34 protein-coding genes (2 of these 34 cut by a window edge) are annotated in these 57671 nt (G+C 49.9%); 20 read left to right on the forward strand and 14 right to left on the reverse strand.

The window, feature by feature from the left end; translation table 11 throughout:
* From QGP82_RS06145 to QGP82_RS06160, 4 genes are all read right to left on the reverse strand, one after another.
* Nucleotides 1–2108: the 5' end (the start) of an SDR family NAD(P)-dependent oxidoreductase gene (locus QGP82_RS06145; RefSeq protein ID WP_499057750.1), read on the reverse strand. 19489 nt of this gene lie to the left of the window's left edge; only the first 2108 of its 21597 coding nucleotides appear in the window; it begins with the start codon at nucleotides 2106–2108; its stop codon lies off the left edge, out of view.
* The gene (locus QGP82_RS06150) at nucleotides 2071–17187 is read right to left on the reverse strand and encodes an SDR family NAD(P)-dependent oxidoreductase (RefSeq protein WP_499057753.1); all 15117 of its coding nucleotides are present in this window, start codon (nucleotides 17185–17187) and stop codon (nucleotides 2071–2073) included. Before QGP82_RS06150 ends, QGP82_RS06145 begins: the two co-directional genes overlap by 38 nt.
* A 228-nt stretch (nucleotides 17188–17415) precedes the next feature.
* A complete protein-coding gene (gene fabD / locus QGP82_RS06155) occupies nucleotides 17416–18270 on the reverse strand; it encodes an ACP S-malonyltransferase (protein WP_163666397.1) in 855 nt (284 codons plus the stop codon).
* A gap of 291 nt (nucleotides 18271–18561) precedes the next feature.
* Nucleotides 18562–19509 (reverse strand): acyltransferase domain-containing protein, encoded by a 948-nt coding sequence (locus QGP82_RS06160; protein ID WP_499057755.1) that lies wholly within the window; start codon nucleotides 19507–19509, stop codon nucleotides 18562–18564.
* Nucleotides 19510–19785: 276 nt separating this feature from the next.
* Between QGP82_RS06160 and QGP82_RS06165 the strand changes: the two genes are divergently transcribed.
* The 5 genes from QGP82_RS06165 to QGP82_RS06185 all read left to right on the forward strand — a co-directional run bounded on the left by QGP82_RS06165 (nucleotide 19786) and on the right by QGP82_RS06185 (nucleotide 25747).
* Nucleotides 19786–20043, forward strand: a complete 258-nt coding sequence (locus QGP82_RS06165; RefSeq protein WP_006512953.1) for an acyl carrier protein — start codon at nucleotides 19786–19788, stop codon at nucleotides 20041–20043.
* A gap of 6 nt (nucleotides 20044–20049) precedes the next feature.
* Nucleotides 20050–21303 (forward strand): beta-ketoacyl synthase N-terminal-like domain-containing protein, encoded by a 1254-nt coding sequence (locus tag QGP82_RS06170; RefSeq protein WP_499057757.1) that lies wholly within the window; start codon nucleotides 20050–20052, stop codon nucleotides 21301–21303.
* A 124-nt stretch (nucleotides 21304–21427) separates the two neighbouring features.
* A complete protein-coding gene (locus tag QGP82_RS06175) occupies nucleotides 21428–22651 on the forward strand; it encodes a lipase family protein (protein ID WP_499057760.1) in 1224 nt (407 codons plus the stop codon).
* 92 nt (nucleotides 22652–22743) lie between these two features.
* Nucleotides 22744–24192, forward strand: a complete 1449-nt coding sequence (locus tag QGP82_RS06180) for a lipase family protein (protein ID WP_499057762.1) — start codon at nucleotides 22744–22746, stop codon at nucleotides 24190–24192.
* Between the two features lie 25 nt (nucleotides 24193–24217).
* Entirely contained in the window at nucleotides 24218–25747 is a 1530-nt protein-coding gene (locus QGP82_RS06185) for a lipase family protein (RefSeq protein ID WP_499057764.1), read from the forward strand.
* 53 nt (nucleotides 25748–25800) lie between these two features.
* Here the strand turns inward: QGP82_RS06185 and QGP82_RS06190 are convergent, their stop codons facing one another.
* Entirely contained in the window at nucleotides 25801–26685 is an 885-nt protein-coding gene (locus QGP82_RS06190) for an alpha/beta fold hydrolase (RefSeq protein ID WP_163666387.1), read from the reverse strand.
* A 59-nt stretch (nucleotides 26686–26744) separates the two neighbouring features.
* On the opposite strand from QGP82_RS06190, the gene QGP82_RS06195 reads away from it, so the two are divergent.
* Entirely contained in the window at nucleotides 26745–28175 is a 1431-nt protein-coding gene (locus QGP82_RS06195; protein WP_163666385.1) for a lipase family protein, read from the forward strand.
* Between the two features lie 76 nt (nucleotides 28176–28251).
* Here QGP82_RS06195 and QGP82_RS06200 read toward each other — a convergent pair whose 3' ends face one another.
* Nucleotides 28252–29850 (reverse strand): hypothetical protein, encoded by a 1599-nt coding sequence (locus QGP82_RS06200; RefSeq protein WP_499057766.1) that lies wholly within the window; start codon nucleotides 29848–29850, stop codon nucleotides 28252–28254.
* A 791-nt stretch (nucleotides 29851–30641) separates the two neighbouring features.
* On the opposite strand from QGP82_RS06200, the gene QGP82_RS06205 reads away from it, so the two are divergent.
* The gene (locus QGP82_RS06205; RefSeq protein ID WP_163703186.1) at nucleotides 30642–31235 is read left to right on the forward strand and encodes a Uma2 family endonuclease; all 594 of its coding nucleotides are present in this window, start codon (nucleotides 30642–30644) and stop codon (nucleotides 31233–31235) included.
* Nucleotides 31236–31315: 80 nt separating this feature from the next.
* Here the strand turns inward: QGP82_RS06205 and QGP82_RS06210 are convergent, their stop codons facing one another.
* Nucleotides 31316–32119 carry a RecB family exonuclease gene (locus QGP82_RS06210; protein WP_250566039.1) on the reverse strand — a complete coding sequence of 268 codons (804 nt, stop codon included), beginning with the start codon at nucleotides 32117–32119 and terminating at the stop codon, nucleotides 31316–31318.
* Between the two features lie 82 nt (nucleotides 32120–32201).
* Here QGP82_RS06210 and QGP82_RS06215 point away from each other — a divergent pair, with 82 nt between their 5' ends.
* The 9 genes from QGP82_RS06215 (at nucleotide 32202) to QGP82_RS06255 (ending at nucleotide 45492) form a co-directional block, all read left to right on the forward strand.
* The gene (locus QGP82_RS06215) at nucleotides 32202–32408 is read left to right on the forward strand and encodes a hypothetical protein (RefSeq protein ID WP_499057770.1); all 207 of its coding nucleotides are present in this window, start codon (nucleotides 32202–32204) and stop codon (nucleotides 32406–32408) included.
* Nucleotides 32409–32799: 391 nt separating this feature from the next.
* Nucleotides 32800–34434 (forward strand): LA_3751/LA_3752 family putative glycosyltransferase, encoded by a 1635-nt coding sequence (locus QGP82_RS06220; RefSeq protein ID WP_499057772.1) that lies wholly within the window; start codon nucleotides 32800–32802, stop codon nucleotides 34432–34434.
* A 486-nt stretch (nucleotides 34435–34920) separates the two neighbouring features.
* Complete coding sequence (locus tag QGP82_RS06225; RefSeq protein WP_499057774.1) at nucleotides 34921–36747, forward strand: fatty acyl-AMP ligase; 1827 nt, start codon at nucleotides 34921–34923, stop codon at nucleotides 36745–36747.
* A 91-nt stretch (nucleotides 36748–36838) separates the two neighbouring features.
* A complete protein-coding gene (locus QGP82_RS06230; RefSeq protein ID WP_499057776.1) occupies nucleotides 36839–38653 on the forward strand; it encodes an acyl-CoA dehydrogenase family protein in 1815 nt (604 codons plus the stop codon).
* A 94-nt stretch (nucleotides 38654–38747) separates the two neighbouring features.
* A complete protein-coding gene (locus tag QGP82_RS06235) occupies nucleotides 38748–39047 on the forward strand; it encodes an acyl carrier protein (protein WP_499057778.1) in 300 nt (99 codons plus the stop codon).
* A gap of 27 nt (nucleotides 39048–39074) precedes the next feature.
* Complete coding sequence (locus tag QGP82_RS06240) at nucleotides 39075–40535, forward strand: MBOAT family O-acyltransferase (RefSeq protein WP_499057780.1); 1461 nt, start codon at nucleotides 39075–39077, stop codon at nucleotides 40533–40535.
* 34 nt (nucleotides 40536–40569) lie between these two features.
* Nucleotides 40570–41832, forward strand: coding sequence for a hypothetical protein (locus QGP82_RS06245; RefSeq protein ID WP_499057782.1), 1263 nt, complete (start codon nucleotides 40570–40572; stop codon nucleotides 41830–41832).
* Nucleotides 41833–41938: 106 nt separating this feature from the next.
* A complete protein-coding gene (locus tag QGP82_RS06250) occupies nucleotides 41939–43786 on the forward strand; it encodes a DCC1-like thiol-disulfide oxidoreductase family protein (protein ID WP_499057784.1) in 1848 nt (615 codons plus the stop codon).
* Between the two features lie 236 nt (nucleotides 43787–44022).
* Nucleotides 44023–45492 carry a glycosyltransferase family protein gene (locus QGP82_RS06255; protein ID WP_499057786.1) on the forward strand — a complete coding sequence of 490 codons (1470 nt, stop codon included), beginning with the start codon at nucleotides 44023–44025 and terminating at the stop codon, nucleotides 45490–45492.
* Between the two features lie 237 nt (nucleotides 45493–45729).
* On the opposite strand, the gene QGP82_RS06260 is transcribed toward QGP82_RS06255, so the two are convergent.
* From QGP82_RS06260 to QGP82_RS06275, 4 genes are read right to left on the reverse strand one after another with little or no spacing between them, the layout of a single operon-like run.
* The gene (locus QGP82_RS06260; RefSeq protein ID WP_499057788.1) at nucleotides 45730–46857 is read right to left on the reverse strand and encodes an ABC transporter permease; all 1128 of its coding nucleotides are present in this window, start codon (nucleotides 46855–46857) and stop codon (nucleotides 45730–45732) included.
* Between the two features lie 3 nt (nucleotides 46858–46860).
* Entirely contained in the window at nucleotides 46861–47961 is a 1101-nt protein-coding gene (locus QGP82_RS06265) for an ABC transporter permease (protein WP_499057790.1), read from the reverse strand.
* On the reverse strand, nucleotides 47958–49910 hold the full coding sequence (locus QGP82_RS06270; RefSeq protein WP_499057792.1) for an ATP-binding cassette domain-containing protein: 1953 nt from the start codon (nucleotides 49908–49910) through the stop codon (nucleotides 47958–47960). Before QGP82_RS06270 ends, QGP82_RS06265 begins: the two co-directional genes overlap by 4 nt.
* 42 nt (nucleotides 49911–49952) lie before the next feature.
* Entirely contained in the window at nucleotides 49953–51230 is a 1278-nt protein-coding gene (locus QGP82_RS06275; RefSeq protein WP_499057794.1) for an HlyD family secretion protein, read from the reverse strand.
* Between the two features lie 245 nt (nucleotides 51231–51475).
* Between QGP82_RS06275 and QGP82_RS06280 the strand changes: the two genes are divergently transcribed.
* Nucleotides 51476–51574, forward strand: coding sequence for a PLDc N-terminal domain-containing protein (locus tag QGP82_RS06280; protein WP_348918298.1), 99 nt, complete (start codon nucleotides 51476–51478; stop codon nucleotides 51572–51574).
* A gap of 277 nt (nucleotides 51575–51851) precedes the next feature.
* Here QGP82_RS06280 and QGP82_RS06285 read toward each other — a convergent pair whose 3' ends face one another.
* Nucleotides 51852–52043: a DUF4278 domain-containing protein gene (locus QGP82_RS06285; RefSeq protein ID WP_163671264.1), complete on the reverse strand. Its 192-nt coding sequence runs from the start codon at nucleotides 52041–52043 to the stop codon at nucleotides 51852–51854.
* Nucleotides 52044–52424: 381 nt separating this feature from the next.
* On the reverse strand, nucleotides 52425–52916 hold the full coding sequence (locus QGP82_RS06290; RefSeq protein WP_163671265.1) for a host attachment protein: 492 nt from the start codon (nucleotides 52914–52916) through the stop codon (nucleotides 52425–52427).
* A 148-nt stretch (nucleotides 52917–53064) separates the two neighbouring features.
* Here QGP82_RS06290 and QGP82_RS06295 point away from each other — a divergent pair, with 148 nt between their 5' ends.
* Complete coding sequence (locus tag QGP82_RS06295; RefSeq protein WP_499057796.1) at nucleotides 53065–54489, forward strand: glutaredoxin family protein; 1425 nt, start codon at nucleotides 53065–53067, stop codon at nucleotides 54487–54489.
* Between the two features lie 94 nt (nucleotides 54490–54583).
* Here QGP82_RS06295 and QGP82_RS06300 read toward each other — a convergent pair whose 3' ends face one another.
* Nucleotides 54584–55981 (reverse strand): lysophospholipid acyltransferase family protein, encoded by a 1398-nt coding sequence (locus QGP82_RS06300; RefSeq protein WP_499057798.1) that lies wholly within the window; start codon nucleotides 55979–55981, stop codon nucleotides 54584–54586.
* A 547-nt stretch (nucleotides 55982–56528) separates the two neighbouring features.
* Between QGP82_RS06300 and QGP82_RS06305 the strand changes: the two genes are divergently transcribed.
* On the forward strand, nucleotides 56529–57491 hold the full coding sequence (locus QGP82_RS06305; RefSeq protein WP_499057801.1) for an aldo/keto reductase: 963 nt from the start codon (nucleotides 56529–56531) through the stop codon (nucleotides 57489–57491).
* Nucleotides 57492–57597: 106 nt separating this feature from the next.
* On the forward strand, nucleotides 57598–57671 hold the beginning of the coding sequence (gene psbU, locus QGP82_RS06310) for a photosystem II complex extrinsic protein PsbU (protein ID WP_499057894.1). Its footprint extends 121 nt past the window's final position; the window shows 74 of its 195 coding nt (coding positions 1–74); it begins with the start codon at nucleotides 57598–57600; its stop codon lies beyond the right edge, outside the window.

Genomic DNA, 57671 nt, shown 5'->3' on the forward strand with positions numbered 1-57671 from the left:
GAGCACATGGTATCGATGGGCATGCTCGGCCCGTGGATATTTAAAGAATAGGAAACTCGATTGGCCGCTGAACCAAAGGAAGTACGGGGTTGGAAGCGGCCGCCACGGGCTTGAAAATCAGCACCAAACAGCTCGAACCCCGTGCGCGAGATGCCGACAAAAACCCCAACTCTGCCACCGTACTGATCTGCCAGCATGGTGCGTGTGTGACCGGCGTCTTCCAGGGCCTCCCAGGTGGCCTGCAAAAACAGCCGTTCCTGGGGGTCCATTTTCATGGCCTCGCTGGGAGGTATACCAAAAAACAACGGATCAAAATCGGCAAAGCCTGGGAGAAAACTGCCCCACTTGCTATAGCTTTTAGTCTGCTTGACCGCCTTTTCCATATCTGCTTCAAAGAAGCCATCCAGGGACCATCGGTCCGCCGGAATTTCTGTGACGCAATGGTGGCCAGCTTCCAGATTTTTCCAGAATGTATCCAGGTTGTCCGCCTGAGCATAGTGACCGCTAATACCGATAATGGCGATTTCGGAGGCCAGAGCCGGACCGCCACTCTGCCCCTCACTCTGACTCTCACTCTGGGGGCGATGGCGTTCAGCAGATACCGTGGTTTCGGTGCCTGCCAGACCTGAGGCAGACACCACCGGCATAACCGCCTGACTAGGGGAGCTCTTAGCCCTCAGCACACGTTCCAGAGCCGGCCGTTGATGGTGAATAAAATGGTCAGCCAGGGCGTCAATGGTCTGGGCCTCGAACAACAGGGTACTGCGCACATCTCCAAAATTTGCCCTGAGTTTGGCGTTAACACGATTGATTAAAATCGAGTCGATACCATAGCTTTCTAACGGTTCTGTAGCTGCGATTTCGTCGACCCGCAGCTTTAGGGTGGCGGCCATCAGCTGTTTGAAGTAAGCGACTGCTTGCGATCGCAAGGACACCTCAGCCCCGACCCCACTGCCATTGCTATTTATCGGCACCGGCGGCTGTTGGTTAGCGGTCTCCGGAATGCTCTGGCGCACCCAGCCGTCACTGGCCGCTAAAATAACCTGTTGCCCTAGACCGTGGGCCCACTGACCGGGGAACACCACCGGATCAAACCCTTCATCAGCCAGCACCCGCCGCCAAGTTTCTGACGCCAGCAGGGGCGACCCAGGGATGCGCAGAGCCATATCCTCATGCCGCCACCACCCCTCCAACAGGCCAAAGGTGACATGGCCCCACAGGGTTTTATCCTTGACCTCATTGATCAGCAGAGTGCCATTGCGCCGCATCGCCGTCTTCACATGGCGTAGGGTGTGACGAATATTTTTCGTAGCATGTAGGATGTTGGTCGCAATCACAAAGTCGTAACGTCCAGGTTCAATCCCCTGGGACTCAGGGGGCGACTCCACATCGAACAAAGCCGTGCGCAGGTATGGATGGCCAGGGGCATACCGTTCCCTGGCATGGAGCAGAAAGAACTGAGAAATATCGGTATACAAATATTCCGCAATCCCATGCTTGAAAGGCTGGAGCTTTTTCAACACCTCTACGGTGGTTCCGCCCGTGCCAGCACCAATTTCGAGAATGCGTACCGTCTGGGTTTCATCTGTCGTCAACCGCGCCCCTAAGATCTGCACCAGGGCGTCTGCCATCAGGCCGTTGAACAGATCGGCCACGGCATTCCCCTGGTATAGATGCTCAACCAGGGCCATGGAGGCATCGGGAAACATTACGTCGGTTGCCCGTTGCCTGCCTGCCAGCATATCGGGCAGGGCGCGCAGGCAGATTTCCGCCAGTTGCCATCGGGCCTGATTGTCCCTACCAGCCTGGGCGCGGGCGTGACGCCACTGGTCCCACAGCTGATGGAGCGGGGGGCACTCCGTATCGGGCACGGTATAGTGCCCCCCATCTCGGCTGCCCAATAGCCCCCACTGATGGAGCACGGCCAGGCTCTCCGCCAGCCAGCGATCGTAGGCTGGCTTAAACAACACCCGTGCTTTCAACTCCTCCAGGGTGAACCTCTGTTCCCGGAAGAACCCATAGGCATCGAATATGCCAGCCAGCAATTCGGCAATTCGGCGCTCGATGGTCTCAAATTCTTGAGTTATGTCCAAGCAAAACGAACTCATCTGCTCCATGGGTCTCCATCTGTAACAAAATGTTTCGGATTAACGATGGCGGGAGATCATCGGTTTGGCGGGAGATCGATGCCGCACTAGCAACTCCGTCGATGGCATCGGGCCTGGATGTATTTACCAATGCCATTTGTTCCAACGACCCCTGCATCAGGGTCTGTAAGCCCTGCATGCCCATGGGGGGCTGAATTGGCTCGATACCCAGCTGCTGATAGCGGCGTTTGACCTGAGCCGACACTCGCTCGCCCGAACCCACCCCCCAGTAGCCCCAATTGACCACCTTCACCGCATGGGGTAGCTCAGTGTTTAAGGCTCGCGCGTAGGCATCCATAAACACACATCCCGACGCATATCCCCCATAACCGCCTGCCTTGGCAAACGATGCCATGGAGGAAAAGAACAAAATAAAATCTAAGGATTGATGGCGAACGGCCTCGGCGATCCGCACGCTGATATTGATCCGGCTCGCCAACACCCGGCGAAATCGCTCTGGGGTCATATCGGCCAGGGCCAGATCAAACACATCCATGGCGGCATGGACGATGCCGTGAATCCTTCCGTAGCGCTGGCGAATCCGTTGGAGCACCCCCTCCAGGACACCGGGCTCAGCCGCATCCGCCTGGAAGTAAGCGGGCTTTAAACCATCTTTGGCAAGGGCGCTCAGCTGTTGTTCCATGACCTGCGCGGGTCGTCGACCAAGCCAGATCACCTGGGCCTGATAATGCTCCTGCATCCAGCGAGTCCACACCTGGCCCAATCCGCCGCCGCCACCGACCACAACATAGACACCCCCACGCCGATAGCCATTGCCGTCTGCATCCAGCCCCCTGACGGGCAACAGCACCGGCTTAAACCACGCGCCATCCCGATAGGCCAGCGGGGTGCCCACTGCGTCCAAGGTCGGTGGGGTCGGTGGGAAAATGTCCTGAACCGGCCAGGCTGCTGGCAGATCCAAGGCCTGAATCTGCCACTGGGGGTATTCCTGGGCCAGGGTGCCAGCCAAGCCATGGACACCGGCATGGGCGGGTTGAATGAGATCGCTACGGTAGACGGCCTGGGTCTGGGTGGTGATCACCGTCAACCGTAGGGACCGATCGCCATAGCCCAACAGCAGCAATCCTTTGACCAAATTAAACAGTTGGAAAAGACCCGTTTCCTGGGCCTCAATCATGGGTTGCCCCAGCTCCCGCCCCAAGTCAGAGGACGGCGCAATCCAAACCAGATGCTCCACATCACCCTGCTGCCGGATGCTATCCGCCACCACGGCAGGACTGGCCGCCACCGGTAGGGTCAAAACGGTTGCCGCCGCCTGTTTACGGATGGCATCGATCTGCTCCGATGTGCCGCCGACAATGAGGGGGGTGGTCGTAATGCGGCGCGATCCGGACGCATTTGGCACCGGGAGAGCCTCCCAACCAGGATAAAAAGCCTGTAAATTCCCATCATGGGGCGCTACTGGCGGCGTTGGCTCCATCGCAAGGGGCAGATGCCCGTTCTGGGGCATAGTGCCAACCCAACAACGGTCGCGGGCAAAGGGATAGGTGGGCAGGCTGACCCGTACCGGATGGATGTCACCGTAACATTGCTGCCAATCGACGGTCCCCCCATTCACCCAATGCGCCAACAAACGGCTGTAGTCACCGGACTGTCTGCATTGTTCCACCAGTGGCTGGCTGGCATCTGGGCCAGGCACATCAGGGTCAGGCTGGCCGTTTACTTCGCCGCAGAACAGCCCCCCCGGATCACCAGTACCCTGGAGGTAATGCCGCAGTTTATGCCGCATCACCTGGAAGGATTCGGCCACAAACGCCAATCGGCTTGCCATCGCCGTACGCCCCACCTGCAGCGAGTAGGCCACTCCATGCAGGCTGGGGGCAGCCATCCCTGACGCAACAGCAGACCGTTCAACCCATGCCAGCAGGTTTTGGACCAGGTTCCGCAGGCGATCGCCATTGCGAGCCGAAAGCACAATCATCGGGATAGGCCAGGCATCCTTTGGAGACGATGGTCGAGCAGTGCCATCGTATGCTTCGAGAATCACATGGGCATTCACACCGCCAATGCCAAACGAACTCACCCCTGCTCTGCGAGGCAACTCCTTGCCCTGGGGGTCCCGTAGAGCCACCCATGGCTGATTTTCCTGGACCACATAGAAAGGACTGTCCTGCAGTCGAATATAAGGATTTAACCGTTCGGCATGGAGACTTTTTACCAGGGTGCGATGTTTGAATTGCAGCAGCACTTTGAGCACGCTGGCGACACCGGCGGCCAATTCCGTATGACCAATGTTGGACTTGACGGAGCCCAAACCACAGCCCTGACGCCCCACATCCGGCCCATCTGCAAGCAACGGATAGGTTTCACGTAATTCGTTAAATGCCGTGATCAGACCGTTGATCTCCACGGGGTCCCCCAGCTTTGTGCCGGTGCCATGGGTTTCGATATAGCTGACGGTGCTTGGATCGATGCCTGCTCGGGTGTAGGTAGTTTTTAGTAAGTCCGCCTGGGACCTGGGATTGGGCGAGGTCAGTGAACCGGCTCGACCGCCGTGATTTTCAGCGGAGCCGCGAATCACCCCATAGATATGATCGCCATCGTTCTCGGCAGCTGACAGGGGTTTGAGCAACAGCATGCCGACACCTTCGCTGCGAACATAGCCATTGGCTTGCTCTGAAAAGGGTTTGCATCGACCGTCCACAGCCAGGGCTCCGGCCTTGTTCATGCTGATGTGCACGTCCGGCGTCACCAGCGTGTTTACGCCGCCCACCACGGCCATCTCGCAGTGACCGTTTTGAATCGCCGTCACGCCATGGTGCACGGCCACCAGGGAAGACGAACAGGCGGTTTCGATCGGTTCGCTAGGACCATGTAAGTTGAGGTAATGGCTGATGCGGTTGGGGCCAACCGACGGCAGGTTACCAATGGCGGTATGGCCTTCGATCGGCATTCCTGTCTTTTCGACCAGGGTGTGGTAACCACTGCTGGCGGTGCCGACAAAGATACCAGTAGCACTGCCCGACAGAGATTCAGCGGCATAGCCAGCATCCTCGAACACTTTCCAGACGTGGGTCATCAACAGCCGCTGTTGAGGGTCCATCAACTCCGCTTCCCCCCGAGAAATGCCAAAAAAGAGCGGGTCAAACTCGTCTACGCCAGCAATAAAGCCGCCCCATTTGATATTGGTTTTGTTGTCCTCATGATCCGGATCGCCGTACCAGGCAGCCCAATCCCATCTTGATTTGGGAATTTCTGTGATGCAGTCCTGGCCTGTGTTTAAGTTATGCCAGAAGGCCTCTAGATCGGGGGCCATGGGAAAGCTGCCCGATATACCGATAATGGCGATGGGCTCAGCCGGAGCAACAAAATCCTGTCTGACCGTAGCAGAGCACTGCGGTTGAGCCTGAGCCCCATTGGCCTGAGCCCCATTGGCCTGAGTATTGTTGGCCTGAGTACTGTTGACCTGAGTATTGTTGACCTGATCGCCGTTAGAACGGCTTTGGATTAAGCTGGCCAGGGCATGCCGATAGTCAGAGGCGATATAGTCGGCAATGCGGGCAATGGTCAGGCGCTCAAAAAAGACTGCTGGCGTCAGATCGAGTCCCAGACGAGTATTCAAACGAACCGCCAGTTCGATCAACAGGGTGGAATCGAACCCATAAACATTTAGGTGAGCCGATGGATCGAGATCTCCGGTGGGGATTTTGAGCAAATCGGAAACGATCTGGGTCAAAATCGTTTCCACCTGTGGGCGGATCTGACTCGCCTCCGGGTTGGGCGCACCGCTGGTCCGGTCGAGACCTTGCCCATCAACCCGTTCAGCCATCTGAAGGCTGGTTCTCATCGCGTCTGGATCACCACACATCACCAATAGACGCGGTTGTTCCGCTGCCAATGCCTGGGATAGCGCCTGTAGTCCCCAAGGGGTGGGCATCGGCGTTAATCCATAACGCTGCTTGAAGGCGGCCTGGACCGCCCCATGGGTTTGAATACCGCCATCTTTCCACAGAGGCCAACCGATGGCCACCGTTCGGCCCTTCCTCTGGCCCTTGATCACAAGTTGGGAGCGGTACTCGGCAAAGACATCCTGAAAGGCATTGGCGGTGGCGTAGTCCACCTGCCCCGGATTACCCAGCACCGCCGCATTGGAAGAGCACAGGAGAAAAATATCCAGGTCAAGGTGACGTGAGGCCTGATCCAGATAAAAGGTGCCTGTCAGCTTCGGGGCCAACACCGCTGCAAAGTCCTCGACTTTCTTTTCGCGAATGATCTGGTCACGGGTTATACCGGCACAATGGAGGATGCCATCAAGGCCTCCATAGGCATGCTGAACGGATTGAATCAGGTGGTCGGCGTCGGCGCGGTCGGCGATATTGGCTTGCCTGTACTCGACCTGGGCACCGAGCGATCGCACCCGTTCAATCACCGCAAGTTTGTCACCGTCCAGCGGCGAACGCCCCACCAGGATCAAAGTGGCACTGCGGGTGTTACGGGCAATTTCCTCCGCAAAAATGGTCCCCAAACCACCGCCACCGCCCACAATCAAGTAAACGCCGTTCTGCCTCCAATCAAAGGATTTTTCAGTGGAGGCTGGTACGGTTTCCTGCCAGGATCTGATGTAGCGATCATGACCGTGATAACGAATATGTAGATCGTCAGGATGGCAGGCACAGTCATTCACCATGGCAACCGTCTCCAAGGACAACGCCTGCCCATCCAGTTCGATCAGCTGCGGTACCAGCCATCGATATTCCGCCCGCGCCGTCTTCAACATGCCGATCAGGCCACCATACAGACAGATCCCCTCATGATGGGGAACCACCACTTGCAACAGCAGTTTCCCAGGCGAATTCAAGCCTTGGATGAGTTTTTGGATGAGTTCAAAGACCTGGAGAGCGGCATGGCCTAGCTGTGCTTCCAGGGTCCCCTGATCTGAGGGAAGACCTGAGGAAGGGATGTGATGGACCATCACCCCTTCCAAACGAGCGGCAAACTCTCTGTCAAGGCTCTGGTCGAAACCACAAAACAAAACATGACGTTCATGAAACGATGGCGGTTCTGATGATCCATGGTCCGCAACGGGATGCGCAGTCCAACCGGGTTCGAAGATCAAAAGTGAAGACAACGATGAGGGTGGCGATGCAGCTAGCGGTGGCGGCAGATTTACCGATTTTGACCCGGCATCGGACGAGAGCAGACGGGCCTTATGCATCCAATATCGTTGTCGGGCGAATGGATAGGTGGGCAAGGACACCCGGCGCGGCTGACCCTGGTCATAGAACAGGTGCCAGTCAACATCCAGCCCCCTCACCCAAAGGCTCAGAATATGGGAGAACTTGCGCTTTCTGGCCCAGGCCCTGAGCATCTCAGCGGCATCCCCGTCAGTATTGAGGCACCCGAGGACCTCCTGGCCGTGCTTGGCATGGCCACGCGCCCGTTCGTTGGTTTCACCAGCCAGATAAGAGCGCAGTGCTTGCATGAGTTCATCAAGGGATGACACCACCCAGCCAACCCGCTCATCCATGGCCTGCCGACCGGTTTGCAGGGTGTAAGCAATACTCAGCAGATCGGGGACACCGTTGTCCGGGCAGTCCAGTTGCTGTTCTAAATAAGTCAGTAGATTTTGGCCAGACACCTGCAACTGTTCCTCAGTGCGGGCGGAAAGAACGACCATGGCAGGCGACTCCAGCCGCTCTTGACTGACACCAAGGTCTCCGGTCAGGGCTCCATATTCCTCAATTACCAGATGGGCATTGGTGCCACTAAACCCAAAGGAATTGATCGCCGCACAGCGCGTTTGCCCTGGGGGCGCAACCCATGCTTGCCCAGCACTGTTCACATAAAACGGTGAACCCTCCAGATCAATTTGGTCATTGAGGGTTTCAAAATGAAGGGTGGGCGGAATATGTCGATGCCGGATCGCCTGCAGAATTTTAATCACTCCCGCCACTCCCGCCGCCATCAGGGAATGGCCGATATTGCTCTTAACCGCCCCCAGGGCACAATACCCACGCCTGTCTGTGTACTGCCGAAACGACTGCTTTAACCCTTCTACCTCAATGGGATCACCCAGTTTGGTGCCAGTACCGTGGGCCTCCACATATTGAATGGTGGCCGGATCAATGTTGAACCGATCGTAAACCTGTCGCTGTAGCCGGGTTTGGGAATCTCCATTGGGGGCAGTAATGCCGTTAGTACGACCATCCTGATTCACGCCCCAGCCGCGAATCACCCCCAGGATCCGGTCACCGTCCCGTTCTGCGTCCTCCAGCCGCTTCATTAACAAAACGCCTACGCCTTCCCCAGGCACAAAACCATTGGCGCGCTGGTCAAAGGTGTGGCAGCGCCCGTTGGCGGACAGCATGCCAGCATTGCCCGTCATCAGATGCATGGCCGGTCCCGCCAGCACGGTCACCCCGCCCGCCAGGGTCATGTCACTGTTACCAGCCACCAAACTATCGCAGGCCATGGCCATGGCCACCAGGGAGGAGGAGCAAGCCGTATCTAAAGCCAGGCAGGGTCCATGCAGATTCAACGTGTAGGCAATGCGGGCGGGCAAAATAGACGCGGCTCCCCCCATTAAGGCCTGGGCATTTAACCCGTCTGCCTCCAGGGACAGGCCGTAATCCCCGGCACCACACCCCGCAAACACGCCACACTTTTTGCCGGACAAGGAGGATGGGTCGTACCCTGCATCCTCAATACAGGCCCAACTGGCTTCTAGAAATAGCCGTTGTTGCGGGTCCATGAGCTCCGCTTCACGGGGAGAAATGTTGAAAAACAACGGATCAAACTTATCAACATCCTCCAATACCCCCATCCACTTATGGGGGGTTTGGTTCGGAGCATGGCCGCGACTGTCATAAAAGTCTGCTGGGGACCACCGTTCCTGAGGAATTTCGGTAACACAGTCTATGCCCTGGGCGATGTTCTGCCAAAAGGCATTGAGGTCAGGGGCCTTGGGGAATTGCCCAGCCATGCCGATGATGGCGATGCCTGCGACTGGCTGAGGAGGTACTACAGGGGTTTTGGGCGGTGGTTTGGGCAGGGGGGCAGGGGCCTGAGCTGTGCCTAGAGCTTCGGACAGCAGCGGCGATGGAGCCTGCGGCGTCTCAGTAGGTGGGGCCTGGGTGATCCGGGCCATAAATTCCGCAAACTGGCGCAGGGTGGGGTGACTGTAGATCTGGACCGCCGTTATTTTGACCCCATAGCGCTGGTTGATCTTGCGCACCCAGGTAACACCGCTAATGGAATCCAGCCCCATATCCACAAATGGTGTTTCAGGGTTTACGCGCTCGGGCTTGATCAACAGCTCTTCAGCCAGGGTGATCTGCAGCGTTTTGAGGATGGCCTTCACGGCGTCTGCATCTGCCGTAGCAACCGGCAGCGGTGGACTAGCTGCTGGCGGCGGTGCCTTGGCGGGTGCGGGTGCTTCACCGTCCTGGTCAAGGACCGTCGTCCTGGCCAGGACCAGATCGGCAAATTTATTCAGCGTAAAGTGGTTATACACCTCGGCTGCCATCAGGCTAAGACCGTAATGTTGATTGACCCGGCGGACCCAGGTCACCCCGGTGATGGAATCCAGACCCAGATCGACAAATGCGGCATGGCTATCCACCCGTTCAGACTTGAGTTGCAATTCATCGGCAAGGCTACGGCGCAGAAACTCGAGGACCTGGTCACGGCGATGGTGGGTAGATGCCGCTGATGACACCGCTGTTTTCTCTGCGCTGGGTGCCACCGCCATGCCCGAGTTGTAGTATTTGCGAATCCGCTCCTGCACTTCTTGATTGCCGACAAAGGTTTTGTCGTGCATGGCCAATTCCTGGGCATAGTTCGGCTCCAGCAGGGTGCGCAGCAGACGGGACCGTTCGGCCTTGCGCCTGACTAGCTCATGTCGGGATTGTCGCGCCAGTTCACCGGCTCGTCGTAGGGCCTGCCCAAGCACCTGAGCCCGTGGCAGGACATCCATGTCAATGCCCCGAGACCGCAGCTCGTGGCCCTTATATTCCCTAGCCGTGAACAGAATCTCCCGACCTAAATCCCAGCCAAACCGGTCCGGAAAAATCAACGTGGCCCCTGCTCCTGGCGTGAATCCGTACTGCATGTAGGGGCTGAAATAAAGGCTCTCTTCGCTGAAGATTGTCTGATCGCAAAACATGCCCAGCGCCCACCCAGGACCGATGCCATGGCCCTGCATGGCCGCAATCACCGGAATCTTACACTCCAGGGGAAGACTAAAAATTTTGTCGTCGGTGAACCGGGCGGTCCCCCCCTGGATCGATAACAGGGTTTCTTGGGTGCCACCGCAGGCAAAGTAGCTGTCGTATCCGGTTAACACCAGCACCTTGTAACGCGGATTGTCGCGTACCAGGGCAAAGACTTCATTGATACCGGCGATAAAGGCTTTGGAAAACGTATTGCGGCTATTGCGATCGCACAAAGTCACCAACAGGACGCCCCCTCCATAGGCCTCGGCACGGACAACGTCAGATTGCAACAACAGTGGTGCCGATCTGCCCAGATCCTCCAGCAGAATTGAATTTGCCCCAGCAATTCCGCCAACGGCTGCCTGGGGCACCGCCGCCCGAGAGATTAACATTTGAGCCAGATGCCGTCTCAATTGCACCAAAGCTTCCTTAGGTGCCTGGGCCAGTTCCGATGCCAGGCTGGCGGCATGGGCGTTGACGCGATCTGCCGAAACCACTGGCAACAGCAGGCCCATCGCTTTTAATTGGATGCCCGTGAACGAGCGCTGGTCGCTCCAGAGCCCATCCCCTTTGGGGCCAAATCGCTCCTGCAAGAAAGCCTGCTCTCGCTGAGACAGTCGCCACTCCCCAGGGGGTTGAAACTGAAATTCAGCCCCCTCTGCGCACACCATAAAATCGCACAGGCTCACCAATAGACAACCGGCTCCGCGACAACGACCTTTAACAGCGGCAATGATTGGCAGCTCGAACTCCGTAAGCAGCTGGAATAAATCTGGTCCCCTCCGGTCCTTCGGCCCAGCGAACCCCGAGTCTGCCGACAGAATTACGACCCTGGCATCGGTCTGGGAAGCAACCATTTCGAGACTTTGGGCCAAGCTGGCCCACGATGGCGTCGCATCACCCACCACGATGCGATAGACGCCATCGCCGTCCTGGTGCCATGGGAAGAACCCACGGGAAGGGACCTCAGCAGATGAGGAGAGCTGCGCCTCTCGCGGTTGTGCAAAGCTCTCCAACGGCGTCAGTCGATGCTGACCCATGGTGGTCGCAGCGGGTTGAAAACGAGATGTGGTCGGTAGCTCCAGCGAAATCCCATGGGATGGCACCTGGCCATGGTTTAAAGAAGACTTTTCAGAGGTCTGTTCTTGCCCCTGGTGAGACGTTTCAGGCAGCCAGTAACGATCCTTTTCAAACGGATACCCCGGCAGCCCATGGAGCCGCCGCCGCCCTGCTACATGTAAAGCACTCCAGTCTATAACGGACCCACCCACCCAGGCTGCAGCAATTTCATCAAATTGTTGTCTGCCAAACCATTCCCGAATCGTTGTCTCACCTGGTGTTTGGTCTGAATGTTGTCCCCCTTGCATCACCCCAAGAAAACAGCCCGGAGTCGCCGGATTGCGCAAAAAGTCTGCTATGCGCTGCCGTAATTCCCCATGATCGTCAGCCACAATGGCCAGTCGATGGGCCATCGATTCCCGACCAGTTTGTAGGGTAAAGGCCAAATCTTGAAACTGATCGGGGTTGAGAGTCTGGCCATCAGATAAATAATCTCGCCAGGACTCCATCAAAGTTTGCAACCGTTCAGCACTTTTTGCCGAGAACACAAAGAGCGCCGCCGCCTCAACCGACGACGGTTGAGGCGGCACTGACAGTTCTGCCACCGGACCCTCCACAACCATATGCACATTGGTCCCGCTGAACCCAAACGAACTCAGCACACCGATACGACGACCTTGAACATTGGGTTCCCAGTCCCGTAATTGGGTATTTACAAAGAAGGGGCTTTGGTCGAAAGCAATGTGCTGGTTCGGCTTCGAAAAGTTGATACTGGGTGGAATCTGACCATGGTGAATGGACAGCAGCAGCTTAATTAACCCGCAGACACCAGAGGCATGGACACAGTGACCGATGTTGCTTTTCACTGAACCAATGGCACAGCGCTGGTGTTGATCGGTGAACTGCCGAAAGGCATCGGTTAATGCTTTGATCTCCACCGGATCCCCCAGTTTGGTGCCAGTGCCGTGGGCTTCCACATAGCCAATGTCCGCAGGGTCAATCCCTAGCTTCCGATACACCGTTTGGATCAATTGGGTCTGAGACAAACTGCTGGGGGCTGTAATGCCGTTGGTGCGACCGTCCTGGTTCATGCCCGAACCCTTAACCACACCATAGACATGGTCGCCATCCCGAATGGCATCCGCCAGCCGTTTCAACACCACTACCCCAGCCGACTCGCCAGGGACAAAACCATCGGCCCCATCATCAAAAACCTTACATTTCCCATCCACGGAAAGCATCCCGGCCTTGCTGCACAGAATGTGAAAGTCAGGCATCACATGGATAGAAACACCGCCTGCCAACGCTAGCGACACGTCGCCTTTACGCAAACTGTCACAGGCTAAGTGAACAGCGGTGAGCGATGAGGATGACGCCGTGTCCACGGTCAAAGCCGGCCCCTTGAGATTCATAAAATAGGCGATTCGCGCCGCCAGAATAGAGGCGTCATTGCCCATAAAAGCAGACGCATCCAGAGGTAATCCTGCCTTTCTCAGGTAGGCCTGATAATCACCCGCATCGGCACCGACAAAGACGCCCCAATTGCTGCTGCCCTCAAGACTCCGAACCGCATATCCGGCATCCTCTAGAGCATGCCAGCTTTCCTCTAGAAACACCCGCTGCTGGGGGTCCATTTGCCGCGCTTCGCGGCCCGAAATGCCAAAAAATGTGGCATCGAAGCAGTCAATCTCTTCTAGAAAACCGCCGTACCTGCCGTAGGTCTTATCAGGCTTGGTCGGATCTGGATCGTAGTAGTCATTAATATCCCAGCGAGTGGTGGGAACCTCGGTGATACAAGTTTCACCGTTACGCAGCATCTGCCAGAAAGCACGAACGTCTCGCCCCCCCGGGAAGCGTCCGGCCATGCCAATGACGGCAATTGACTGGGTGTCCTGTTCGGTATCCGCTGAACTCTCTCTTTGGTGACCTCCAGAATCCATCGATGCCCCCGAAGGGGAAACAGTTAGGGGCTTAGTGGGCTCAGCCTTGGCTGACTCAGCCGCTCGCAAACGTTCAACCACCTCGGGGTAATCGTGATAAATGTAGGCGCTCAAATCCCTGACACAGACATAGTCGAACAGCGTCGTAGGAGGCAGCACAATCTCAAAGGTTTGATTGAGCGTCACCACCAGCTTGATGTTGGCCATGGAGTCAACGCCGTATTCGGAAAATGGCTTGACGCGGTCAATGGCGACGGCTGGTGAGTCTAAACAACTCCTCACGCTCGCTGTCACCATGTCCTCAATGCGCTGCAAAGCTGCATCGGTATCGCCGCCGCCGGGTTTAATGTTGGGGATAATGGGGTTGGGAGTAACGGGCAAACTCTCATCAGGTTCAAGGAAGCCGCCATGCTCCGCCAGACGCTGCATAAAGGCCGCAGGTGATGCCCCCGTGGCAGGCATCACCGCCGTGACGGATGCCTCCATATCGTCCGGGACCTGCTCGGGCGGGACAAACTGCAAACGAGACAATTCGGAGGCAGAAAACGAGAAGACTTCAACATTGTTCTCTGAGCGCCGCAGGGGATTGCCCAGTTCTTGCAAAAACTGTTCAGCAGGGTGATTCTTGGGCGTTCGGATAAAGGCCACTTCCACAGTCCCAAGGTCCCGTTTTTCTGCCTCCCTACCCAGGGCTGCCATCATGGCATATTCCACGCCCCTGCCTAGCACACGACAGCTCAATAGAAAGGCATCGATTTTAAGACAATCTGCGATCGAACGAAAAACCATCAGGCCACACAGGCCATAGTCACCAAACCGATCCGCAACCTTAACGGCCAAACTCCCCACCGTGCTTTCTTCACTCAGCTGGCGGAGTTCTGTGGCGGAGTAGTGACGCTTGGCAAAATTGAACTGATTGGTTCTCTGGGTCAACTGTGCCATGCGGGCCAAGTCGTCAGGGCACGGCTCCGTTATGCGAATGTCCAGTTCAAGACTCTCAATGAATTCCGCGAAACTGGACACCTGCCGACGAAAGTCTTCGCGCCTTGCCTGTTGTTTGTAAAGTTCTGTCCTATGGCCGTCTTCTATGGTTTTGCGGGCATGATCAAAGGCCCAGACGTGATTAAGAAATGAAGGAATGTCCTTTTCAGCAGCGGGGCATTGCAGCGTCAACACCTGGGGACAATGGGCTCGCACCTCAGCACATTCGATCGGACTGTCATCGAGAAAAACAAAGCTCTCCAGACCCAGACCCAGGGACTCGGACAGACTCTTCAGGTTGTCGGATTTGGGTTGCCAGTTGATGCGACAGGCAACAAAATCATCCCATTTCAGGCGCATATCGTCCCGTGTTTCAAAAACACGGCGGACATCCGCCAAATCATTCTTACTGACCAGGCACAGCAGCATACCCTGCTGCTTTTGGGCCAGCATAAACGTTTGTAATATTTGAAAATCGTTGTTAACAACAATATCTGAGGCACCCGTTTCACCGACGATTCCCGACCAGAGAGTGTTGTCACAATCGAGGGCAATTACCTTGTACGGTTCGCGCTGTCTACAATGAAGACGACGGACTATGTTCGAGGCCAGTCCAGTGAAGAACCGAGGGGTGTAGGGAATGTGCCCCATAGCATCGCGCACAGGATCGTGGTAATCTCCCCAGTCATAAACCGACGCCTGGTCAGTCATCGATATCACATCAATCCCATCCTCGTGGGACAATGTCTCCCGTAGCCAGGCCTCCGTTGTTTGCAGAAACTCGTTGGATAGCGTTGCTAAGGCCTTGACTGACGGCGGACATACCACTACCAGATGGGGCAACGACCGGCTGGCAGCAGCTCGCTTGAGCAGAGACACCCAATCTTCGAGATTTCTCTGGATGCCTATTTCTAGCGCCGATCGTCTGGCGGACATGGCTGACCGGGTACGTTTTCCATAGATATTACAGAGCAGGGACCCTTTCAACAGATCTTCTTCGACAGTTGAAATCTCGAAACCTTTTTCACGCAAGAGAGCCGTAACCCGCTGTGACAATTTCCAGTTCTCTTGGTCGTGAACCTCAACTACAATCTGCCGGATCTTTGGCCAATCATCAGGTGCAATGCTGCTGAGAATATCCCATTCACATTTTTCAGCATCGATCTTCAGCAGGCCAATTTCCTCGATCTGATATTCTGTGATCAGACTCGACAGCGATCGCAACTGACATTGATACGTCTCTTTCTGAAGCCTGGCATCGACCATACCGTCGAGGTGCTCTCCCAGGGTCTCTATGTCCGTCGCCTCGAACCGTTGGGAATACTCATTGATAATTGCCTGACGCAGAGCATGGCCATCTTCTTGATCGTCGGCGTGAAATCCTGAAAACACCGATGATTTTGGATAAAACACAAACGGCGCTTCTCGATCGTCATCCGCAACGCCAACAGGCAGAGCTGTGGCCCCAGGTGCATGCAGGAATAAATTTTGTTCGAGAATTTGGAAACAGATAGGCGAAGGTTCACAGGCAAAAATACGAGCACCCTTACAATGTTGGGCAACAAACATCGAAAACATACCGATGTTGGCACCAATATCGAAAACCACATCACCTTCCTCCAGAACAATCCCGTTCTTCAGATAGGTTTGTTCAACAAAGATCTCGTGGTATAGATACCGAGTTTCGTATGGATTCAGATTGGCAATCGTCATCCCATTGGGGAGTTGATAGCATTCATCACCAGTTGGCAATGAATTGTTATCTTCAGAGTCAATAGAGACACCAGCCTCTGAAACACTGGCTTGAAAGTCTTCAAGTCGAATTACTAGAAAATTGGCACCGGAACGATTTTGGGAGAGCAAACTGCGGGGATTCAGAAACTCTTGATAAATCTGGTTGTACGGAGCAAACTCCACCCGTGTATCCCAGTCTAATTGTCGACTCAGATCCATCAGCGGCGCTTCGAGCGGTTCTGCCGTGAAGGTGGATGCTACAGCCCAAAGGCGAGATGCGATCGCCATCTCACCATTTTGCTCATTATCACTTTGATGGTGGCTGCCCCCTGCCTTACCAGTTTCCTTAGGGGAAAATGCCCGGATACAAAGATCTTGCATTTCACCTAAAAGTTTGCCACCCTCACTAACTAACTGGACGTCAAAGGAAAAATGACTGTCGTTATGGCCTTCTGTTTTAAGCGTTGCCAGACAAAAACACTGGTTGCCAGGAGCCTCGTGAACCAATATTTCTCCGAGGGAAAATGGGACACACACCGCTACAGTGGGATGTATCTGACGCACCAAAAGCAGGACGCACTGAATCGCCGCATCCAGAAGACCGGGAAAACAATCAGGGTGACCCACTACAGCTGTGGGACGCACCAGATGACCCACAGCAGCACATTCACTAAAATAAAAGGATTCAATGCAGCGAAACGGTTCTCCATAGGCAATGCCATTGTCTTCAAACGTTTGGTAAACGGCGCTTGCGTCCAACTGGTTGAGGAGTTCACCCACTAGAGCCTCCACGTCAATCGTCTCAGACCTCTGGATTTCAATCGACTCCCTAACACCTAGAGAACCTGAGGCATGGATAATTAATTGTTGCTCTCCACCAGACAAGATGCGATAGTCAAACCCCTGCGGAGTCCTATCAAGCTCAAGTTCAACGGCAAGCGCACGTTGATAGACACTCAAAGGAGCAAGCCAAAACGCATTACTAACCTTCCATGGAAACACCCCTAATTGACTGGGATCTAAAACATGGGACATCGACTCAAAGATCATATCGAAATAACCCACCGCCGGTAAAATTGGACGGGTTAACACGACATGATTCATCAGCAAAGGATGGTCGGATTTTAGAACAGCTATTTTTTTATCCCGCATAAATACTCCGGGGATTTTCCTAGGTTCTCACCAGCAAATAACACCTATATAGGCAATAGCGACTCGACAATCTCCTGGAACCAGCAATCTCTTGTCTAATATTTTCAACAGACTAAATTCAGTGTAGCAAGCTACAGTCCATGAAACAGATTTTATATAGAAATAAAATGAATTAACAGACAGCAACTCTTCAGGAAAACCGTTACATTAAACACAAGTTGGAACATATTAATTCATGATGTAATGAAGGAGAGTTTGCAAGGTATCTCCCGGTCCAATTTCTTTAAACGTTGGGTTGGGTTGCCTGAGTAAATATTGCATTGATTCAACCCAACGAACAGGCGAAGTGACTTGTTTGGCCAAGAGTTCAGCAATTCCTCCGTTCGGATAGGGTGATGCTTCCACGTTGGAGATCACCGGTATGTTAGGTCGGTTGAATTGAAAGCTTTTCAGGAATGCTTCAAACTGCCTGCGGGCTGATTCCATAAAGCGTGAATGGAAGGCACCGCTAACTGGCAGGGGCAAAAACAACTTGGCTCCTGCCTCCTCAAATGAAGATTGGATATCATTAATAACCGACATAGACCCTGAAATGACGGTTTGTTTTGGTGAATTCAGATTAGCGATGCTCACGTCAGGGCTGCCATAGAGCAGCATCACATCGCGTATCTGGTCTCTGGTCAGCCCAATAATTGCGGCCATTCCACCTCCCGTGGCCTGGGCCATTAGTTCGCCTCGTTTTTGGACCAGCCTGAGGCCTGAAACAAAGTCAAAAGCCCCGGAAGCAAAGAGCGCATTGTACTCTCCAAGACTGTGGCCAGCCACAAAATCAGGAACTCGCCCAGTCTCTTGTTTAATGCTCAGGTAGGTCATCGCATTAACTGTGTAAAGTGCAGGCTGGGTATATTCAGTTTGGTTGAGCTTGTTGTCAGGATTATCAAGACACAGGGTTTTGATGGAATAACCGAGCGTTTCATCCGCAGCTCTTGTAATATCTGGAAATTTCTCAAACAGCCCGTCACCCATTCCTGGCACTTGAGTTCCCTGGCCAGGAAAAACATAAATCAAACTATTAGCGTTCATGTTCGTCGTCAAACTCCCTGATGATGCCGATAACACTTATCGACATGGACCACAAATATGTAACGAACCACAAATAATTACAGGAACAAGCTGGATTATAGCGTGATTATCCAAGCTCGCAATAATTATAGATGTTCTTTTTTTGCTTTGAACACTCCGGAGAAACCAGTGTATTCACGAGTATCTTGAAATCAGTATATTTACGAATGTATTTCTTTTTAGTCTTTGAATGATCCGAAGAAATCAGTATATTTACGAGTTATCAGCAATCAACAATGTCAGTAGTTTCCCTTATAGGGCAGACTCCAATCGCTCCAGATTTACCTGGGCCTGTTGAAAGGGTGTCAGGATCGGGGAGATTTTAGAGTGGGAGTCGGGCGTCAGAAGGTACTTCAAAAACGTTGCCAAAGTGCCCGATGGCCCCAGATCCACAAAATGATAATCGCCATCTGCTTCAAGTCGCCGGATAGTCTTTTCAAAAAATACCGGGCGTCTCAGTATATTCCACAAGAAATCCTCAGGTAAGATATCCAGGATTTCTGTATAAGCAAGAGATACCAGTGGAATTGTCAGGGATTGAGGATATTTTCGATGACCTTGAGCCTTGTAGTACATTTCAATTGCATCCATGGCAGGCGAGTGAAACGCGACGGTAACCGGTAGGCGTTGGTGTGTGATTGCACTCGCCCGGAGGTGGGCCTGAACACGATCTATGGGCTGCTTGAGTCCAGACAGGACAAAATGGTTGCGAAAATTATGAGCTGAGATCGTCATGTCCTGATAAACAGGGGAAGAATCCACGATATCTGGCGATGCCATAACGGCGAGCATGCCCCCCGGTGGTGTACATCGTTTCAACAGGTCCGCCTGCTCGACAACTGATTCCAAGGCAGCCGCAAATGGCAAGACACCCAATACAGAGAGTGCCACCCATTCACCCAGGCTATAACCCAGCACCAGATCCGGTTTCATTCCTTGACGTAAGAGGGTTTGGGCCAAACTATATTGGATACATAGGAGTGCTGGATGGGTGTGGTGGAGATTATCGAACGGTGCAGATTTAGATACATTAGCCCTGGGGTAGATGATCTCCAAAATCGAAAACCCCAGGAGACGTTCACAGTGAGCATCACAAGCCTGCATCATGTCTCGGAATACAGGATTTGCTTTGTAGAGATCATGCCCCATATCGAAATATTGGGAGCCTTGCCCTGAAAACATCCAAATAACCTTACTCATGGTACGTTAATACTCTCAAAACTCTAGGTATCAAGGTTTTTTGAAAAATTTGATCAGTCCTAACATATAATCCGAGACCTTTTGAGCCCCTTTCGGTTAGACCTTGTTCTTAGACCTTGTTCACAACTCTTACACTTTTCTCGAAGTTTATCGACTAACATTGATTGTAAATTAAGGTGAACTACGTCCAAGTTGAACCCCGTAGGTTCTTCTCGGTTAAAACAACCGTTCTGGGCGTGGGCAAGGTTTATTTAGCGTTTGCACACACTTCTACCTATGGCGCTCAGAACAAAGTCAGAAATATTCGATGTAGTTACAGGCAACTTACGGGAAATTCTTCCAGAGTTAGACTCTGTGGAAATTGATCCACAACAAAGTATGAAAGACCTGGGGGCAAATTCCATTGACCGGGCTGATGTCGTCGTCCAATCGATGGAGACGTTGGAAGTCAAATTTCCTTTGAACGAACTCGCAGGGGTAAAGAGTATCCAAGGATTAGTGGATTTTCTGCACAGCAGGATGCACACAGAGTAGATTCAGGTGTTAAGAGACGTTGTCGTCACAGGTATCGGCATCATTACATCCATCGGTGGTGACAGGGATGCCTTTACTCGGGCCTTGCAAGCAGGTGTCTGCGGAATCACCGCAGATGTCGGCGACGGATTGGGCGTCGCCGGGCGGATATCTCCATTGGATTTTAAAGAGAGACTCGCGGCTCTCAAGTTGCCATCGTCACTTTACTCCCGTGCCCGAAGAGCCGGGCATCGAGTTCCGCTTGCTGCCCAACTGTCACTCCTAACCGCCCTTGAAGCGAGCATTCAGGCCTTTGGTCTGGCTGAAGATATGCCCCTGGAGTCAGCCAGTCTCATCGTTTCGGGAAACAATATTTCGCCAGGATACCAATACCAGATATGTGAGAAATTCTCGCAAACGTTGGACTTTATGCCTGCGAGTTACGCCCTGCACTTCCTGGATACAGACCATGTGGGCATTTTGAGCGAGGTCTTGGGAATTAAGGGGGAGGGCTGCACTGTGGGAGGGGCCTCAGCCAGTGGCAACATGGGAATTCTACAGGCCTGGCGGCAGATCAGATACGGTATTGCCAATATCTGTTTGGTCGTCGGGGCCATGACGGACCTTTCTCCCATGGAACTGCAAGCCTTCCGTAATGCAGGAGCCTTGGGAGGCAATCGATTTAAAACTAACCCCGAGCAAGCATGTCGCCCATTTGATCGAGATCGCGAGGGGTTTATCTACGGTCAGGGTAGTGCTTGTTTAATACTTGAATCCGCTGATTGCGCCAAAACTCGTGGGGCAGAGATCCTAGGCCACATAGCCGGTGCAGCGACCTGTCTAGATGCCCATCGCCTCAGTCATCCCAGCGTTGAAGGAGAAGCCCGAGCCATGGGATTGGCCCTTGAGCAAGCTAACACATCACCTGAAGCAGTGGACTACGTTAATACCCATGGGACAAGTTCTCTGATTGGGGATGAGACCGAGGCAAAAGCTCTGAAAGATGTGTTCGGAAAGCATATAAACAGCGTCGGAATTAATGCTACAAAGGGATTGACCGGCCATTGCCTTCATGCAGCGGGAGTTGTAGAAGCGGCGGCGACACTGGTGCAAATGAATCAACAGTTTCTGCACCCAAACTTAAACCTGAGGCATCCCATTGCTTCTAATTACGGGTTTGTAGGAACAACAACCCAGGCAGCCGATATCGAAGTGGGCATAAGCAACTCCTTTGGATTTGGGGGAATCAACACATCGCTTGTGATTCGACGTAGCCGCTAACGACCCTGCCCATTGATCCGTGGGCAGGCATGAGTTGAACAGCAACTTGCAAGAGTCTGTGGTAACATTCAACTCACGCAAATGGGCCTTCATTGTCTTTGTCTTTTTTCCCAAGGAGAATCCAATGGCAACCATAAATGCGTCAGGTTATAACAACGGGACCTATAGCTTTGAACAGCAGATATTTTGTATATCATGGGCCACTGTTCTCAGCTTTGGCTTCAGAGGTGGTGCCTCTGAGATTGCAAGTCAGACAAAAGCATTGCTGATCAACGTATTACAGGACGAAGAGATCCAAAAATTGATCGGGGTTTGGAACCTGGCCTGGGGGCCAGGAATTTTCAGCGCTCCGATTGTGTCAGAAAAAGCGGACAACACCATGTTTATTGTTGCTCCAGAAGCAGATCCTACTCAGGCAGTTGTTGCGATCGCTGGCACGAGTGGCTTAGTAGACTGGGTGTTTGAAAACTTTAACGTTAAAGAAACTGTGCCATGGCCCTATGGCCATTCATCGACGAATCCACAAATTTCCAAGGGCATCAACTTTGGGTTGGACAAGCTGACCGACATGGAAAGTTTTGACTCAACAACCAGCTTTTCTATCACGGCCCAGCAGTATTTGGCTAGTCAATCATTTACAAAGGTCATGGTGACCGGACACAGCCTTGGCGGAGCTTTGTCCCCCTGCTATGCCCTCTATTTGGATGAAACCCGTTCCCAATGGGACAGCATCGGCTCTGCAATCATCAGCTGTTTGCCCACGGCTGGCCAAACCCCAGGGGATATTAACTTTTCCCAATACTACGACAGTAAGCTGCTAGCGACGACCACTAAAATATGGAACTTGTTAGACATCGTTCCCCATGCCTTCAATACGGAGAGGTTAGGCGAAATTCCTGACCTATACGAACCGGATCTTTCTTCTACTGATGGCATAAAATCGCTAGTTTGCCAGCTTCAACAAGTTACAGAGAGCCTAAACTATCTAAATGTCGCTCCTGATGCGGAAGGATTTCCATCACAGGTCGTTGACCTTGCTGACTTTACAGATAAATACAAACCCATTGTTGAAGCCATTGAAGAAACCATCGAAACACTTAGACAGGCAGGGACTGCTTTCGGGGATAATGAATCCAATGGCAACGTTGAGGAGTTTATCAAGTTTATTATTCAGGCCTTAATCCAGCATACAGCCGTCTACACTAATAAATTTGATGTTGGAGATTTCCTCGACATCATGCTTCAATATCAAAAGAAAAAAATATCCCCTCAACGTTTGACTCTTTTATCTAAACCTGTAGAGGGTGACACCCGTTTAAGCAAGATTTTTAGTCAGCTATCAACTTAACGTGGAAAATTTAGTGGTTAATCCACAAGCCGATTCTTTTAGATCTTGGTCAACGGCCTCAGCCCAAAATTAACCAGTTGAAGGAGAACCCAATGGCAACCACAGATGCGTCGGCTTACAACAACGGAACCTATAGTTTTGAGCAACAGATATTTTCCCTATCGTGGTCCACTATTCTCAGCTTTAACTTCAAAGGTGAAGCCTCTGAAATTGCCAGCAAGACAAAAGAGTCGCTGGTAAATGTATTAGAGGACAAAGAGATCCAAAAGTTGATCGGTGTTTGGAACCTGGTCTGGGGACCAGGAATTTATGCCGATTCGTTTGTGGGGGAAGAAAAATCGCTCAACTCTATGTTTATTGTCGTTCCAGAAAGCGATCCTGGGCAAGCGGTTATTGCGATCGCTGGCACCAATGGCAGTTCCTTAATGGATTGGATCGTTGAAGACTTTAACGTCAAAGAAACCGTGCCCTGGCCCTATGGTCCTTCGTCTGGGAAGGCACAAATTTCCAAAGGTACCTATTTTGGGTTAGACAAACTAGTCAACCTTGAAAGTGTTGACCCCACAAGCAATACTTCGATCACAGCCCAGCAGTATTTATCTAACAGACCATTCAAAAATATTATGGTCACCGGACACAGCCTTGGCGGAGCTTTGTCCCCCTGCTATTCTCTTTATTTAGATGAAACCCGTTCCCAATGGGACCTATCGGAATCTACCATCATCAGCTGTTTGCCCACGGCTGGCCCCACCCCAGGGGATCTTAGCTTCTCTGAATATTACGACAATAGGCTATCGAAAACCACCCATCGGCAGTGGAACTTGATGGATGTCGTTCCCCATGCCTTCAATACGGAACTGTTAGCCCAAGTCCCCGACCTGTATGAACCGGATCTCTCTGCCAGTGTGGGCGTCAAGCTGTTGGTTCGTTGGATTCAACGAAATACCAAGAGCCTGGACTATCTCAATGTCGCTCCTGATGCGGAAGGATTTTCATCCAAATATTATCGCCTGTCTGACTTTATGAAGGATGATGACAAATACGATGAGCGATACAAAGCCATCGTTGAAGACATTAAGGAGGCCATCCAAACATTTGAGGAAGAACTAAAACCATTCGAGATTCCTAGCTTCCGTACTGGTAGTATCCTTTTATTTCTCGTTCAAGCCTTAATCCAGCATACGATCGGGTACATCGCCCATTTTGATATTGGCGATTTCTCCCAACGCCTGACACCGGCATCCAAACAGTCCTCAGCCCTTTTATCTAAACCTGAAGATGGGAGTGGCCGTTTAAGGAAGTCGCTTGCATTGTTAACGAAAAAACCAATTCTTCTCGATCTTGGTCAGCCCACCAGGCGCAAACTTGACGAATTGCAAGCAGGAGAAGGCCCACTTTGGGATGCGCTCCTGGCGAAAGTTGACCAAATGAATCAAGACAAGCCCAACCAGGGCGCTCAGCCCGTAATCTTTTTGGTTGAAGATCAGACGAGTACCCCCTCTAGTGATCATTGTTGGTCTGGTGGTAGCTCAGGGCGTTGATCGGTGGGTAGTCCAACTGATTTCTATGAAAAGTCCTCAAGATAATGGGATCACGGCCCAGCAATATTTAGCCAGCAGCTCATCCAAAAATAGCAAGGAGAACTCAATGGCAACCACAGATGCGTCAGCTTACAACAACGGAACCTATAGTTTCGAGCAACAGATATTTTCTCTATCGTGGTCCACTATTCTCAGCTTTGGCTTCAAAGGTGAAGCCTCTGAAATTGCTAGCCAGACAAAAGAGTTGCTGGTAAATGTATTAGAGGACAAAGAGATTCAAAAGTTGATCGGTATTTGGAACTTGGTCTGGGGACCGGGGGTGTATGCTGGTTCGCTTTTATCTGCTATTGTGCCAGACAAATCGCTCAACTCTATGTTTATTGTTGTTCCAGAAAGCGATCCTGAGCAGGCGGTGGTTGCGATCGCTGGCACCAATGGCAGTTCTTTGATGGACTGGATCATTGAAGACTTTAACGTCAAGGAAACCGTGCCATGGCCCTATGGTCCTTCGCAGACGGAGGCACAAATTTCCAAAGGCACCTACTTTGGGTTAGACAAACTAGTTAACCTTGAAAGTGTTGACCCAACAAGCAACACTTCAATCACGGCCCAACAATATTTATCTACCAGACCATTCAAAAATATTATGGTGACTGGACATAGCCTTGGCGGAGCCTTGTCACCCTGTTATTCTCTTTATTTAGATGAAACCCGTTCCCAATGGGATCTATCGGAATCTACAATCATCAGCTGTTTGCCCACGGCTGGCCCCACCCCTGGTGATCGTAACTTCTCCAAATATTACGATAGTAAGCTATCGAAAACGACCCATCGGCAATGGAATCTGATGGACATTGTTCCCCATGCTTTCAATACAGAGCTGTTAGCCCAAGTCCCCGACCTGTATGAACCAGATCTCTCTGCCAGTGTGGACATCAAGCTGTTGGTTCGCCAGATTCAACGAGATACCAAGAGCCTGAATTATCTCAATGTCGCTCCCCAGGCAGAGGACTTTCCATCCCAGTATTATCAGCCGGATGTCTTGATAAAGCATACTAAATCCAAAGTCGCTGAAGACATTTGGGAGTTCATCCAAATGTTGAATGCATCTGAGAAGACACTAGAACAAGACGGGGTTCCTACTTTAGATATTGGTAGTACCCTTAAATTTCTCATTCAGGCCTTAATCCAACATACGATCGGGTACATCGCCCATTTTAATATTGACGATTTCTCCAAACGACTGACGCCAGCATCCAAGCAATCCTCAGTGCTTGTATCTAAACCTGAAGATGGAAGTGGCCGTTTGAGGAAGTTGCTTGAGTTGTTAACGAAAAGACCAATTCTTCTCGATCTCGTTCAGCCCACCAGGCAGAAACTTGACGAATTGCAAGCAGGAGAAGGTCCACTTTGGGATGCGATCCTGACAAAAGTGGACCAGATAAATCAAGACAAGCCCAACCAGGGCGCTCAGCCCGTAATCTTTTTGGTTGAAGATCAGACGAAGCCCCCCTCTAGTGATCATTGTTGGTCTGGTGGTAGCTCAGGGCGTTAATCGGTGGCCCAACTGAGGTGATACCTGCAAGCGTTAGCCTTCCATACCTGCCTTTATACGGCTAGTGATAGTTTGAGAAATGAGTTTCTTTTCTCCCGCATGATCCAAGCATGGGCTCCGTGCCAGATCAAATGCCCACCTAAACGAATATTCGGAAGGTAAGCTTCAGAGATGCATCTGTATGCCCATTCTGCATGGGCGAATGGAACTATGGGATCTGCTCGATCGTGCAAAATTAAGGTGGGACAAGCAATGGTGTCTAATGCAACACTCTCATCGCCAACCATCATGGCTAAGTCATTCAGATAACCAGCTGGCTTGGCAGCACAATCGACTCCCATGGCTGACATTGCCGTTATAATTGTTAGGACATCAGGATCTTGCTGAATGTCGTAAAATCGGGTTCCACTTAAACTTTCGATGCATGACATTGGGTTTAATTGTACGTGTTGCCAATATTGTCTGTTGTGCCAGCTCAACAGTGGTTCGAAGATGCTGTGTCGAAACAGGCATAGCAACTGACCAAGGCCGTTGGGTAACCACATGCCGTTGTCCCATCGATGGGATTGGGCACATTGTAGAACCAGGGCAGCAGTGTAGTCTGGATAACGACAGGCGAACTGTGCCGCAGGCATACCACCACCAGATGTGCCGATAACCGCGACGCGATCGACGTTGAGATGATCCAACAGATGGGCCGCTAAGTCAGCGCAAAAAGTAGCTGAACCGCGACGCCCCAATGTTGTCCCATAGTAGCCCGGTCGATTTGGAGTAATTAAACGATAGCCAGCATCCAGCAATGATTGTTCAAATAGAGCCACAACACCGTTGCCACATCCGGTACCGTGGAAATAAAGGATCGGGGGGCCGGTGCCAATGTCACAATATTCAATGGTGCCGATTGCTGATTCAAATTGTTGTTGAGGAATCATGGTCATTACTCTTGCCAAATAACGCTTGAGGTCAGCGACAAATCCGCCTATATGGGAAAAAACAAATGACAACTACCGATACTTCAGGGTACAACAACGGAACCTATAGTTTCGAACAGCAGATATTTTGTATCTCGTGGTCAACTATCCTTAGCTTCAACTATACAGGAGAGGCAGCTGCGATAGCTAAACAAACAAAAGCCATGTTGACCAAGGTATTACAGGACGAAGAGATCCAAACGTTAATCGGGGTTTGGCATTTGGTCTGGGGACCGGGTGTGTCTGTCGGTTCGTGGGCTGGGCCAGGCAGAGCGGTCAATACGATGTTCATTATTGTGCCACAAACAGATCCCAGCCAGGCAGTTATTGCGATCGCAGGAACCAATGGTAAATCCTTAATGAACTGGGTTCTCCAAGACTTTAACGTCAGAGAAACCGTACCATGGCCCTATGGCAAAAAATCCAATGTGGCGTCTATTGCATGTTACCTTGGTCCTCATTGGTGTGGGCCCCAGAGGGAACCACGCATTTCTAAAGGAATCTCCCTGGGGTTAAAAAATCTGGTCTCCATTAAAAGTCCTCAAGATCATGGGACCACGGCCCAGCAATATCTAGCTAGCAGGCCATTCAAAAATATCATGGTCACCGGACATAGTTTAGGGGGTGCCTTGTCACCCTGCTACTCCCTCTATTTAGAGGATACTCGCTCCGAATGGGACACAGACGGCTCTACATCGATTAGCTGTTTACCGACAGCCGGCCAAACTCAAGGTGACACTAACTTCTCCAAATATTATGACAGCAAGCTGTTGGCTACAACCAATAGACAATGGAACTCGATGGATATGGTTCCCCATGCTTTCAACAGCGAAATGCTCGACAAAATTCCCAAACTATACAAACAGTGCGATTTGCAATCTACTCCGCTTGTAGATCTACTCGTTTTCTTACTTAAACAATCCACAAGGAAGAATAACTATCTAAACGTCGCTCCCAACACAAAAGGGTTTGAATCAACCTGTTACGATTATGATATTAATAATATGAGAAGTCAGTACCCAGCCACCTCTGACGAAATTGACCAAGTCGTCAATGAACTAAAGAAGGATCTAGACCTATCGGAGACCAATAAAAATCATACTAATACCATTAATTTTCTCACTGAAGCCTTAATACAGCACTCAATCGGTTATATCGAATATTTTGATATCGGAGATTTTGCCCAACGCATGGATGCAATCTCCCAGCGAACTGTGACTGTTATGTCCAGACCCACAGAGGCGGGTGTTCGCATCCAAACAGTCCTCGCGTCATTAAACACAACCCCCATCCTGATGATGGAGCTTGGTCAACGGTCTAAGGACAAAATCGACGATTTAAAGGAAGGTGAAGGTCCGCTTTTAGACGAGATCCTAGAAAGAGTTAGTCAGTGGAACGATGGCACACCGATGGAGAACTCTCAGCCCCTAATTTTCCTGATTGAAGAAGGATGGTAGTCCACAAAATATTGCACCACCCCCGACAGAGCCGGGGGAGATAATGCCTACTTTTGTGTTGATTTTAGTTGAAACATCAAAACCTGAAAATACTCAGAAGCCTTTCTAAAAAGGACTTCGAATCCGACGATGGCTCTGGCACCTGTCCTGTCCGAAGCATTTGTAATCCACGGTCTGTATATTGGATAGTACTTTCAAAACCAAAAGATTCACAATAGCCCACACCGTCAGGCAAATTTGGATCAGAACTATAATACGTGACCGGTAGCTCACTAAACATCGACCAATCATTGATATTGATTGCACCATCCCCCGCCCAGGCACTCGCAAATCCATCCAGCAACGGCTGCGAATTATCCCCCAGGATCAAGTACTTCCAAGTTGTGGGCATAATGGCACTGGGTCGATCCGGGCCAGGCTGACTGGCCACGGTCGGATTGACGTGAAAATCCCCCAACATGATGGACGACCCTTGGGGTGTACTCGCTGTGGGAAATGATGTCACCTTCCATTTTCCATCATCGATTGTTGCATAGACACCAAACGGTGGAACAAGGTTGATAGAAAAATTGTTGATATTCACACCCGCAAAGATGGCGGCATCTTTGTTGTCAAAATTAAACCACTGCCAGGCCCAGCCAACAAAGGGTCTCGGATCTTCAAGGTAAGGGATAGGATTAACGGCACCGTCCGCATTTTCAAGGCTAGTTGGCATGGCTTGATGCACTATGGTTCCGGTTCCAGCAGTAATCTGATAGCGCTTGCCTTCCACCATTAACGAACCCGAAATCTTCAATTGCGGCCAGTTGACCTGGAAGCCCGTCGGGCCAGCGGGTCCCTGCAAGAAAAATGCGGTCTCCGGTTGAAGTTCTTCAAGACAATCTACCATGAGGTCAAACGTTAAATTCTCTCCATCGTTGACCTGGGCCTGCAAAGGTAGAACATTCTCAGTGCCACTAAAAGAATCAGGGCCAACAGAAAAAATAAATGGCTCACCTGTCTTGCTGTACTCCAGTTTTCCACCGACAATCGGCCATTCTAAAAGACGACTACGACGGACTTTTTTTCCCTCCAGACTCTTCTCACATTCGAAGACCAGGTCTTCCCCAGCTCTAGAACTCTGTTCTGGGCCACCCTTTACTGAACTTTTCGCATAGGTACTTGCCAAAAACGGCATTTTCTTTTTCTTTTTCGGCGGAGCTAACACTGCAGTGGCCATCACCGACCCCACCAACGTATCCCCATCAGACCAACCCGCACTCTTTTGTGCGCTCAGACCGACCATGCGATTCTTTTGCATCCACATCGCTATGCCGATCTTTTGAGGGCGACCGTCGGGATCTGTCGTATCCAGATTGGCCGCTAAAATATAAAACTCCATGCCTCCAATGTCTGGGTGAATATGATGATCTGCCGGAAATTCCATCTGGTAACCAGATGGAATAGCTTGCATGTCGAAACATGACCCTCGCTGAAGGAAGGACGTAATGACGGATGCGATATCTGCCGGATAACTTGTCTTATCAAGATTCTCTGCTGCCTGCCTCATGACAGAAAAATGGGGAATCTTTAGCGGCATATCCGTGCACGGATTGGTGATGGTCGCGACCTGGTTACTAACCGAATCTAAGTAACCAGGGATTACCTCGTGCGGACGTTTCTTATTTAGACTCATAATAGGACTTTTCCTATGAAATTGATGAGTGCATGAGATTGAATAGGATAGGGCAGAACAGTTAATCCAAGTTTCGCTATACCAATACGATTGATTGCTATGTGGAAAAAGTTTTTTAGCTTAGATAAGTAAGAGAAAACGTGGTTAAACAGTTTAAATCTGCTCTACTTAAGCTTACCTTACTTAACTACTGAGCGCAAAGTTAATGTTGCATTTTTGTCGTTTTTTTAAGCTACCAATGAAGGTATTTTAGAGTTTTTCCCTGCCCTATTTTATCAGCCCATAATTTAGACAACAGTAGAGCAGGCATACTCTTAGATAAAACAACCCCTTGTTGTTTTTGGAAAGCCATCCGAACGATCCATTCGCTATCGCAATGTCAGTCTCGGGAGGTGAGTAATGACTCTGGGAACAGAGACGACATTGAAAAACGAGAAATTGACGACGACGCATTTATTGTTTAACCCCCATCTGGAGAGAGTCTAATATCCAACAGTTTTATCACTAGCCATCGTGAACTCACGCTTTATGAAATTTCCTTTGACAGTGCTTCAATCTGTGCAGGATTTTTCATCGGAAAAACGAGCTTTACGTATTGGCGATTACCTACCTGATACTCCACAGGAACCTCGCGAATTTTTCTTAGTTAAAAATCGTGGTTTTCGTCAAGTGATATTTTGTAATCGACTATGCTAATGTCCAACGTTCAGATGCCGATGTAATAATTTTAGACGTCGCGATCGCACTCCCTAACTACGCCATAATATAATCAGCCAGCCACCCCAAAAATTATGATTGCCGTACCCCCGCCCCAAAAAATGACCACCGCCGCCTACCTGGACTGGGAACCCCAGCAGGAACTGCGCTACGAATTTGTCAACGGCAGCGTCTATGCAATGGCCGGGGGCTCCTTACCCCACAACGACATCGCCATCAACCTGCTTACCAAACTACGACCCTATACTCGCGAACAAGGTTGCCGCATCAACATGGCCGATGCAAAAGTCAACATCACCCCACAGATTTATCGCTATCCAGATTTAGCCATCAGCTGCGACGAACGCGACAAAACCGCATTGGATGCCCTGCGGTACCCAAAACTTGTTATCGAGGTCCTGTCGCCCGGCACAGAAACCTTAGATCGCAGCGAAAAGTTCAGAGAATATCGCAGTTTGCCCAGTTTAGAAGAATATGTCCTGATCAGCTCCACCCAGATTGAGGTGGAAATTTATCGGCGAGGAGAAGGGCGACTATGGCTATATACCACATACCAGGCTGAGGATATCATCACCCTAGAGAGTGTTGGGTTTGAGTGTCCAATTGAGTTACTGTATGAGCAGGTAATTTTGGAAACTAACGCAGGGGAGGAAGAAGAAAGGGGGTAAGGGAGAAAATTGGTATCTTTTTAGCAAAGGAAACACAGCAATACATCCTTACCCCCGTAAGCAGTCCACCAAGACAATAGTCAAATACCCAAACACAACTGCAACCGCCGTATCTTCTGCCGCACCTCCGGCAACGGTTCCGGTTCAGCCTCCACCGCCGAACAATACCTCGCATAGGCACACTGCCCACACTGCTCCCCACATCTAGGCTGCCAATCTTCCTCATCCAACAACCGCAACGCCAGATCACCAATCACCGCTTCCACCTGACGCCGATGCTCATCGGTCACCCCATAGGTCACTCGCTCCCCCGTCCGCAAAAACAACAAACTCAGCCGCCGCAACAACTTGCCATAACGCTGCTCTAACGCCAAACTATACAAACCCAACTGCAAATCCACCGTATCAGCCTCAGGTACCCTCGGGTTCTTCGCCGACTTATAATCAATCAGCTCCAACCCATCGTCTAAACTATCCAATCGGTCATAACGCCCCGTCAGCTTAAACTCCAAACCATTCACTTGGGTCAACCCCTGAATTCTGCCCTCCGTTGCCAAGGGACGCTGCATCACCCCCAACGGCACAATCTCAGTCTCAAAATACCGCCACAGAATCTGCCACCCCGCTTCCACCTGGGCCGCCGTCAACGCACTAATCTGATGCTCCCAGCAATACCGTAGCCACCCCTCTGACGGTAACGGCTCCTGATAATGCCAATCCTGGTATAGCTGCGCCAGGGCACCATGCAAGGCCTTACCCAAAACCGCCGCGCCAAACATCGACGGCTGTTTCAAACCGTACTCATAGCGAAAATAATAGGCCCTGGGACACTGGGCATAGGACTTGAGTTTGGTTGCCGAGAGAAGATATGCCATAGCCAGCATTTTACTACTGACAGGCAGCTACAGCACAGGGCTTTATCAAGTTGTCATCAGGGAATGGAAAGGTTTCTAGAGACTCCTGCCCATGGGTCATACCGATCATCACTACCATAACAACAAGACTGTTGAACTTTTCAATCTACAAAGTCTTTCTGTAGAGTTGATAGCGTCTCTGTATAAGGCACTGGCCATGGGGACAATTGCTTCTGGTGGAGTTCGCGTCCTCAACTATGACACTATCAGTAGTCTGGCCATCTCTGAAGCGGCCAGACTACAGGTTAATAAACCTTAACCTATGAATTTCCCAGTCAGAAATGGTGGAATCTCAAACACTTAATTACGTGTTTTAAGTGGCAACAGGATGAGTGTCTCGAAAAACGACAAGCACCGACAAAGCAGGCATATTTTTAATCGATGAGATCGCACCAGATCTTGAAATCAGTGGTAATGTTAAAAAATCATTGGCTTTCAACTAGAATATCTCGGTCTTTGGGACTTTTTGATTGCAGCATTTTTGTAGCTTTGCCTTGTATACTACATGGCCGTTGCATCAAGGTTTCGTAGCGTTAGCTATAGGAGCAGTCTCAGATTTCAGCTCAAACCTGAACAGGTTTCCCATGGCCAGATATTCGTAAATAAGAATTAATACCCTAAATCACGACAGTCATCGAGGAACTGCCGTTATGTATCCCTCTAGATCGAAGATATCCCTGGATGTTAAGTTCCCATGGCTTATTATCTTGGTCGGCATTCTATTTACCCTCAGTCTGCAAAAATATACCCAAGGGGGTGTATTTTTTAGTGGTGATGGTGGCCTTAAAGCCTTGCTGTCTCAACAACTGGCTGCAGGAAATTGGCATTTTGATTTACGCTTATCGGCCCCAGGCTGGGTTGTTGAATTATGGAAACAAGGGCTGTATCCCTTCACGCCTCCCTATGTCTATGAACGATTTGATAATTATTTCATTACCTTTCCTTTTCCCTTTCCAGCACTGACATCTATTTTTTACAGTGTTCTAGGCTACTGGGGGCTGTATGTTGTTCCTTTACTAGCCCTATGGCTAATCTGGCTAAGGTTCTTTCAGATTGGACAACAACTAAAGTGGAGAGCAGATGTGGTTGCGATCGCACTCAGTATCCTCATTTTTGCCTCTCCCTTAACCTTGTATGGAGCCATGTACTGGGAGCATACCCTAGCCGTAAGTTTAGCCTTTTGGGGAATCACTATACTGCTAGGGCCAAAGGGTGCTACAACCTCCAATATTCAGGTATTTTTATCCGGTAGCCTGATCGGCCTTGCCGTTTGGTTTCGCTCTGAATTTATATGTTTGGCCGCAATTGTAGTGGGACTTACACTTTGGCAATGGGTGAGTCCAAAAATGTTGTCTTGGCTACCAATACTCCAGGGTAAAGGCCGCTTGTTTATAAGTGGCCTTTTGTTGAGTATTTTGGTCTTTTTTGGGCTTAATCAAATGATTTATGGCCATTTTCTAGGTATTCATGCCCTTCAGGTGGTCGAAGAATCTTCCATTCGTCAGCAACTGTCCCAAGCCATGGCTAATTATCAACAGTTGCTCAATGCGTTAATCAAATACTTCCCATTTACCCTATGGGTACTGACGATTGCCGTTTTAACCAGATTTAGCAAGCCTCGATACTTTCGTTATCAGATCATCACAATATGGTTAATTCTTCTACTGTTTACCCTGGTTGTTCCTCTGATTATTCCGCCTGGGGCTGGTGGCAAACAGTGGGGCGCTCGTTTCTACCTAATCCTGGTGCCACTACTTACCCTGATTGGCGGCACCTATCTCAATCAAGTGCTCACTTGCTTGAGGGGCTGGCGATATTATTTAACAATTAGTAGCCTAACTATCGTATTTTTAGCAGGTGCTTATCTCAACGTTTACAACGGTACCGTCGCCAATTATGGCGACCGCGCCACGGCCTCTGTTTCTCTCAGTCGCAACTATGGGCCGATCGCACCGGCGATTACTGCTATTACTGAGCATTCCAGCCCTTACATTGCCATGTCCCATCAGTTTGTCGCTCAGCAACTTTGGGTGGCAACCCCTGAAAAAACTTTTTTTCTGACTGAATCAACGTCCGATGTTCGACAGTTGGCAGATGGTCTGTATGAACAGGGATATAGCCAATTTTTATATATCTGCTACCCCCATCGCCCTTGTCCTACCCCTGAAGAACCTGCTGAAAATTTAGTAATTTTCTCAAAGAAAATGTCGTTACAGCTTAAATTCTCTTCGTTAGGGACATTTGGAAAGTACCCTGTGTACGATGTCATGATCTCAAAACTTTGAGAAAGCCACCAGGCTTTATGGGGGTTTCCCATCTTTTTGAGGTTGCTGGATAAATGCTGAAAGCTATGTCCTCATTGAATTTAAGCTCCTAAATATTTTAGAGTTATGCTCTTTTTGTAGCGTACTACTCACTCACTACAATGGTTTACTTCAGTGGATACACTTAGACAATAAAGAACTTTATATTAGAAAAAACTGTATGTTTTTTCTGTGAAGAGCTTTCAGGCCTCTGGTCTCTTTCCCTAAGGTTCGTGCGATTATGACACCAGTATTTTCTCGCAGCAACCAACGGTATAAGGTCTTACATTCTTGCCTTCAGTCACTCAGGCTCTAGGTGCAGAACATTCTGGTTGCCCCTAATCTGCATAGTCGATTCTAAACTTCGCACCGCTATCTTTTTATTGATAGCTTTTCCAGCTTTTTAAGTGCGATCTCCCTAAGTATCATTTGTGATCAAATTCTTATTTGGAGCTCTGCTACATTGCCATGTTTCAGCTCTCTGTATCCCCAAAGCTCACGACCCTAATTGATCTGTTACGCTATCGAGCTGATAGGCAACCTGATCAGCTGGCCTATCAGTTTCTTGAAGATGGTAAGACCGAAACCGCTTGCTACACCTATCAACAACTTGATCAACAGGCTCGGGCAATTGCCGCCCGTCTCCACCAGGCTAAAGGAGAGCGAGCATTGTTACTCTATCCCCAGGGGGTTGAGGTTATGGCCGCTTTTTGTGGCTGTCTATACGCTGGGGTGATCGCTATTCCCGTTCCTCCTCCAGATGCTGGGCGTATGAAGCGGGCCCTGCCTCGTCTACTGGAGATTGTGAAGGATGCTGATGCTAGTTTAGTTTTGAGCAACCAACGCATCATCGATCTTCTGAAGAATAATCAGGATGTAGTATCTCCTCAGTTTGCACAGATGACCTGGTTCAACACCGAGCAGGTAGATTTACAGTTGGCGGAGCAATGGCAAGACCCCCAGGTAGATCAGCAGGCGTTGGCTTACCTGCAATACACCTCAGGTTCAACATCGGTGCCTAAAGGGGTCATGCTGAGCCACAAAAACTTAATGCACCATTCTGCCTATTTGCAACGGGCCTGTGGGTATACGCCCGAGGGGGCAACAGTTACCTGGATGCCCTATTTCCATGACTATGGCCTGGTGGAAGGATTAATCCAACCCCTGTATACTGGGGTGCCTTGCTATGTGATGTCACCCCTGGCATTTATAAAGCGACCTCAGCGTTGGCTGGAAGCCATTTCTAAATATCGGGCTACCCACAGCCAGGCCCCTAACTTTGCCTATGACCAGTGTGTCCGTCGGGTGAAGCCCGCCAAGCGAGAGGGGTTAGATCTGAGCTGTTGGAAAGCAGCAGGTAATGCGGCAGAACCCATTAACCCTCGCGTCATGGGTGAGTTTTTGGATGCCTATGCCCCCCATGGTTTTCGATGGACAACATTTGCCCCAGCCTACGGTTTAGCAGAGGCTACTCTCCTGGTCTCTAGTAAACGGGTGGGGACAGAGCCGGTGATTTTGTCGCTGAATGCCACTGCTTTGGAGCAGGGGGTTGTCGCTCCTGTCCAGGACGATGCTCTACTGAGAGATATTGTGAGTTGCGGTCAATTAGTCTGCGAGACTGAGGTTGTCATTGCTAACCCAGATACGTTAACTCGATGTGCTCATGACGAGGTGGGAGAGATCTGGGTGGCTGATTCGGGTGTTGCTGGTGGATATTGGCAACGGGTTGATGCCACCGCAGAAACATTTGGAGCAAGACTCAAGGATACACCTCAGGTTGGCCCCTACCTGCGCACAGGAGATTTAGGCTTTATGCGGGCCGGGGAGCTTTATATCACCGGACGTATTAAGGATCTGATTATTATTCGCGGTGCCAACCATTATCCTCAAGATATTGAGTGGACGGTGCAGCAGCTACATCCGGCTCTTCGTCCGAACTATGGCGCAGCCTTTTCCATCATTGATGAAGGAGAAGAAAAGCTGGTAGTGGTGCAAGAAGTGGAGCGCCAGCATCAGTTAACCATGACAGCGGACGACATTTTGACAGATATTCGGCAGGCTATTGCCGAAGCCCATGAATTACAGGTGAGTGCGATCGCACTCGTCAAATCCGGCAATGTTCTGAAGACGTCCAGTGGCAAAATCCAACGGCGGGCCTGCCGCGATCACTTTTTAGTCGGTACCCTAGAGGTCATTGCCGACTGGAGTGAGCATCCTCAGCTGACGGCCAGGATGAGGAGCTTTAAAAATGATGCTGACGCCCTGGAAAACCAGGTACAGATGGCATCTTCTTGATGGTTGTGGGTGCTACAGAATCAAGTTGTTCTATTTTATGACGATCAGGCCTTATTGCCTAGATTAAGTTCTCAATCCTAGCGACAGTTCTATGAAATCTCTTAAGCAATACTGGGTGGCGGAAGCCCTGGAGCGCTCCCTAGGCAACCCCTTTATTCCAGAGAACCCTCTCTCTTTTCAGCACATGGCCACCCTTGATGAACAAGAGGTCTTCCCTGAGGCTGAAATTAAGGGGCTCTATGACTGGGGATTACAACACTATTACATTCCCACTGACTGCGGTGGCAAATTTACCTCTTTTGAGGAATTTGTTGCATTTGTGCGGGTGCTCTCTCGTCGCGATCTGAATACTGCGATCGCATTTACCACCATGTTTTGGTCTTTCCTCACCTGGATGGCAGGTACGGAAACACAAAAACAACAGCTGGCTCGGTTTATGCAAGATGATTACGGCACCATGTGCCTGGCCTATTCTGAACGGGAGCACGGCAGTGATCTAGTCGGTGGCAGTTTAGTGGGAGAAAAAGTGCCTGGCGGCTATCGCCTCACGGGTGAGAAATGGCCCATTAACCGGGCAACTCGATCGGAAATCACCTTTGTGCTGGCCCGCACTGACAAAGCCGGAGGTAATCGAGGGCTGTCCCTGTTTATGCTAGACAAACGGGCACTTGATCCCACCAGTTTTGGCAACAACCCTAAAATCAAAACCCACGGTATTCGTGGAGCCGACATGAGCGGTATTTATTTTGAAGACTGTTTTGTCCCTGATGAAATGCTTTTAGGAAAAGAGGGGCAAGGATTAGAGCTAGCCCTAAAAGGATTTCAGATTACTCGGGCCTTGTGTGCAGCATTTTCCCAGGGTTCTGCTGATACTTGTCTGCGCACCACCCTCAATTTTGCCCTGAATCGTCAGCTCTACGGTAAGACCGTCTGGGATATGCCTCACCCCCGCCGTGTGTTGGTGAATGGATTCCTTGATATCCTGGCCTGTGACTGTGTCAATATTGCGGCGGCGCGAGGATTTCACGTTGCTCCCCGGCAGTTTAGCGTCTGGTCGGCGGTGGACAAGTATTTTGTGCCCGTCACCCTAGAAAAAATGCAACAGGATATTTCAGTTGTCCTGGGTGCAAGGTTCTATATGCGCGATGAGCACGACTATGGTGTTTTCCAAAAAATGTTGCGCGATAGTTCCATAATCAGTGTGTTTGATGGCAGCTCAGTCGTTAATCTCCATGCCTTAATCCTGCAACGACGGCAGCTAGCCAAAGCTCGCAGTCGGCGTAAATCCAAGGATTTAGTCGCTCTCCAAGCACGTTTACGCAACAGCTTTAATCTAACGACAGAGCTCCCTACCTTCGATCCCAGCCAGCTCGATCTGATCGCTCGGGGCACCGATGATGTGCCCCAGGGATTAGAATCCGCCCTAGCTACCCTGGAGGCCCTCGGCAACCCCCTAGATATAGATGAAAATGTCCTGGACTGTCTCAAGCAGCAGTACCAACAATTTCTGCAAGTCTTAGATGAACAGGATGAAGCCATTGCTGATGGTGCTTTTGAACATGGTCACGATCAGTCCTTTGAAGCCTTTGAAGAGGCCAAGCGATACTGTTATATTCACGCTGCAACGGCGTGCCTGCACATGTGGCTGCACAATCGCAGCCAGCTGGGAGATTTCTTTGCTCAAGGGAAATGGCTGGTGCTGTGCGCAGATCGATTGTTAGCCCAGCTCACCCCTGAGCAGCCAGCCATACCATTGGCTTACTACGAAACCGTAGCGGAGAAACTGTTACGGCTCCATGGGGCTGACAAAATGTTTTCAATTGTGCCATTCCAATTGGCCTCTAGGACAAATTCTGTTAACGCTTCTGCTCCGATCAAATCCCCTGCTCCAATTTTGCAGGTTTAGATCTGAAAGGTTGTCTTATGTTCAGACTAGTTAAAGCTGTTGCCGTTTAGTTCGCTCTCGTTAACAGCTTTGCATCTTACATTCACTAAAACCTATGACATCTTCTACTACTCAAACCCCAACGACTACCTCACCGATTGAAGCTATCCAGACCTGGCTGGTTCAACAGCTAGCTGATGTGCTTTCCTTAGAGCCAACGACGGTAGACGTCACCCAACCTCTGACTCGCTATGGGTTAGATTCCATTGATGCTGTGACCCTAGTTGCCGATTTAGAGGACTGGCTTGACCTGGAGCTACCGTCTACATTGTTTTGGGACTATCCCACCATTGCCAAAGCCTCTACCTACTTAGTCAATGAATTTGAGGTCTCGATAGATCCCAAGGATCTGTAGGGCAAATGCTACTAAGGAGACACCGTTTTGAATTTCTCTGAGTTTTCCTTTTGGTGGATTTTGCTGCTGTTCTGTGTCCCGTTTTTTACGGTGCGCTTGATTGGACAGGTTTTTAACCTTTGGCGTGGCGTTTTTGACACGGTGGGGATTGCGGCTCTATCGCTACTGCTGTTTTTCAATGCCAGTGCCACCAGCTTTGTTGTCTTTCTGATCCAAATCCTGTTTAACTATTGGATGGTACGGTGGATGATCACCCGCCCACCCCAACAGGAACGACTCATTGCCACGTTGCTGATTATTTTTGACATAGGTGTACTGGTCTATTTTAAGTATTTAGCCTTTTTTGTTGAGGATATTTTAGGATTGGCGGTTGTGGTGCCGGGCAATTGGCGATCGCAATTTCCACTGCCGGTCTTTGGAGGAATTCCACCTGGGGTTTCATTTTACACCTTTCAGATGGTGGCGTTTGTGGTGGATTCCCTCAAGGCCCGCCGTAAAAAGCCGATTGAGTTCATGGACTATGTGAACTTTGTTGCCTTTTTCCCTCAAATTGTGGCGGGTCCAATTGAGCGACGGTCGGCCCTATTACCGCAAATTTCTAGTTTTAGATTTAAGTTCACAGCCGATAACTGGGACTGGGGGCTGCGGTGGTTGTCCCTGGGCTTGTTTATGAAATTTGTCCTCGCCGATAACATTGCACCCTACATTGATCTGCAAGAGGCGGGGAATGCTTGGCTGGTTTGGTTTTATGCCTTTTTGTTCACGCTGCGAATTTATTTTGATTTTGCCGGCTACAGCTTTATGGCCGTGGGCATTGCCCGGGTGTTGGGGGTGCGTCTAACTGTAAATTTTCTAGCCCCCTATACCTCTCAGAGCATCAACGAGTTTTGGCGACGCTGGCATGTTTCCCTAAGTACCTGGTTTCGTGACTATGTGTTTTTACCGCTCATGGGGTCTCGAAAAGCCTGGGCTCCTGCTTTTCTATTTGCGACGTTTACCCTCTCAGGCTTTTGGCACGGGGCATCTTGGAACTTTATTCTCTGGGGCGCTTATCACGGTGCTCTCCTATTGCTGCTGCGCTATGCTGGTCGACCCTTTCAGAGAGTTGTTAACAAGTATGTCCAGCGACCTCAAATTATGTCGTGGGCATTAACCTTTGGCTCAGTGGTGCTGGGCTGTTTGTTCTTTATGGAGTTGAATACGGCTCGGCTCGTCACTAAGTTGACCACATTGATCACACCCTGGGCGTATTCGTTAGCGAATCTCGGCAGCGCATTTAGTCAGTTCAGCCTGAATGAAGCCATGGCGCTGGGGCTGATTTTGTTGTTAGCTGCAGGTTTTTTACTGGTAGAGCATATTGCAGTTTGGCAAGAACGATCTTTAGAATATGAGCTTTTTTTGGTGCCCTGGGTTTCTAAAGCCTTATTAGTGCTAACGATTCTCTTTGCTGCCAATATTCCATCTGAATTTATTTATTTTGAGTTTTAGAGCCCAGCGGCTATACAAGGAGGGAGTCAGTCAGATGCAAGAGTCACTCAAGTTGTTACGCTGGGCTGCGATCGCAAGTTTAGCTTGGGGTGCTGGCAGCCTGTATAACGTTTACGGCGGTGGTGAAACCAGCTGGCTGCGGTCTATGTATCAGCGCAAAATCGCCCTGGCGCAAACTCTTGAATCTCCTAAGTTAATTGTCACCGGGGGGTCAGGAGCCCACTACACGATCAATGCTGAGGTGCTGGAGGCAGATCTGGGGCTACCGGTGATCAATATGGGCATTGATGGTCCAGTGGGGTTGAACCTGATCTTGCCCAGTGTTTTACCCCAGGTAGAACCGGGTGACACTGTTCTGTTAATCCCGGAATATCTGTTGTTAAACCATGAAAATGGTCTAGGTGAACGCTCTGGAGCCTTTGCCCTGGCAACGGGGCAGCCGTTAACCGGCAATATTCCACCAAAACAGTTGGCACAAAATGTGCTGATGTTGGGTGTGCCTTCACTGCGGGCAGTGGTGAAGTCTTCTATAGATTTGGCCACCTTGGGAAGAGTGACGGGTTACTACGATGATCCCCTCACCGACCAAGGAGATCCAACCATCACCAAGGTACGCACTGGGGAATGGTGGCAGATGAAAATCAAACAGCCTGCCACACCCTATGCCCTTGACCGTATTGCTGAGTTTCGTCAGGAGGTGGAGGCCAAAGGAGCTACGTTGTTGTTGGCACTACCCTGGGTCTATGCTGATGCCGACGATTTAGAAACACAGAAAAATGTTGAGGCCACAGCGACAGCATTATCGGAAATTGCTCCTTTGATATACGACCCTGAGACTTTCAATATTCAGTCTGACTCTACTCTGTTCGCGGATACCCATTATCATCTGATGCCTGAGGCGCGCAGGTTGCGATCGCAAACCCTGGCCCAACAACTGCAACCGCTACTAGCTAAGGAATGGGAATCAAACAGTTTCAACTTTGCTGATGTTCAGATAGCCCTCACCCCAGCCCTCTCCCAAGGGGGAGAGCTACGGTATACACACATCTCGGCAGAGAGTTCAGAATCCTGCATTACCCCCCTTAATCCCCCCTTGGTAAGGGGGGAAACTCCAGTTCTCCCCCTTACCAAGGGGGGATTAAGGGGGGTGAGGCAACCGCAAACGCTAGTTTCCAATACTTGTGTGTACATGGCAGCCTTGAGAGAGGAAGCCAGGTTTAAAGTCCTTCTTCCCCCTGAGGGAGAAGGATTTAGGATGAGGGCACAAAGCTGGACATTAAATAATTCTGATTCCTAACCCATAGGTCTAGCTAATAAAGCCAACAAAATTGAACCTATGAATCCACCTCAAAACTCGCTTACTCCTTAAACAGTCTCTTTGTCCTCCTTGCCCCTGTAGTTCCATGGCCGACACTGTTCCCCACCCCGGATTTCTAGAAAAGCGCTATGGCCTAGATTTAAGGTCTTTGGCATTGTTACGCATTGGTCTGGCTTTAGTCATCCTGGCGGCTCTGTTGACTCGTCTAGGTGATTTAGTTGCCCACTATACCGATGCGGGAGTGTTACCCAGGCAGGCCGCCGCCGAAATCTTACCCGATGGGTACTGGTCGCTTCACCTGATCAGTGGTCAAGCCTGGGTACAGGCCCTAATATTTCTGGTGGCGGTGATCTTGGCCCTGGCTCTGTTGGTGGGGTACAAAACGCGTTTAGCGACCATTGCCTCCTGGGCACTGATTGTCTCTCTCCATAATCGCAATCCAGCCCTGATCTTCGCGGCTGATGATGTTCTGCGGGCGATCATGTTTTGGGCGATGTTTCTCCCACTGGGGGCCAAGTATTCCATTGACAGTGCTCTCAATACCGCTGCCCAAAGCCTACCAAAACGTTTCTTTGGGGCTGCTAGCGTCGCTCTTATGGTTCAGCAGTGTTACATATATATGTTCTCCGCCTTCTTCAAAACAACCAGTTCCACCTGGTGGCCTGAAGGCAGTGCAGTCTATTATGCCTTAAGCTTTGACCAATATGTCACCCCCCTAGGAGCATGGCTCTTAAATCTGGGTGCTTTGCTCCCCATATTGACCTTTTTTACCCTGGTGTTGGAGTGGATCGGTCCGCTGTTTATATTTGTGCCTATCCGTACCGCTCTGTTTCGCAATATCGCCATCGTCACCTTTATTTTGCTGCACCTGGGCTTTGGTCTTACCCTTAACCTCGGCATTTTTCCAGCTCTGAGTATTGTTACCTGGCTTGTGTTTATTCCCACCTCTACCTGGGAACGGTGGGCCAAGCGCTGTTATGGTCGGGAGCACCATGGCCTGGTGATTCACTATGACGCCGACTGTGGCTTCTGTAAAAAAGTCGTGCACCTGATCCGCACGTTTTTACTCTTGCCAGATACTCTTCTCCGTACTACGCAGAGCGATCCTGATATCTTTGCGGCCATGGAGCGCCATAATTCTTGGGTAGTCGTTGATTGGCAAGGCAAGCATCACTATAAGTTTGAAGCGATCGCCTATGTGTGTAGCGTATCGCCTGTCTTCTGGTTTTTAGCCCCGGTGCTGCGTTGGTCACCCATGATGAAAGTGGGTACTCGGTTTTATGATGCGATCGCCAACAACCGCCGTAGGGCTGGTTTAGTCACACGTCCCTTCAAATTTTATGCTTTTTCTGTCAGTGCTTCGTGGTTTGGCAACAGCCTGGCGGCAATCCTGTTAATCCTCACCTCTATCTGGAACTTCCGCAGCATTACCCATCACCATGCCTTTGTTGATAATCCCCATCCAGTAATTCGTACTCTCAGGCGTGTGACCAATAGCCGTACCGCCAATCGGCTGCACATTCCAATGCAAGCGGCGCGACTAGATCAGTCCTGGAGTATCTTTTCACCCGCTCCTCCCCGTGATGATGGTTGGTATGTTGTGGAAGGTACTTTGGCAGATGGTCATACCGTGAACTTACTGCAGCCCCATCAGCCTATATCTGCAGATAAACCCACCCTGGCTCAACGACAGGCAATCTACAAAAATCTGCAGTGGCGCACCTATTTTATTAATCTCAACCGTGCCCTAGGCCAACAACTCTATCCCTACTATGGAAAGTATGTTTGCCACAGCTGGAACCATAAAAACTCAAACAATCAGCGCCTCAAACACTTTGAAGTATCTTTTACAAAGGAAAGAACTGTTTCTCAGGGTGAAATACAAACTACCGAAGAGAGCCAACCCTGGAGCCAGTCTTGTATCCCTAATTGAGTGCACAAAGATACTGATATTCACCCTCAATGAGTAAGAACTGTTGTTTGTATAAAATGGCAGCACTTTAAAGATAGGATTGCCCGCCTCTGTCCAATATCTGAATAGGCCAAAAACGCTACAGGTTATTGTCTGACATGAAGTTACTCACCAAGCTTATTTTAATTACATTTTTATGGCTTGCTGTCATAAATCCCGGCACATACATTGGCCTAGATACTACGTTAAGGCTGCAAATGACCCATTCCTGGTGGAAAGGACAGGAAGAAGTGCTTGTGTCTTCCGAAACGCAGCCTAAACGACGGGGAGACATCCGATTTGGCGTTCAAGGCAGAGATAACAAACGGTATATTGCCTATGATGTTGGGCAGTCTCTGCTGATGTTGCCTGGTGACTGGGTCGGGACACAGTTAGGACGTTTATTCCCCTCCATTGGAGAAACTGTATTTCGAAATTTAGCCGTTCAATTTTTAGTGTTTATACCTTTGAATGTAGCGGCTATTATCGCTTGCTTTTGGCTACTCAGGTTATTTCAGTTTAAGCAGCATGTAGCAGCTTTGTCGAGCATTGGCTGGTTACTAAGTTCGACGGTGCTTCACTATGCTCAAATTCCCCAGCAAAATAATCAGATCCTGTTGTTTGTGACCATTGGATATGCATCTGCCCTAGCGGGTGTACGTTTTAATAAACTCTCCTATGTATTTTTAAGTGGCTTATGCTTGGGGCTCGCCATGCTCATTCGCACAACCAGCATTTTCCACGCTTTGACGGTCTTTTTGTTTTTAAGTGGCTGCGTTCTCTATCAAAAGCGATACCTATCCAACCTGTTTAGATTTTCAGCGGTTTGGATCTTAGGGCTGGTTCCATTTACTCTGCTAGGCCGCTTTGTTGATTATCTGAGATATGGCAGTGTATGGGCAACGTCAAACAGTGAAATCTTAAAGCAGCTTGGAACAGATCCCATGTGGTCTGGCTTACCGCAACTTCCTGCAAATTATCCCTTTGTCAATCCACCTTGGATCGGCATTCTGGATACATTGTTCTCGCCAGCGAGAAGTATTTTTATATACGATCCACTATTTTTACCCTGTCTGATACTGACCATTGTCATCTGGAAAAAGATTTCTCCCTATGTCCAGCTGTACCTATTAACTGGGCTGCTAAATCTAGCGTTACATATATTGCTGACCAGTAAACTGGTGTGGACGGGGGGTACAGCCTGGGGTGCCAGATTTCATGTTACCTCTGTTCATTTGTTGTTAATACCCCTGTTGGCTCTGCTTGTACAACTGCTTTTATCATCCAGGCAATTGAAAAGATACTTAATTCAGGGTGTGCTTGTAATTGCTATTATGACCCAGTTTGCTTCTGTGCTCATGCAACCCAACTTGGAAATATATCAAAAAAAAGTTGGTTTTCCTGGAACGCGCTTTGATTTCCGGTTGATGCAGCGAGTTGCAAATATTGCTTGTCTTGTAGATGATTCCATCTACAAGGGATGTATTGGGCAAAATCCTGAAAAGAGGCAATATGTAGACAATTTAGATCATATCTTTATGTCGCCCTTTGTTTTAAGCCACCAAGCGGCAGATGATAATAACGTTGCCTTAAGCAAGCTATCGTCCATCGTTTTTGTACTTTGGCTACTAGCCCTCGCGACAGCTATTGGCCTCACATTTTATTCTGGATGGCTGTATGAGATTTAAGCTGATAAAGTTGTTGAAAATGAAGCCATGGAAAAACCACACAAGCTTTTTTTAGAAACGGATACAGCATATGTCTATCGTTTAGATTAGAATTTTCTAAAACTCTTGCTGACCCTGGAGATATTGCCCTAGTATTCTGTGGCGTAAGTTTGCCCACTATCCAATGTGGATGAGTCGATGGGTGGATGGGTGATGGGGTAACGGGGGAATTATTTAAGCGCGGGAGCCTTAAGGCGGCTAGCTCACCTGATGTCGAAATTGATTGGTGCTAATGGTAACTAAAACTGCTGCAAACACCAATAGAGCGATCGCATGGGGCCAGATCACCTCCAAACCTACACCCCGCAACAATACAGCCCGTAAAATTGCTACATAGTGACGCAGGGGATTCAGCAATGACAAATAACGGAAAACCGCAGGCATGCTTTCGATGGGTGCGATCGCACCCGACAGTTGGATCAACGGCATATTGATAAAAAACGAGGTCAATATTACCTGCTGTTGATTGCGACAGAGTGTGGCCAGCATCATACCAATGCCAATCCCGACAAAGACATACAACCCCGACATCACTAAAAAGAGCAACAAGCTGCCCCGCAACGGCACGTTAAAAATGATATTGGCAACACTTAGCGCCAACAGTGCATCCCCCAACAACAGCACAAATAACGGCACCACTTTTGCCAGCAAAATCTCCCCGGCTGACGCTGGAGTCATCAAGAGCTGCTCCAGGGTGCCCGTATCTTTTTCCCGAATCAGGGCAGACGAGGAGACGATGGATCCAATTAACGTCAGGACGACGCCCATCATGGCAGGTACAAAAAACCAGCTACTGATGAGTCCAGGATTGTACAGGAAGGTAATCTGTGGTTCAACAACACTGGGGATTTCAATATCATTCAATTGACGATTATATTGCTGGACAATCTGGGTAAAGTAGCCACTGGCAATTCCCGCCGTATTGGCGTCCACACCATCCACCATCACCTGAATCTCAGCCGATTTATCCTGGGACAAATTGCGATTAAAGTCAGGCGGAAAGACTACCCCCAAGGTGATGTCTCCTCGTCGCACCTGTTTCCCCAGGCTCTGTTGACTGGCGCTATAGCGATCAACAACAAACACATCATTCTCGGTCAAGGCGGCCACCAGTTCACGGCTGGCCCCAACATTAACCTGATCCACAATTCCTAATTTCAAATATTGCACATCTGGGTTTAAGATCAAGCCATAGAGCAACAGTTGCACCGTCGGTGGAAAAACTAACATAAACAGTAGCTTCTTATCTCGCAAGATCTGCTGAACCTCCTTTATGGCTAAGGCCCAGAAGCGACTGTTTAGTAAACGCTGGAACAACTTAAACATCAATCAGTCCGGTAACTGCATCCGACGCAGACCACGCCAGGCGGCTGCAAAAAATAACAATGCCAGCAGCGCAATGGCCACCAGGGCGACCCAAATGCCTCCCCACCCGGTCCCCCTGACAAAGGCATCGCGAGTCACATCAATGTAATAGCGAGCTGGCACAATGTTAGAAATGAGTGAAATGGGAAACGGAATATTACTCAACGGGTAGATAAAGCCCGAAAACAAAAAAGAGGCTAGAAAACCAGTAAATGCCACCCCCTGCACCGCCGCAATGCGATTACTAGAGCGGACGCCGATCAAAAGACCATAAAGAACACTGACCGTTGCAAATAAACAGGTTCCTAGCATCAATGGTAGGGGATTACCCGCCAACCCAATCCTAAACAGAAGCGAGCCCAAACCCATGATGCAAAGGGCTTCACCCATGGCCACAATGAAGTAGGCTAGCCCTTTACCCAGCAGCAGTTCAGTTGCACTTAAGTTAGAGGCATAAACCTGCACAATCGTGCCTTGTTCCTTCTCACGCACCATGGCGAGAGTTGCCAGCAAGGCCGGAAAGATGGCCAAGATAACGGCATAAAGCCCCGGCACGATGAAGAGAGATTCCTTGCGACCCGGATTGAACCAGAGGCGAATGCGGGCAACCACCTTAACTGTTCTAGATTGAAGTCCTTGATCCTGCACAAAGAAGTTAGTCGTTGCCCGTATGCTGTTGCGAATCACGCGGGCATTGTTCACATCGGTACCGTCCACCAGCACCTGGATAGGGCTGGATTTCTGGTCTTTGATGCGACGGGAAAAATCTGGTGGAATAATCACTGCCGCTTTAGCGCGTCCTTGATCAATGATCTCAATGGGCTCTCCCGACCCTGGGACAGGCTGAAACTGATTAGTGGCAAAGAGTCGTTCTACATAGCTACGACTGAGGGGAGTCATGTTAAAGTCCTGGATCGCCAGGGGAATATTTTTTGTCTCCAGTCGGATGGCATAGCCAAAAATCAGTAGCATCCCCAACGGCAGGATAAAGGCCAGGGCAAACGTCAAGAGATCGCGACGAAATTGAGCCAATTCTTTGATGCACTGAGACCAGATGCGCTTCATGGCTGTCCCCCCTGGGCTCGCTGGATAATGCCAATAAAGGCATCTTCCAGGGAGAATGGCACAGCCTGGATAGATTGAATGTCGAATTCTGCTGTGCTCAGTAATGAGCGGAGACGAGGCACGTCTATATCCGGCTGATCCAGAACAATGTGGAGACGATCGCCAAATAGGGATACTCGCCAATCCTCAAAATACTGTTTGAGTAAGTCGGAGACAACCTGAGGCTGGGGAATCTGCACTTCAAATAGCTGTCCCGGCTGGCTGGCCTTAATTTGACTCGGGGACCCATGGGCAACAATCTCCCCAGATGCCATAAATGCCATGCGATTGCAATGTTCAGCTTCTTCTAGATAGTGGGTGGTTACCAGCACTGCTGTGCCCTGATGGGTTAAGTCTTCAATTAATCGCCAGAACTGACGACGAGCCAAGGGATCCACACCGGATGTGGGCTCGTCTAAAAACAAAATTTCAGGTTCGTGCATCACTGATGCCCCAAAGGCCACCCGCTGTTTCCACCCACCTGGCAGTTGCCCCGTCATCAGGTCTGCTTTGCCCGTCAATCCACAAATGTCTAAAACCCAATTGATTTTGGCAGAGCGCTGACGACGGGGGACACCATAAACCCCACAGTAAAATTCCAAATTCTGTTGAATAGATAAGTCATCATAAAGGGTAAACTTCTGGCTCATGTAGCCCATCCGCTGACGTAGAGCACTGCTACGCAAATTGCGGGTTTGGCCGGCTAGTGTGACTTCACCTTGGGTAATGCCCAACAACCCACACAGCATCTTAATGGTGGTGGTTTTGCCAGCACCATTAGCCCCCAACAATCCATAAATTTCACCATAGCGGATGTCCAGGTTGACCGCTTTAACCGCCTGAAAATTGCCAAATGTCTTACTGAGGTCACGGGCACCAATGGCAATATCATCGCTGCTGTGGGCTGGCAATGGCCGCAGCCGAGGCAATGGCACAAAAGCAGGGTCCGACCCCTGTTGGCGCAGCTGGTTGACAAAGACATTTTCCAAAGTAGGCGCTGCTGGACGAATCGTGTTGATTGTGAGCTGATGTTGCCCCAGGAGAGCACGAATCTGGGTTTCACCAGTCTCTGCATCGTCAACCAGTACATCCAGGCGATCACCAAAGGTTTGTACATCCACAATCGGAGTAGACGGTTGAGCGAGTAACCCCTGTTCAGCGGTTTTGAGGTTGCTAGCGCGCACCTCTAAGCGTTGGAGCCCCAGATTATCCCGCAGCTGAGCCGGTGTTCCCATTTGCTGAATCTGGCCATCATACATCAGGGCAACACGATGGCAGCGCTCAGCCTCATCCATATAGGGTGTGGCCACCACAATGGTGACGCCCTGGTGGGAGAGGGTGGCCAGCACATCCCAAAACTCACGCCTGGAAACAGGATCTACACCCGTTGTCGGCTCATCCAGAAGTAATATCTGAGGTTGAGCAATCAGGGCACAGCACAGGGCCAACTTCTGTTTCATGCCACCAGACAGTTGACCAGCCAAACGATCTGAGAACGGCTCCAGATTCATCAGCCTGAGATATTGGTTGCGCCGCTGTTCAAAACGCTGGGGGGGCACTTCATGGAGACCAGCTACATACCGCATATTCTCATTCAGGCTGAGATCCAGATAGAGCGAAAAGTGTTGGGTGAGATAGCCCGTTTGCAAGCGAGCATCCCGAGGCGCACGCTCCAGAATGATCACATTTCCCGAGGTTGCCTCCATCACACCTGCCAAGATTTGGAACAGGGTGGTCTTGCCAGCACCATCAGGACCAATGAGGCCAAAGATTTCGCCCCGCCGCACCGTAAACGTCACCTCGTTTACAGCGGTTAGTTTGCCGTAACGCTTATAGAGTTCATCTACCTGGATAGCAGGGGTTTCGAGTGCGGTCTCTGGCTGCTCAATCTGACGAGTTGTTGAATGCATGATTTGATTTGTTCACCCATGATTAAGACAAAATCGGCATCATCATTCGAAATAAATTTCACCATCGGCAGGCATGCCAGGCTTTGCAAATCCATCAGGATTATCAATGCTGAGTCTGACACCAAACACCTGTTGCACCCGGTCTTCTCGGAAGTAGATATTTTCAGGCGTAAAGGAAGCCTGGGTATCAATGGCAATAACTCGGGCACTGAGGGGATTCTCGGGTGCTGAATCTAGAAAGACGCTGGCCGCTTGTCCTACTCGTACTTTGCCAATCTCTCCTTCAGGAATAAAACCACGCAGATAAACAGTGTCTAGATCAATTAAAGAAAGCAGCGTACTGCCGGTCGTCACCACTTCTCCCGGTTCAGCGCTGCGAGCGGTAACAACTCCAGCGAGGGGACTAGCAATGGTGAGATAGCCCATGCGAGCTTCAATTTCTCGCTGAACGGCTTCAGCCCTGGTCACATTATCCTGTGCAGCAACCGCCTGGGATTGTACCTGAATCAACTGTTTTTGCAAAACGTCTAACTCAGCCGTGCGAAGATCTGGATTGAGCCGGGTGGTTTGGGCCTGGGTCAATCCCCCTGCTGCGGCATCAACCTGTCTCTGAGCGGCGACAATGGCGGCTTCACGTACACCCAACCGGGCTTGGGTAGTTTCAAACGTCGTTTGGGCCTGGTCCGCACGCTCCTGGGTCGCGGCACCGACTTGGGCAAGCTTGATGTAGCGATCGCGTTCCACCCTGGCCAGATCCAAGTCTGATGTAGCCGCAATCAGCTGTGCCTCTGCTTCTGCTCGCTGCGCCTGAGCCGTAGCAAGATTAGCCTCGGCCTGGCTAACCTGACCCACTGTATCCCCCTGGGATTGTTCCAGACTCACCTGGGCTCGCCGAATTTGGCTTTGCAGTACCTCAATCTGCAATCGCGCCTGTCGTTCTCGCTGTTGGGCAGAGGCCAGCTGTGCTTTAGCCTCGTCTAATTGAGCCTGCACTTCATCATCATCAAGCCGAACGATCACTTGACCATCATTGACCTGGTCGCCTTCTCTGACAGCTACAAACTCCACTCGTCCTGATACTTTTGCACCCACGTCTGTCTCGTAGCCCTCAATGCGGCCACTCAACTGCAGCGTATCTGTGGGGGAACGTGATAAGAAGTAGGTCACGGAGAGACCACCACCCACCACCAAAAAACCTAACGGAAGCAAGACACGCAGCCTGTTTTTATGTTTACTTTTCGATACGTCAGAGGTAGTGGAATGGGGCTTAAACCGAGCAACTAATTGGTTGAGATTCAGCCGTGAACCTGGCAAATGCATGAACAGATCTCCTCATTAAAGGGGCGAGAGGATTTGACTTTTACAGCAGTTAAAACCTGCTCTATCTTGAACTTAGAAAATGGATATGAGGAAATTATGAGTACCCCACTAAGCATCGCTAAGCAATTTTCATGCCCCGTTCTAGGGAGTTTCTCTATGATTTCCTCAAAGTTGTTGCTGCTCTATTTTTGCTATGGGTATTGATTGACTGTGCTACTTAAGAAGCAAGTGAGGGCAACACTAAAATTGTTTGGACTATTATTATCCTATTCTTGAATTTTGTTGGTGCACTGATCTATGTCTTTGTGAGACGACCACAGCGTCGCCGGGAGTTAGCACAGTAAAGTCTAAGAGAAAACTTTCGGGATGGTGTAGTCATGAACCAAAGACCTCCCAAGGAGTCGACATTAAAATTCAATGCCAGTAGATAGGGAGCAAGGTAAGAAAAAACAGAAAAAACAACCGGTTTAAACAGCCAGCCCCCTATATCTACTCTGAGAGTGAATTGCCTCAGATAGTTTCTAAAAAGAAATGATCAGTTTCCTGAGCCTTCTTCTAGTGTTGAGAAGCAAAGGTACCTTTGCTTAGCCAACATTTCGGCATTAGAGCTTCAAAGCCAAATTAGGCACCTGAACCACCAGTATGATATGAAACTCCACGATACTTCAGGTCAAAAACTGGTGAAGACAGTGCTTTAACCAATTTGTGGAAGTGGAACGTAACACCTCGATATTTACCGACTTCTTCACTGTCGGCAATTGCGACCTTAGGAGCCTTATAGTCATAGCTAACGCCGCGATACTTGAGTTTCATAATGTCCCCCTGAAATTGTTAGAAAGTGGGATACCCTCATCCCACTTTGATGTTAGATAAAGAATTTGAGAATCTTATGAAGCCTGTGCTATACCCCCATAGTCTTCAGGTTTGGGTTGGTGGATAACCAGCTTAGGAACCACAATTAATTAGGCTCCACTATTGGATGTACAGACGTTGCATGCAATGTCTCTCCAGCATTAATTTTTGGATCTTATAAAATCCTTATCCCTTAAGCAGAATTGCTGCATCTGCCTCTATGACAGCTCGCTGTCTTCTAAGGACATTTCTGGTAAAGAAGCTACCAGTTATCCAGGCCCCCAACCCCCAATACTGGGGACATGGAAAGCACTTACAGCGTTAGAAACTCCCAGCAATCTTTCACAATCTAATCCGGGCTGGTAACTGTCCTGTCTTCGCCAGGTAATCATGCAGCTCATGGGGCTTGAGATGACACAGATCTCGAGCCAATTCATTCATTTTTAATGGCTTGGGTAATAGAGGCGTGCAAACTTCTCTCATCAGCCCTAGAATTTGGGGTGCCGCAATGATAATAAGTTGTCGAACGTGTTTAGACTCAACCAGATCTAGTACGGTTTTAGCAATAGATTTAGCAAATCGCCGTTCAAATTCAAGTTTATGACTCTGGCGATGGTCATCATATCTGTGGGACTGACCGCTCGCACCACGGTTACGTCCTGACTGAATATTTGACCATAGAGCCTTGCCGGGTAGTTCTCCCTCGAAACTCACCATACTTTTATGTTCAACTAGCGTTAGAACGTCCGGATCATACATAGGCAAGGTTGCTGGTTCTGAAGTGAAGAAACGAGCAACGGCTCCATTGATAGTAGCAACAAGCAATTTACCCATAGACTGTCTCAGTAATTTTGTAGAGTTCTATGTCACTAAACTGACGTGGTTACACCTGAGGAACTAGGCGCTATCATAACTAATATAATTCTATCGTTGAACAGTTGTATAGTTTACTCCTGAGATACATCTTGTAATCTCTTTGCTTATGAAAGCTCCATTTCAGTCTATATATCAATGGCGGATCCAGTTTCTAGCAACAATATTAACCGTCGTTTTAATCCTATTAGTGCCTGTTAAAACAGTCGCGAGTGATGTTGTCGATGTGTACTTCTTCCACAGTACAACCTGTCCCCATTGTCTGCGTCAGAAACCACTGATGGAGGATATTGATACCTACAATCCAGATGTGAAGGTACATCTGATTGAAGTGAGCGAAGAACCTCAAACGTGGCAAGATTTTAGGGAACGATATAACATCCGGTCTGGAGCCGTGCCTCGCACATTTGTTGGCGAAATGAGTTTTGTTGGCTATAGCGAGAGTGATGGCTCACTAGAATATGTACCAGCCTATGAGGGATATATCGGCTACCATAACCAGATTTTAGATGCGATCGCAACTGCTGTCGGCCACACGTTGCAGTTAGGCACCGCCACAAACACATTACAATTAGACACCGCCACAAACCCCTGGCAGTTTCCCTGGTTAGTACTAGGGTTACCGGGCATATATCTAATCAGTTTCCCATTCTTAAGAAGTCGTCTTCAATCCCCCCAAGCTCGACGCTATTGGTGGGGCGGCTTAGGAGCCATCTGCCTACTCAGTCTGTTTCTGCTAGTAAGCCTCACACCAGATACAATCATCAAGACCTTTGCTCAACAGTTACCCTTTCCACTATTTGTCTCAACCATTGCCCTGGCTGATGGGTTTAACCCTTGTGCCTTTACCGTCTTAATCATTTTGTTGTCGTTGCTCACCCACACTAAACGACGAAGAGATATGCTTCTGATTGGGGGCACGTTTATTATTACATCAGCAGCAATGTATTTCCTGTTCATCATGGTGATGATTGGCATGGGGGCATTGTTACTAGAGCACTATGGTCAATGGTTCTTACTCGTGTTAGGAGTTGGAGTTGCGATCGCCGGATTAATCAACATCAAAGACTACTTTTGGTTTAAGCAAGGTGTTTCCCTCTCTCTATCGGCCGACGAACAGCGCACCATTACCCAAAAGGCCAGCCGCATTGTTCGTGCCCTAAACGAGCCCCAGACAAATCGACTCAAGTTCCTCGCAGCGCTGGGCAGTACAGTCATTCTGGCCATTTTTGTGAATACCGTTGAACTGGGTTGTACAGCCATCTTACCTGTGGTCTACATGACAACCTTGGTAAACTATTGCAACATTCAAAGTGTAGACGGTACTTTCCTATGCCAAACCACATGGACTTTTCTGTATGCCGTCCTCTATATCGTGCCTTTGGGGCTCATCCTGGCAAATTTCATCTATTCCTTTGAGTCCACTCGATTGAGTGAAAGCCAGGGCCGCCGTCTTAAATTAGTGGGCGGATTGTTTATGTTATTCTTTGGGCTAGTGATGATTTTTCAGCCAGAATTATTGTTATTAACTTAAACTTGGCGTCGAAATAACGTGTCTCCAAAACGACTCTAATTGAGCATACGCAATTCCTTTAAGAAGCTTGTGAAGATAGGAATCAAACCTTAGATTAAGTGATCATTTGCTCCAACGCCTGTTGCAACTCTTGGGTCAGGTCCATCACCGCCTGTCTTCCAGCCCTGCGGTTGGTTTGATACATAGGCCAGCGCTCTGTCACCGAAATCGGCTCACCGATGGTGAGTGTGGCCCGACGAGCAGCTAACCGGGGCCGACAGGGGTGTTTATCACCTCGCAGACGGGCCAGCATATCAAACATCAGGAAGGTGGTCTCTGCACAGCGTTCAAAGGACGGTTTTTCCTTCAGGTAGGTCTCGGTAACCGCCACAAAAGTTTCCACCAGGCGCATATGGAGCATTCGCAAACTGGCTTCTTGAGCTACCCAGTCTGCTAAACCTCGATCTAAAGGCGATAGGGTGCTGCGATCCGGCAAATCATCTCGATAAATATAGGTCCAACCCGCTTCCTCTAAACGGCGACAGCGTTCCGCCAGATTGCCATGGGCCGAAATGCCAAAGTATTGCTCACCCACCTGCAGAGCAGCCTGCAGCAGTGCTTGCAGTCGTGTTAAGCAAGCAGATTGGGCATCAGCATCAAACTGAAAAGAGAGCTGTTTTTGGTGATAAAAACGACTGTAAAACGTTGCCATCTTGCTCAGCAGATGATCTCCAAGGCGCATGATGCGTTGATAAATAATCTTCTCAGATACTGCGCTATGACTGACATCGGCAGGTAATCCGCTATCCCTTTCTAATCGAGCTAACAATCGTCCCAAACGTGACCAAGCAGGTTTCACATACCGATACTGGATATTGATAGGAATGATATAAACCGATTCACTGCGACCTGCTTTGGCCAAATCTTCAGCACACCAGAATGCTAATTGAGCAGTTCCCATCTCCAAAGGACCCACTCGCTCACTGTGACCATTGGTGGCCCCCTCCGGAGCCACCGTCATGGGCCAAAGGCCCTGACTCAACATCTGTCGCGCCTGTCGTAGCCCTGACCAATCGGGTTGTCGTCCGCGGCGAATGGGAATCCCACCCAGATGAGAGAGCGCCCAACCGAGCCAGGTTCCTGCCCAAAGTGGCATTCCCCGTTCATAGAGAAAATGGGTATGGAGCGGCGTTCGTAACTGAATACGCTGTTGCCGAGCAGCCTGAGGAACGGCCCTGGATAGCAGATACAAGCCACAGAGAGGATCATCCACTTCTACATGACGAAAGGCCATTAGAAAGCGTAGGTTCCCTTGTTGAAACTGTTGGTAGAACTCCGCTAGCACTCTACCGTTGGTCACCTGAATCTGGGTGATACCTGCCGGTAACCAGGGTGACAGACGCACACGCAACAGTATGGGCAAAATTCTATGAACCACCTTCAGCAACCAGGCGCTGTAGGCAGGGGCAATAAATCCTAATGGGGGCTGAACACCATCAATACTTTGGGGCATCTGAACGCAGTCTTCATCAAAGGAAAACGAATATCGAACTCACCGCAACACTCCTAACCAGGACCATAACACCTATCCAGCATCAAGTATCCAGAAATATAGCAAATGCGGCTATGTGAGGTGCAAGACAAGCTACAAACTCTGTAAATCCAAAGAATGGTTCGGGAGGATGAAACCTTGGACAACTTAATAAGCGATAAATGACGGGCTAGTCGATAAGTGTTTGACCCGTCATTTTTTTATCACTCACCAAAATACCTGAGGGCGTTTGGGTTCACTAAATCTAAATTCTCCATAAAATCCTCATATTAGTTATTTAACCTAAAGTAAGCCTTAGAGATCAGCTAATCCTAGATAGATCTAATTCCTATGATTTGACCACCAGATGAGATTCTTACCCTCTCCATTAGAAGAGGTCGGTGGTCTAGGGAGATTATGTTTTTAGATCGCTAAAACCTTTGTGCCAGAAGCAAAACAGCAAAGTAGCACAAGGCAGTATCTTTGTCTTTTCTTACACAATTATTAATCTATACTCTTGAAGATAACCATGAAAAAAATTCAGTTAAGTCAAACAGGGATTGACGTCAGCTGTTTATGCCTAGGAACACTGCGGTTTGGAACCCTTAACACGTATGAACAATCAGCCCAGCTGCTGGACATTTATTTGGAAGCTGGAGGCATGTTCATTGACACAGGCAACAGCTACAATCAATGGAGTGCCAACGGCAAGGGTGGCGAAAGCGAAGTTGTAGTTGGCCGGTGGCTTCGGGAACGGAGCAACCGAGATGATCTCTTCATTGCCAGTAAAGTTGGTTTTGGTTATGGGGAAGTGCCTGATGGTCTAGCTGCATCAACTATTATTTCTGAATGCGACAACAGTCTGAAGCGGTTAGGTATTGATCATTTAGATCTCTACTATGCCCACAAGGATGATCCAAGCACGCCCCTAGAGGAGACGCTAGAGGCGTTTCACTCATTGGTAAAAGCCGGTAAGGTCAGGTTTGTCGGGGCGAGTAATTATTATGCTTGGCGTTTAGCAGATGCAGATGCGATCGCAACAGCTCAAGGGTGGAACGGGTTTACCTGTATCGAACAGCGATTTACCTACCTACGCCCAACTCCTGGCGCAGATTTTGGTGATCAGCGCCTCATCAACCAAAACTTAATGAGCTATGGTGACGCCCGAGGAAAAACCATGCTGCCCTACACACCACTCCTACGGGGAGCCTATGTCCGAGCTGATCGCCCCATCTCAGCTGCTTATGCTGGACCAGATACAGAAGCCCGGATAGCTGCATTACGGGAAGTCGCCCAAGAACTTAACGCTACCGCCAATCAAGTTGTGTTGGCCTGGATGATGCATCGCCAACCGCCCCTGTTACCTGTTTTTTCAGGTGGTCGGGGCGACCACCTGAAAGAAAACCTGGGGGCGTTAGACCTGACCTTGTCAACTAAGCAGATGGCAAAGCTCAACAACGCGGGTCACTGTGTGAATGAAGAACCTAACTAGGGTTGGAGCATTTACTTTCATAAGATTCTCATAATGTGTTTTTAGCATTATTGCGGTTTCAACTCAAATATATATCTGTTATCCACACTAAAGAAAAAGATAAGGACTGTATCCCACCCTGGCTCGAAAGATTATTGCAAACGCACCTTTCAACACGGTAGAAGATGTTCTCAATATGCC

The organism is Leptothoe sp. LEGE 181152 (genome assembly GCF_032906605.1).
GTDB lineage: Bacteria > Cyanobacteriota > Cyanobacteriia > Phormidesmidales > Phormidesmidaceae > Leptothoe > Leptothoe turfae.

Coding starts and splice junctions, on each gene's coding strand:
- QGP82_RS06150 (WP_499057753.1), bottom strand. CDS start 17,187: ATGCGGGATAAAAAAATAGCTGTTCTAAAATCCGACCATCCTTTGCTG.
- fabD (WP_163666397.1), bottom strand. CDS start 18,270: ATGAACGCTAATAGTTTGATTTATGTTTTTCCTGGCCAGGGAACTCAA.
- QGP82_RS06160 (WP_499057755.1), bottom strand. CDS start 19,509: ATGAGTAAGGTTATTTGGATGTTTTCAGGGCAAGGCTCCCAATATTTC.
- QGP82_RS06165 (WP_006512953.1), top strand. CDS start 19,786: ATGGCGCTCAGAACAAAGTCAGAAATATTCGATGTAGTTACAGGCAAC.
- QGP82_RS06175 (WP_499057760.1), top strand. CDS start 21,428: ATGGCAACCATAAATGCGTCAGGTTATAACAACGGGACCTATAGCTTT.
- QGP82_RS06180 (WP_499057762.1), top strand. CDS start 22,744: ATGGCAACCACAGATGCGTCGGCTTACAACAACGGAACCTATAGTTTT.
- QGP82_RS06185 (WP_499057764.1), top strand. CDS start 24,218: ATGAAAAGTCCTCAAGATAATGGGATCACGGCCCAGCAATATTTAGCC.
- QGP82_RS06190 (WP_163666387.1), bottom strand. CDS start 26,685: ATGACCATGATTCCTCAACAACAATTTGAATCAGCAATCGGCACCATT.
- QGP82_RS06195 (WP_163666385.1), top strand. CDS start 26,745: ATGACAACTACCGATACTTCAGGGTACAACAACGGAACCTATAGTTTC.
- QGP82_RS06200 (WP_499057766.1), bottom strand. CDS start 29,850: ATGAGTCTAAATAAGAAACGTCCGCACGAGGTAATCCCTGGTTACTTA.
- QGP82_RS06205 (WP_163703186.1), top strand. CDS start 30,642: ATGATTGCCGTACCCCCGCCCCAAAAAATGACCACCGCCGCCTACCTG.
- QGP82_RS06210 (WP_250566039.1), bottom strand. CDS start 32,119: ATGCTGGCTATGGCATATCTTCTCTCGGCAACCAAACTCAAGTCCTAT.
- QGP82_RS06215 (WP_499057770.1), top strand. CDS start 32,202: ATGGGTCATACCGATCATCACTACCATAACAACAAGACTGTTGAACTT.
- QGP82_RS06220 (WP_499057772.1), top strand. CDS start 32,800: ATGTATCCCTCTAGATCGAAGATATCCCTGGATGTTAAGTTCCCATGG.
- QGP82_RS06225 (WP_499057774.1), top strand. CDS start 34,921: ATGTTTCAGCTCTCTGTATCCCCAAAGCTCACGACCCTAATTGATCTG.
- QGP82_RS06230 (WP_499057776.1), top strand. CDS start 36,839: ATGAAATCTCTTAAGCAATACTGGGTGGCGGAAGCCCTGGAGCGCTCC.
- QGP82_RS06235 (WP_499057778.1), top strand. CDS start 38,748: ATGACATCTTCTACTACTCAAACCCCAACGACTACCTCACCGATTGAA.
- QGP82_RS06245 (WP_499057782.1), top strand. CDS start 40,570: ATGCAAGAGTCACTCAAGTTGTTACGCTGGGCTGCGATCGCAAGTTTA.
- QGP82_RS06250 (WP_499057784.1), top strand. CDS start 41,939: ATGGCCGACACTGTTCCCCACCCCGGATTTCTAGAAAAGCGCTATGGC.
- QGP82_RS06255 (WP_499057786.1), top strand. CDS start 44,023: ATGACCCATTCCTGGTGGAAAGGACAGGAAGAAGTGCTTGTGTCTTCC.
- QGP82_RS06260 (WP_499057788.1), bottom strand. CDS start 46,857: ATGTTTAAGTTGTTCCAGCGTTTACTAAACAGTCGCTTCTGGGCCTTA.
- QGP82_RS06265 (WP_499057790.1), bottom strand. CDS start 47,961: ATGAAGCGCATCTGGTCTCAGTGCATCAAAGAATTGGCTCAATTTCGT.
- QGP82_RS06270 (WP_499057792.1), bottom strand. CDS start 49,910: ATGCATTCAACAACTCGTCAGATTGAGCAGCCAGAGACCGCACTCGAA.
- QGP82_RS06275 (WP_499057794.1), bottom strand. CDS start 51,230: ATGCATTTGCCAGGTTCACGGCTGAATCTCAACCAATTAGTTGCTCGG.
- QGP82_RS06285 (WP_163671264.1), bottom strand. CDS start 52,043: ATGAAACTCAAGTATCGCGGCGTTAGCTATGACTATAAGGCTCCTAAG.
- QGP82_RS06290 (WP_163671265.1), bottom strand. CDS start 52,916: ATGGGTAAATTGCTTGTTGCTACTATCAATGGAGCCGTTGCTCGTTTC.
- QGP82_RS06295 (WP_499057796.1), top strand. CDS start 53,065: ATGAAAGCTCCATTTCAGTCTATATATCAATGGCGGATCCAGTTTCTA.
- QGP82_RS06300 (WP_499057798.1), bottom strand. CDS start 55,981: ATGCCCCAAAGTATTGATGGTGTTCAGCCCCCATTAGGATTTATTGCC.
- QGP82_RS06305 (WP_499057801.1), top strand. CDS start 56,529: ATGAAAAAAATTCAGTTAAGTCAAACAGGGATTGACGTCAGCTGTTTA.